We start from the raw sequence: 56,712 nt of genomic DNA on the forward strand, positions 1-56,712 counted from the left end.
TTGAACTGGAGTGCAGATGAAAGCTCGACCATGTATGGCTATAAGCCTAAACATGGAACGTGTCCTATATTTGTAACGTATCACAAACATGATGGAGTTGATTCGAGCGTTGATTATGGTGATGAATTTTTGAATGCTGAATTATTTAAATGGTATACCCGTAGCAATAGAACTATTCATTCACAGGAAGTTCAGCGAGTCATAAATTCTGATCAGCACGGAAATGAGATACACATTTTTGTGAAAAAAGATAATGATGAAGGTACTGATTTCTATTATCTGGGCAGAGGATATCCCGACAAATCTACAGTTGAAGAAGATAGAATGATTGATAAAAATGGGAAAAATATACCCGTTGTACATATGAATATGATTATGGAGCAACCAGTTGAGAGGAAACTTTATCGTTATTTGATTGAAGAATGAAAGTTGTCGAATACGCGGATATTGTTACAATGAGTTTTTAAATCACCAATAATTAAGGGATTTAGCAAATTATATGATACGCGCTATACGTTAGAAAATAGAATATTTATCTACAAAAAGTAAGCCCCTTTCGAGTAGCGGAAGGAGCTTATTTATTATTGGTGCGAAATGCAATCAATTTATTGCATCCATAAAACCTCAACCTCACATTAGGTTCGAAATTTATTTAGTGATTCTCTAATGTTTATTAGTTGAAATTCAGAAGTGTCTAAAATGAATTTGTATGATTGCGGTAAATAAGTTTCAAAAAACATATGAAATCTCAGTTTACATTATTTTATGGACAACCGAGTAGATAATATTGTTCGAATGTCGGGACGATAATTCGTCGGCGAAGTGGTGGGCAGCCAGGTATACGATGTCGATTGTAAGTTGAATGATAAAGGTGAAATTCATTATTGCTATTGTAGTTTAGATATGACAAGAACAAATACACACCTAAAACCCTTTACAGGTCGTATTATCAGCCCGTGACGCCGCGGTTTACGGCTAACGAGAACTCGTCCACTGACACGGAATACTCCTGATAGATATCCGCAAACAATGCTTCAGTCATCAGTTGCCGCAGGACGCCCTTGAAGTATCCTGGTAAATTGCGGATGGTTTTCGTTTTCTGTGCCATGACAGCGATGCGTGTAGCCCGGTGAGCCAGCTCTTCAAATAAGGGGCCTTTCTCTTGATGGATTTCGAATTTCAACATTTTTCTCGATAAGACTCGATAGATGCCGAAAAAATTACGTGCTTTTGCTGTATCCCCGCTAATGGATAATAAGGATTTCATCTTCCCGAATAAGGTTGTGGATAACTTTTCTGCCGCAGGATGAGACGTCTTTATAAGATCTTTAAGATTTTTAGATTTATAGAGAGAAGGTTCGTTTTCAAAATGTGTGGTTGAATCCTTACTCTCATCAGCTTCTATGCTACGTGGTCCCCTGTCCAATTTCCCCTGGTCATCTACAGGCAAAATGACGTATATATTTGCCCCGAGACCACTCATCACTGGACGTACGTAATGAATCCGCTCGATGATTTGAAGTTTCTCGAGTTTGCGTAGTGAACGGCGTACTGTGGAATTCGAAACAGCCAATTTCTTTTCGATCGTTTCGTGTTTCAAATGTGCAGCTAAATATTTCACCGAATAACACCGGATCATCTCAAGCACCGCTCGATCGGTTTTATTCAGCGAGTTACAGTGGATGTCCAGATGTGTTCTTGCAGCGGCGTCCATTTCTTCTTTACTGTTGAATTTTGCGTATCGTGATAAGTAGTGTGTCATCTTTAAAGCCCCCTTTTATTCTCTAGATAGAGTGGAGAGGGCAAAAGGTAGACAGGCGGAATGGATTTTTGAGAATCGAAAAGATTCCAAAGGTGATTTTTTCGAGTGAATCGATGTTCCTCGACTAGTATTTTGAATCGTACTGAACTTATTTGAGAATTCGATTCTTATTTGTAACTTCCGGGGAACCCTTACGTCTCATTCAAAAAGGGGAGTTATGATGAAAAGGTTCTCTTTCTTATGGTTAGCGGTTGCCCTTGTATCAGTTGGGTGTACGAACAATTCCACATCTCCAAAAGATGCACCTTTCTACGAAACCGGTACTATTCCTCAAACAATGTCAGAAAAAATGCCTGACGACTTTGGATTTTCTGTTTCCTACGGAATTGAAAAGAAAAATGAAATCAACTCATTCACGAATACAGTGACCAAGGATTTGATAGAAGATGGAACAATCACGGCAGCGATTGCTCTAACAGAAGAGGAAAAGGCTGAGATTTACGATAAGATGAAAGAAGCGGATATTAGAGGAACTAAAAACTATATACCCAACCCTATAAACGGAACTATTTGTGAGCAAACACCTTTCGAAGAGGATCAATGGGAAATCACTATGAACGGTGAAACGATAACTCATGCCGTATCAGGTGCGTATTGTGAACCGACCGAAGATGCCAAGCAATTATTTGCGTTACGGAATTTCGTAGTAAGTAAAATGAGGAGTAAGGAAGAATATATGAAGCTTCCCGATGCTAGAGGCGGATACGATTAATGGGATTTGCGCATGCGATGGAAATAGGGGGAGTTACGCATTTTTATAGAGAATTTCAGAGGGAAAGTAATGGCTGTACAATATAATGATTTGAATTATTTGCTATTTCGGCGAAGACCTGTTATATTTAAAGAGTATTATCTTTGTTCTTTTCAGATAGAGAAAATATTTGATTTTCGTCTAAGGTATTTGAGCAAGTATAGTAACAATTATGTGGATGTCCACATTAGGAGGCAATAACTATGGAACAAGGTACAGTTAAGTGGTTTAACGCAGAAAAAGGTTTCGGATTCATCGAACGCGAAGCAGGGGACGATGTATTCGTACACTTCTCAGCAATTCAAAGTGACGGTTTCAAATCTTTAGACGAAGGTCAAAGTGTAACATTTGAAATTGAAGAAGGACAACGTGGCCTACAAGCTACAAACGTTCAAAAAGCTTAATAATTGCTAGAAAAAGACCCTACATGTGGGGTCTTTTTTGCGTTTATGGCGTACTTTTGTTTGTCGTCATGTATGGCTAGTGTAAGATTGTTTGCATCGCTGACCTTGTAGTAGCCAAAGCTGTATCTGTATACGCAGCTAGTTGAGCTTTATCTATGGCGGAACCTGGTGTTTTGGTGCGAATGGCCACGCACTCATGTATTGCATGGTAATGATAAAGACACTTTACCGAAAACCGTTGGTAAAAGTGCATACGAATTATCGAACGTTCGAAGAGTAATTTTATATAGTTACGAACGCTAATATTTCTCCTGCATTATCATTTAAATTCCAAGGGGAATGTGGGAATTTATGCTATAAAATTTGCGTTAAGCAGTGAATGTTCCTTACGAAATATATTCCGCAATCGGGCGATAGTATCGAAAATAATTCTCGAACATTCATATAGGATGCTACATAAGCTGGAAAAAATAAATGGACTAGAACTTTAATTGGTTTCACACAGATGAAAGGTATGGTATGAAGAATGACAAAGAAAATGAACTATTTGATTTTACTTTTAACAATCGTCTTTATGGTCGGTTGTACCAACTCAGAAGATGCATCCGTTGCAGATGTAGAAACAGATTTGCAAAAAGTCACGACTGTTGAACCGAATAAAATTAGTGAAGAAGAAACTGCCGTTGCGGTTGTTGAAGAACAGGAAGAAGAAAAGCCCGTAGTAGAGGAACCGGAAGTAGAAGAAAAACCAGCTCAACCAAAGAAGGAACGGTTCTCCGGATACAAACTAATTGAAGTGGATGGTGGGGATCTATCTGGATATCGTGAACCCAACATCGTGGTTGACATTGGTTACGGGGACCGAGAATATTGGGGATTTACGAATGAAAACGGGCAACTAGTACGTGTAATAGCTGACGAAATCGTTCTACAAGATGACAGGAACGAACCTGTTTTATCGACTGGCAGATACTATGCTGATGAGGCCAAGGTTCCAGGCGTTGAAAGTGACGTTTTAGATGAGGGACATGTAATTGCCGACTCTCTCGGAGGGGTATCGAATGCTTATAACATTACCCCACAAGATAGTACGCTCAACCGACATGGTGATCAAGCGTATATGGAAAACGAGATCCGAAGAGCAGGTGGAGCTACTAAATTTGAAGCAATTATCACGTATTCAAATACAAAAACGCAGATTCCATCTAGCTATCAGTATACCTATACAATAAACGGGAATGTCATTACGGATTCATTTGAAAATGTGAATCCAGATGAAGTAAACGAATCTCTGGGACTAACCGGAAATAATGAGTCCGAATCTAAATCAGAAAGTTCTTCAACAAACGAAGGTGAGCTTTCAAGTGTTGATACGAATGGAAATGGTATCGTGACAATCGCAGAAGCGAAAGCAGCCGGTTTCAGTATGCCAATAACTAGGGAACATTGGTTGTACCAATACATGCAAGATCGTGATAATGACGGCATGGTAGGAGAATAAGAGATCTGCCTATATCAAAAATGGGCTATTTTGTTTTGTGATGAAACTATTAGTTGAGTAAGATCGTACTTTAAATAATAATACTTGCGCTACTGGCGGATTAGAGAAAAGGATCCATCCACATATTACGATACCAGCGGATTTATTCGAAAGAATGGCTAAACGTATGAGTCAAAATTAGGTTGAATGCGTCAATAAGGCACGTTTATGAAGTAACAAAAAGGTTTGATTCCCCAATTTCAATGCTGGGGAATTAGACCTTTTTATATTTGCATATCGTGGAAAGAAGAACTTGAAAAGTATGCAAAATAACTCTGAACATGACCTCCGTTTTCCCGAAAAGGGTTTTCTTGTGTAGTCCATCGGAAAGAAAAGTGATATTGGATTATTCAGAAACGGGTGATAGAATAGGGATAAGGAAAAATTTATCAGTCAGGGTTTTATTCAACGAACTATTTGACCTAGCCATGCGGCAGCCATATGGAGATAGAAATCGAGGGATGTATCGTGACGATAAAAAGTTTGTGGATAGCGGTGGCCATTTTCAGCATCCTGGAACTAGTTGCGATCCCTGTGTTATTGGTAGGTGCCGATAAACTTTATCAAATGATAGATGGGGTAATGATCATAGCGTTCATTATTTATCCGCTGTTTTATTTCTTATCCTTATTGCTATTGAAGAAGGGAAACAGAAAACTCGGTGCAGTCATTTTACTTATTCCGTTGCTCTTATACACCCCTATTTTGATGGGAATCCAAGGACTGATTCGCTAAAAAAGAAATCGGTGAGTGACTTTAATGAGTTGTTCAACTAAAGGGATGCAAGAAGTTACAGTTTGGCGGTTGTTGAAGATGACATTTAAATCGGAAATGATTTTATGAAAATGTACTCGACGTGGAACTGATTAGTTACAGGATAGGAGTGTTCATATGGATGATTTCGAGTTGATAGCGAAATATAAAAGTTTTTTACATCACTATACACTCGAACAATTGCGCTACATCCCCGAGCCAGAAGTCTGGTCAATTGGTCAACTGTATGATCATTTAATTGTTGTGGCTCATGAGTATTTGGACAGTGTTGAGGCTTGTGCGAAAGTTGCGGGAGAGCAAAAGCAGGGGAAGACAGAGTTCGGAGAGCACTTATTTAAGAATGGTGGTTTTCCGCCGATTAAGATCAAATTACCACCGGAACTTGACGCACCCCCGGACAATAAGAAATTATCAGAGGATATTATGCTCGAGCTCGATCGGCTATCGGAAAGAATGAAACAACTGGAACTGAAAGTGGATGAAATAAACCCTCAACAAAAAGTTGAACATGGAGGTTTTGGATGGTTGAATGCGCAGGAGTGGCTGGCGCTCGTTGGCATGCATTTCCGTCATCATCTGCGTCAAAAGGAAGAACTGGATCGAAAACTGAAAATCGGCAGATCAATCGAATAATGTTTTGAAGATTTGGTTGTGGTGTGTAAAACACAGGACATGCGTTATTAGCAGCTATTGCAGATGATTTGTTAAGAAGATTATGCGCATCCATCAACGATATTGAAAGGAAATCCATCGAGCGGTATTCAAGTGTATTTCATCAATAAGGCTCGGAACTTGATTTATCATCTAAACGGTGAGCAGAATTGTGATAGTTTAGCTTAGGATAATAATGATATTCGATTTCTATAAGAGATGCATAACGATTGGATATTGGTTGATGAGCGGAAAGTAATTGACGAGACTTTTAATAATAAGGATAAATAACGCAGATCGCACCTTGTATGAGGTGCGGTCTTTTTGTGTTTCGTGTCGATTCCAATATTGGTATAATAGGCTAACTCATTTATTCTGCAATTCAGTTATGCACGGGGGAATACTTTATCACTTGAAAGGAGACTGCCTATGGGGTTCCGATTTCAAAAACGCATTAAGATTGCACCGGGGGTTCGGGTGAATATTAGTAAGAGTGGGTTCAGTACATCGATTGGTCCGCGGGGTGCGTCCGTCACGGTAGGAAAACGAGGTGTTCGAGCGAATGTCGGGATTCCAGGAACAGGAATTTCGTACTCGGAGCAATTGACGTCCAACCGTTCCAAACGTCCTCTGCGTTCGTCCTCTCAAACTGCTTCATCGGCTAAGCCGGCTTATTCTGCAGAAGCTAAAGAGGTGGAGGCCTATACAAGTTACGTGGATATGTTACTTTCCACTCATTTAGAGACGGTTCAGCCTGTAAATTGGAAAGCGATTCTTCAGGAAGACTTGGAACAGCTCGCAGCAAATGGACCTCGTGCAGAAGAAGCACGTCGCAAATTGAAGGCGTTCCAACCGAATTGGTTTGACCGGTTGTTCCGCAGAGAAGAAACGAGACGCAGGGAACTGGAAGAGGAACTGAGCAAAGCGATTGTGCAGGACAAGATCCAGTTGTCTGAAAAACAGACGCTGGCCGACCAGGCGTCAAAGGTGCTGGCGGGGGACGAATCCGCATGGCAGGAAGCCTTGCAGGAGTATCCTGCGTTTGCTGCCATCGAGCAATTCGGGCACAAGGTGCATGTGAAATTCTGCAACGGCGAACTGACAGTTTTTGTAGACATCGGAGAGGATGAGGTCGTCCCAAAAGAAGTGCTGTCATTGACGGCGAAAGGCAACCTGTCCCGAAAAAAGATGGGAAAGACCAACTACTTTGCTCTCTATCAGGATTACGTGTGCAGTTGCATCCTTGGCGCAGCACGGAATGTGTTCGCGATCTTGCCAGCTGAGCACGTGCTTATCCATGTCTATGACAGAAGCCAGGCGGATGAACCTCCGGTGAGAGGATGTATTGCGTCCGTGCGTATCAGACGGAACGAGCTGTCAGGGATGCTCTTTGAATTGCAGGACCCTTCAAGAACTGTAGAAACGTTTGAACACCACATGAATCATTTGAAGACGAAGGGCTTCCGCCTCGTCGAGGAATTAAAGTGAGGAACGACACGCGCATACTGTTTATCGTATGAACCACTACTAGACAAGACAGGATGGTGCAGGATGGCGAAACATAAAATTTATACGATGAGTTTTTCAAAGGTTTACCCCCTTTATATTGCCAAGGTGGAAAGGAAAGGTCGTACGAAAGAGGAAGTCGACGAAATTATTCGCTGGCTGACAGGTTATGAGCAGGGAGAGTTGGAGGTACATTTGGAGAAGCAGACCGACTTTGAAACGTTCTTTTCGGAAGCGCCTGAGATGAACAGCGAACGTAAACAGATCAAAGGTGTAATTTGCGGAATCCGGGTGGAAGACATTGAAGAACCGTTGATGCAGGAAATCCGCTATTTGGATAAGCTGATTGATGAATTAGCAAAAGGCAAAGCGATGGAGAAGATTTTGAGAAGGGCTTGATAGAAATACCCATACTCTTGCTTCGCGATGTGCAGGGAATTAGGTAAAATCCCGGATTGGGCGTTCACTGAATCCGGGTATTTTTTATCTTCAACAGGATTTTGCGGTGCTTAGGCGGGGACGCAGACTGCTTGATCACTGGTAGAAATACAGGCGAACTCTCCTCGGAACTTACGGGATGGATGCAACGTTTTTATCGAAATCAATTGTTAGGAAAAATGTTTTACATAAGTAGATGAAATAGGAATCATTACGTGGCAAAAGGCTGATTTCGATTTAGATAGTTGTAGAGTACGACGTATCTTGATAGGATTTCATCTATAATATAATTTTCAAATTCAATAACTGGCAATACTTAGTTAGTCTTGTAAACCTGGAACATTGTTAGTGGAAAAGAGGTAATTCGTATAGAAACGTTAGAAAAATATTTAAAACAGCATTTCGAAAAAGGAATCTTGCAAGCACCGCTGTTTTTAAGATGGGAGACCGCTTTAAGATTTGAATTGACAGAGCCAGGAGTCACGATGGATTCGCCAAATGGGCTGAAGCAGGCGATCCAACGTTCGGTTGCTCTATTTGATGAAGTTTTCGGGGATGAGGATGACTTGTTGGTTGTAGCGGAAGTTTATACAAAAAAGAATCACAACTTCTTTGAAAAAAGACCTTTGAGCACGTATCGGACTTTTGTCAAAAGCCAAGAAGTGTTGGATCATTTAAGACATGAACTAGTGACAGAACCACGGAGCGCGGAAGGAGAGGAGATGATTACACATCGTTTTCTTCAACCGTGTCGGAAACAGGATTTACGCTACTCTCTTATGCTTGAAACAAAACTTTTTGAACAGGAGAGAATGCCGATTACCGGGCTGAAAAAACAGCCTAACAGTAGATTTGAACTCTATTATCTCAATCAAAATCGGCATATCATCTTTCATGTATTCAGCGAGCGAGGCTGTGATATTATCGCAACTGATAGGAACGAGATTCGACCGCTGTATGAAAAGTATAACGAATGGATTGAGAAAGCCCATCGATCCATGATTGACGCGAGATTTACTGAACCCAGTACCGGTTTCTGAAGGTGAGATTTTTTTAGGCTTCATGGGATAGTACAAAAGGAGAATTCCAGAAGAACGGATTCAGACTATTTTGTGTCTGTTTCTTTTTTTTTTTCGGACAATCAACCTAAGTATTCCACTTCGCAAATACTGCTCGGAATTACGTCCTAATAGTGCAGTGCGAAGGTTTGGTTCAACTAAGCAAGCATAAGAAGAGACCCGAATAGCGCACGCGTGCTTGAACGGAAAATCTTATTATGCTTGCATTTTTTTGCTTCCGCGTTGTGCGCTTGAGCGGAGTACAGTGTTGCTTGAACACAATTGGCTGTGCTTGAGCGGATTACAGGGCTGCTTGATCACAATTGGCTGTGCTTGAGCGGATTACTGTGCTACTTGATCACATTTATATAAATAGAAGTATTGAGCCGGAATGAAAATCGAATGTTGTCTTAATTTTCAATGTAATCAATGTTATACTCTGTCTATTCACATGCTTAAAGGAGGAACTGTGGTAATGGAGTTAAGTAAACAAGCAGGGGAATTTCAGCAAAAGCTGAAAGAATTGGGAAGCGATCGAAAAGTGAAAGAGCTGCCGGACAGTGCCCGGACTGCTCAAGAAGCGGCTGAAGCGATCGGCTGTGGAATCGCCCAGATTGCGAAATCCATCGTTTTCAAATTACAACAATCCGGAGAGCCGCTGTTGGTGATTGCAAGCGGAACAAATCGGATTGATGAACAGAAAATCGAGGAGCATGCGGGGGAAGTGCCCGGCAAGGCGGATGCCAAATTTGTCCGTGCACACACAGGATACGTAATTGGCGGAGTTCCACCCATGGGACATGTTGAACCAATTCGTACACTGATCGACTCAGACTTGTTGCAGTATGATACGATCTGGGCTGCCGCCGGTCATCCGAAAGCCGTTTTTGAACTGACGCCTGGAGAGCTGACGAAACTCACTGGCGCAAAGGTCGTTCAAGTGTGTAACTGAGTGACGATACCCTTTTTGGAAATCGATCTCTCGGGTTTCGTCTGTAATAATTCAACCAGTTCGGGGAACACTATCCTCTGTAGCATGATGAATAGAGGAGGAAGTATGATGGCGAAAAACTATCCGAAACCGAATGATCCTGCGGATAATGTTGAGCGGTTGAATAAGACCATTGGTAATATGGAAGCGGCCGAAGAAGCAATGTATTTTGCGGAAGGTAAAGAGCGTGCACAGATCCAAGCTAAAAACGAACGACGTGCAGAAAGCATTAGCGATTTGAAAGATGAAATTGCAGCAGAGAACAAATCCAGGCATAAGAAATTTTGACGCGTCATTTGTGTAAGTGAACTACATGTCTAAATGGACATGAATCCATCCCGTTGCGAATTATGCTGCGGGATTTTTGTATGTACTGACAAGAATCCTGGAGGATGTCTGAATAACGCACAGCCTCGCCTCGATATGTTCATTAATAGATTTTGTAGAGGAAGAGTAGTCATTACTTCATACGGATACACAAACGCTCCAAGTAACGGATTTAACTGGACTATAGCGAGTGGAATTTAAGATGTTCCTACTAGTCAAGTGCATGTTTGGTGTTGAGTTGCTTATGCATTGTTAAATTTTGGTGAAACAATCTTAGGAGTTGCATATTTCTCAAATCCATATTATATTAATTGACGAAGCAACGATTGAGGTGTCAAACATTGTTTCATCAATTAATGTAAAATATGAAAAGGAGCTTTTCCATGATGCAAACATATCAGAAAACGAATGATTTCAATGAAATTGTAAACGGACGTCGTTCCATTAAGGAATATGACCCTACGGTTAAAATCAGCCATGAAGAAATGAGTGAGATTATCGCTCAAGCTTCAAAAGCCCCATCATCTATTAATATGCAACCTTGGAGATTTCTTGTGATTGACAGTGAGCAAGGAAAAGCTACACTAGCCCCTCTTTCCAGATTCAATAAAGATAAAGTCATGAGCTCATCCGCAGTCATTGCTGTATTCGCTGATCTCAATAATTTTGAGCATGCCGAAGAAATTTACGGCAAAGCTGTTGAACTTGGGTATATGCCTGAGGAAGTTAAAGAATTTCAATTGAATGCTTTTAAACCAGTTTATGAAAAGATGTCCTATGAAGAAATGAAAGATACCATTATGCTGGATGCTGGTCTAGTCTCAATGCAACTTATGTTAGTAGCACGTGCTTATGGATATGATACGAATCCTATCGGTGGTTATGAAAAAGACCAGATTGCTGAAGCTTATGGTCTGGAGAAAGAACGTTATTTGCCGGTTATGTTAATCACTATAGGTAAAGCCATCAATGAAGGTTTTCAATCATATCGTCTTCCCGTTGAGACAACTACAAAATGGAGATAAGATAGACTCTATTGAACTTAATGTGATATGTGTTGTGTTAAGTTTTACAACGAATGAATTTAGGGCAGGTATTATTTCGATTGCATGTTAGGTGATGTTGTATTATATTTATTGATGGGTCAACTATTGAGAAGTCAATTAATTGTAGGATTTCTTATCAATTGACCTCACAAATTACATTGGAGGTCAATTGATGAGATGTTCACTTTCAAATCAAGAACAAATCTTACGTCTGCTTAATGGACTTAATAATCAGATCAGCCCTAAATTTGAACGATGTACGGGCATTAGCGCATCACGCTATGAATTGCTTCATCAGCTTTACGAAACAGAAGAAATTAATCAATCCACGCTTCAAAAAGCTGTTAATATCGATAGTGGTGCCATTACTCGACATCTAAAACTACTTGAGGCAAACGGCATGGTGACAAGACGAAGAAACCCTAGCGATAATCGGGTGATATTTGTTCGCCTTACCGAGGAAGGGCGTAAACAAATTGTCGGTTACAAAAAAGAAAAAATTAGTTTTGTGAACCAAATGCTCCATGATTTCAACCCGGAGGAATTGGAATCGCTATCCGACATGCTGAATCGCATGCAAAACAATATCATTGAATACTAAAACCTATTGAAAAAAATTGAACTAAAGATGATCAGGTATAAGCCTCTAATTCAATAAATCTAATTAAAAGGATGGATCACTATGATTATTATTCACGCAAACCTTCAAGTAAAACCGGATCAAGAACAAGCATTCTTGGAAGAAGCTAAAACACTTCTTGCTGCATCAAGAGCTGAAGAAGGGAACAGCAGCTACGACTTGCTGAAATCTACTGAACAAGATTGCCATTATACAATGGTTGAAATTTGGAAAAATATAGAGGCTACTGCAGCCCATAATACAAGTGAGCATTTCACTGCTTTTAAGCAAAAAGCGCCAACTTACCTTGCTGCACCCATGGACCTTAAGGTATTCAGTGGAGAACCTGTAAAAGCATAACAATAGCAAACACCCCAAGGAATTCGTTCTTGGGGTGTTTGCTTATGCACATTCACATCCACACGTATTATATTCGTTATAAAAATCTGGAAGAGCAATATCACTTTGCTGTTGTTCAGATAACTGAAGTGGCAGTTGAATATTCTATTTTGATGATAGCCGAATCTAAACTCGCTGCGACTTATGTAGCGGGTTTTTTGAGTGTACTGACCAGAATGTTGCCAACTATGCTAAACTATCAGAATAGTAAGAAGTGACTATATCCGGTTTTATAGATTACTCTACACATTGAGAAGCTAGGATAGAATGAGAACTAGCTAATTTAATATAGAAAGGAAGATGTATATGATGTCCAAAAGGAAAGTGGAGGTACTTCCTTACTCGTCATTATGGTTATCTGCATTTCAAGAAGAAGCCGCTATATTACGAGGAATTTTCGGTTCTGATGTACTTGAAGTTCATCATATTGGCAGTACAGCAGTAGTTGGATTATCTGCTAAGCCCGTGATAGACCTTCTACTAGTCGTTCGATCGATTGCGTGTGTGGATGCACACAATGATGCAATGCGTGGTATTGGGTATGAACCTAAAGGTGAAAATGGAATTGAAGGAAGACGTTACTTTCAAAAGGGTGGCAATGAAAGGAGTCATCATGTCCATGTTTTTGAAGAAGGATGTGCAGAGATTACGCGTCATCTTTTGTTTCGGGATTTTTTAAGAGCTCATCCTGCACGAGCGATGGAATATGGGGAGTTGAAAACACAATTAGCTGAGCAGTATCCTGATGATATCGAGAAGTATATAGAAGGAAAATCAGAGGTAATCCGGCAAATTGAATGTGACGCTGCAGAGTGGTTATGAGAATATTAGGTTTCATTTTAAATGGATACTGTATACGTCAGACACGATTTAGAATCATTTTCAAGGTGTGCGCTCCTCTATTTCGTTCTATAAGGCTAGACGATTCTGCTCGAGTACTGAGAGGACAAATTAACTAGATGAACTTGTCAAAACAAGTAGTGTGCAAGGTGGTAAAGCTTAATATAAAGAGGATATTTATTTTTTAGGGAAAAGGGGAATGGAAAATGAAAATTTTAGAAGAGACCGTACAAAAGATTGATAAGTTGGATACAGAGATGATAGAAAGCGCTTGGAAACGCGTAGACAGTCTGATTAAGCCACCAAAAAGTCTAGGAAGACTCGAGGAGATTGCAGTTCAATTAGTAGGTATCACCAGGAATCCATCCCCTTCAGTAGAACGGAAAGCGATGATTGTGATGGCCGCCGATCATGGTGTATACGAGGAGGGGATTTCCAGTAATCCTCAAGAGGTTACATTAGCGCAAACGCTGCTCTTTCAAAAAGGATTGACAGGTGTGTGTGCAATAGGTAAAGTTTCCGGAGCGAAAATTACTGCAGTAGATATCGGCATCAAAGGGGAACTGCCTGAAGATAGTGGCGTGATTGGACGGAAAGTAAAACATGGAACAGAAAATATGGCGAAAGGTCCTGCAATGACAAGAGAAGAAGCGATCCGATCGATAGAAGTTGGAATTGAGATGGCCAATCGAGAAGTGAAAAATGGAATCCAGTTGCTTGGGACAGGGGAGATGGGAATTGGCAACACGACTCCCAGTACGGCCATTTTGTCCGTTCTTAAAAATTGCGATCCGTTAGAAATAACGGGTAAAGGTGCAGGTGTGGGACCAGGAGGAATTGAGCACAAAGCATCGGTCATCAGGCAAGCCATCGAGAAGAATCAGCCCAATCCAAGCGATGGAATCGATGTGCTGGCCAAAGTTGGCGGATTGGAAATCGGGGGCATGGCAGGAGTGATGCTTGGGGCTGCCGCAAATCGCATACCTGTCGTGGTAGACGGCTATATTTCCACAGTGGCGGCCTTGATAGCAGCAGCGATAGAGCCTAACGCCAAGGATTATTTCATAGCCTCCCATGCATCTGCCGAACCAGGCGGGCGACTGGCAAGCGAGTTATTAGGAATCGAGCCGATGTTAACAATGGATATGTGCCTCGGTGAAGGGTCTGGCGCGGCGTTAGCCTTCCCGATTATAGACGCGGCTGTCAGCATGATGAATCATATGGCTACGTTTACGGAAGTAGGAATGGAAATTTAGTTGTTATCGAGTCTTTAATCGAAACCGGGATGCCAAATGTGTAGGATGTGGCGAAACCAAACACCTATTGAAGAAACGGTAATAGATGTTAGAGGTGCAATTCCGATCGTGACAATTTCTTTTCTGATTTGAGGGTACTTCAAACGCCACTTTAGAAAGGGGAAGACTGATGAACTATGACATCCGACAAGTCCATGAAGAGAATAGAAGAGAAATAGTAGCATTGCGCGTGTCACTAGAACAGCGTGGCTTCATTGAAACGATAGAAGAATGCTTAGCGGAAGCTGCACAATGGAAGCAATTTCGGCCTGTCGGTTTGTATGTCGATGACTTGGCTGTCGGTTTTGCCATGTACGGTTCTTTGCCGGATAGCCAGGGAGGCAGCAATCTATGGATTGATAGGATGCTAATCTATGAGCAGTTTCAACGTAAGGGATACGGTCGCAAGTTTATGGAGCTGCTTATTGACCGGGTATTGCAGGAATATGGGGAGCAACCGATTTACTTGAGTGTTTATAAAGAAAATGAGGGGGCCGTATATTTATATAAAACACTCGGTTTCGGATTCATCGGTGAATATGACACAGCCGGTGAAGAGATTATGCGGATGGGATAGGAATGAGAGCTTGGATAGAAATTTTTACTGATCCGTTAATTGAAAGAAGAAAGAAGGGGAGCTATGAAATCCATCTATCTACTCGTCATCATAGGCTTGATGGCCGTATTAGTAGCTTGCCAATCAAAAGAAGCCGAGCAGTTCATCGAGAAGGAAAGTACAGTCCAGGAAGCTCATCATCTAGTAGAAGAAGCGATGATTGAAAAGGGACTGACTGTGTCAGCAGGAAAAGTGCAGTATGACAATATTGGAAAGTCTACAGATAGGAGCCGAGTTGTGGTCGATTATGAAACAGAGCATGAGCCAGCCTATAAAGGGAGAGCTTTTTTACTTGTGGATGAAGACTCGAAGCCGAGACGTATTGCAGGTGTGGATCATTTAGGATTGGACTATACGGAAGGTTTGTTGTCACTCGGGGATTTGCTGATGGAACGGCTTGCCACTGCCGCATACCAATCTGTAGTACTTGAAGTGGAACCGGTCATGGAGCAGTTGCCTGGACTGAGTTGGGAAAACGATGAAAAAATTGATGTGAATCGAGTCGGTTACGACAAGGAACAGTTCCCGGAAATTCTACGTTTGTATGGAGAAGATCGACTGGCAAATCCGACCGAAGAGGAAGCAAAACAGTGGTTGGAACAGTATCAGATTCGTTCAGGTGATGAACCTCTTGAACTGTGGTTACCTTTAAACTACGCAGGTGAAATGACGAATGCTCAGTTCGAAGCAATGTTGGAGCAATTTAGCGGACTAAAAGATATGTGGGATGGGCCGATGTATGTGCGTATCACGGCAGATCACTTCGATGAGACTGAGGACCCCATCTACAATGCATACTCAAACGGAATGGGATCGAATGTTTTCATAGGGGCTTTTAAGTAATGGTTTACATGCCTTTTTGACATATCTATGCAACGTAACTAAGAAAGCTACTTGGTGTATACGCCATCATGCAACTACATAATTTAAAGCAGCCGTCCTATGCTGTAAAGTGATTCAAGTCGGCTGCTTTTCAATTCACTATGATTTAGGAATGGCGGTACCAGGAATGCTTATGTTTCAAACACTCAAAACCAATACAGCCAACATATAGATGGAAGAAACGATCGTGAGGACGGCAATCAGTAATTTCAACTTTGGTATTGGAACCTTGTCCGCTATACGTGTGCCCGTTAGAATTCCGATGACAGTTCCAAGTAAACTAGCGATAATTAGTACGGGGAGTGAGTCCATATTGGCACGGGAGAAGTATCCGGCCATGGAGGGAAGAGCGATGATAACAGAGTTTAAAAGACTCACGCCGACCGCCACTCTAATATGGACTCCAAGGCTTGCCAGTAACGGGACTAATAAAATCGGTCCGCCAGCTCCAGTAAGTGAGCAGATGACTGCTGTCAAAAATCCAAGGAGCATAACGAATAAATGAGAATTCAACAGAAAGGAACGTTTTTGCTCCATCTCGTCTCTGTCTTTCCTAATTAGAAGGGATAACCCTGCGAACAATACAAAGAGATAAAGGAAGAACTTCACTAGGAAATCCGACGTTAAGACATTGATCTGAACTCCTAAAAAGGCTCCTGGCAAGCTGCCGATACTTAATAGTATGGCGAGTTTCAAATCCATATGTTTCATCTTCCAATAAGAATAGGCTCCGAGTACGCCCGAGACCGCAAACGCTAAAAAACTCAGTGCAAGGGAGTCATGGACAGGCATGTTTAGGAACCCAACGTAAATCAAGGGCAGCAGGAATCCAGCAATTCCGGATATTCCTAAAAAAATGCCGACCACCAAGTTGATAAGTAAGAGAGTACAAAAAAGAAAGATGGACATTAGACAGACCTCGATTATTCTTAACCCTTGGAAAAGGATTATCTATTTGCTCGTATGGAAAGTTCATTCAAAGTTTACTTACATACAGTAATTCATCTTCCTTCATTGTAAGGACTTGTCTAGCTTTCCTCAATAGCTTTCCATCCTCAATTGAATTACCCTGTTCGTGACAACTCCAATCAGCGCTTGCCGAGGAGAATCCTTTTTTGCTGATTTAGACCTTCCCTAGTTGATTTCCCCATATATCCTATATGTCATTCACGGAATGCGCTCGAAGTTGGGTGCCGGCACAAAACAAAAATCGGCTGCAACAAGTCATGTTTCAAGACCTGTTGCAGCCGCCTGTTGCTGATTCAATTTTAGTCCCCACAAAGCTCTTCCGCAATATTTACAAAGTAATTCACACCATACTGCAATGCCGTTTCCTCAATCTTGAATTTAGGATGGTGAAGGGGATACGCCTTGCCGAAGTCTTTATTATGAACACCGATGAATTGCATAGACGCTGGTACTACTTCCGAATATGCAGCAAAGTCCTCAGCGCCAAACATGGGTTCTGGCAAGTCGATTACGTTTTCTTCTCCGACTAACTTAGCTGCAGCGCGACGAGTGATTTCAGTAGCTTCCGTATCATTGTGAACCGCGGCACAGCCAAGATCCCATTTGATTTCCGCTTTTGCACCGTGCGTGTTTGCAATGCCATGTACCACTTGGTCCAAATAATCCCTGGCCTGTACACGAACAATAGGATCATGTGATCGAATCGTGCCTCCAAAAGATGCAGTTTCTTCGATGACGTTCAAGGAATTTCCACAATTGAACTTCGTAACAGTGATGACAGGCGCCTGTAAAATCGGCAATTTCCGAGAGACGATCAGCTGTATATTGGTGACAATCTCTGCACCGATAACGAGTGGGTCGATTGCAAGTTCAGGAGTGGAAGCATGGCCTCCTCGTCCAATGATTTTCACTTCAAAATCATCACCCGCTGCATTCATTTTTCCGGCACGCATTGAGAATTTACCAGCGTTTTCATAAGGATAGACGTGTAAAGCGAAAACGTAGTCGACACCTTCCATGACGCCGTGGTCGACAAGTTCTTGAGCACCGCCTGGCGTCACTTCTTCTGCATGTTGGAAGATAAAACGGATTTCTCCGCTGAATTCGTTCCGTCTCTCACATAATACTTTTGCTGTGCCCATCAACATAGATGCGTGTGCGTCGTGACCGCAAGCGTGCATGACGCCTGGTGTTTTGGATTGGAAATCGATATCTGCCTCTTCGTGGATAGGGAGGGCGTCTATATCTGCACGAAACGCAATCGTGTGAGATGTTGCAGCTGACTGCTTTTCACCTTTCAAAACAGCATAGACACTCGTTTTAGTCGGTCTCGTCACGGTCAGCCCTGGAAATTTGGACACCGTTTCATAGATATAATCTGATGTCTTAAACTCGTGATGGGATAGTTCAGCATGTTCGTGTAAATGGCGTCTCCACGAAATGACTTCTTTCTGCAATGTGTCCTGATTCAAAACCAATTGTATAACCCCCTGATTGTTTAAAATGGTCCGTAGTTAATGGCTTGAGCAATGATGAGGAAAATAACTGTGATACCGATTTGTATTAACACATATGGGAATACCCATTTGACCCATTGCGTGAACGGAATCCCCGCAATAGCAAGTCCTGCTAACAAAACCCCGCTGGTTGGAATGACCGTATTCGAAATTCCATCACCCATCTGGAAAGCGAATACCGCAGTTTGTCTAGTCACTCCAATCAAGTCAGCGAGTGGTGTCATAAGTGGCATCGTCAGGGCTGCTTGACCGCTTCCTGAAGGGACGATGAAGTTGATCACCAGCTGCATGAAGAACATGCCGATTGCATTGACGGATGCAGGTAGCTGACCAACTAATCCAGCTGCAAAATACAAAATCGTATCGAGTAAGCCACCGTCTTTTGTAACAACCAGAATCGTTTGCGCAACCCCGATAATCAAAGCCCCAGCCACCATCTCACGTGCTCCGGATACGAAGCCATCTGCCATCTTATTCATGGAGAGCTTGCCGATGATGCCCATAATGATTGCACTGAAAAGGAAGATTCCACCGATTTCACTAATGTACCATCCGAATTTAATGACCCCGACGACAAGTGCGATGAAATTTGCAAGCAGGACAAGTAATGCAAGGAAATGCCTTTTACTCATCTTGAAGTCCATATCAATGGCCACTTGATCTTTTGGATCGAATTTGCCGTAGACACCTGCTGCAGGATTTTTTTTGACCTTCATGGCATGCCTATAGATAAAGATAACGGTAAGTAAGTAGAAGACAATGAAAATCGCAATCCGTAATCCCATGCCAGAATAGATCGGGAGTTCGGCGATGCTTTGCGCCACAGCTACATTAAACGGATTGGTGATACCCGTCACAAATCCTGTTGCCATCGTTCCAAGCATGACAATGGCAAAACCGGTCAACGCATCCATCCGAAGCGCCATCGTCATCGGAACAATAATTGCAATATAGACGAGCGTATCTTCAGCAGAACCTATCAACGTACCGAGTAACGCAAATATTAGAACCAACATTGGAATCAGAACAATTTCCCGTTTCCCAAATCGCGCTGCAACGACTTTGATGAAAGAGTCGATCGCCCCTGTTGCTTGCATAATCCCTAGCGCACCACCAAATAAAAACACGAACAAGATAATATGTGCGCCTTCCATAAGACCTAAATGCACACTATTGAACATTTGAAGCACGCCAACAGGTGTACGCTCGACAAATTCAAATGATGTCGCGTCCACAAGTGTCCGACCATCTTTTTCAATTCGATCGTAATGTCCGGCAGGCACGATATACGTGAGAATGGTCATGATTATAATGACGATGAACATAAGAGCGAATGCATTGATCCCTTTCGCAGGTGTTTCCTGTTCTTGATGATTCAAGTAGTCTTTCGTTGGCTTTGTCATAATATCCCCCCCAGGATAACGAATATGTGAAAGTGCTGAACCTGTCCTTTTGCAGAATTCTTCAAGATAATAAGCAGTTCTAGACTTGCATGCGGTTCGTTTGAAATCCTGATCATTCAGGTGTAGCCGCTGAAAGGACGCGCCACTTCATACATCCGGATTTTTAATGCGAGTGGTATCTTTGTTTTGTCATACTGATCACATAGCTTTCATTTCCTTACCAGCTATAGGATGTTTTGAATATGACTTTTTGTGGAAGCGCTTCCACATGAGGCTATACGAATTCGTAGTGATCATTTCGACTTGTAGTAGACAATCACTAACTATTATTGTCTAGGGAACTAAAATGGCATCCTCTCCTAATGCACAACTTGTATGAAATAAATATCCTTGTACAGACATTGGAATCAGAAGTCTACCGCACCTCCTTTTCTATTCAACGGAAAACATTTCCGTTGTAAGGAAATTTGTTATATAAAATATATGCCGAATTCATCTAGGTGTCAATATATTTCGAAAAAATAATCAACTATTGTCCTGACGCTTATGAATAAGAGTAAGTACCGCAATATAAACAATAAGAAGCCTTGTTAACTTAGTATTAGCTAAGTTTTAGCGCAAATTTGAGGGAGGAATAAGCCAATGGAGGATAAAACGGATATATATAAATTCTTTCTTTTCTACATGGGGAGGAGGGACGGTTGGCGGCGGTGAACGTATATGGCACCCATTTTTTCTGAAAGAGGAACTGCTTTGCGACTCACTCGGACACTGCTCTTTATGTCCATATTTAGTGGAATTAAATTGCCTGAGGTAGTTTTGCTGTGAGCGATGGATTTCATGCCGATTATTCGGTAGTAAAAGGTAGGAATTCCGAAGTAGGATTACTTGAACTATATTTGAAACACAGCACGTACTCTAAGGAAAAGTTAACAAAATCAAAAGAAGTGAGATAGAATTTGTCAGCTTTACTTAGAGACAACAAACAGGGGAAAGCAATGGATTTCGTGGTATACTGCTCATCGTTAAATATGTCTTCAGAACGGAGTGGGCAAGGATGACGAGAAAAATAATCATGAATTTGGCGATGAGCTTGGATGGATATATTGCAGATGACAATGGGGGGTTCGACTGGATCGGAGGGGATGGGCATAGTGAGCTGGATACGTCCGCTCAATTTAGTTTCCATGATTTCTTAGAGCAAGTCGATACGGTTGTAATGGGGCGGAAATCGTTCGAGGATTCTACACTCGATATGGTGGCACAACACAAAATTATCGTCGTGACCTCTTTAGAGAGAGAGGACGAAGAAAATGTGCAATTCGTCCAAGGGGACATCGTTTCTCATGTCCAGTCTCTTCAACAGGAAGAAGGAAAAGATATTTGGCTCTTTGGTGGCAGCCAGTTGACCAACGCCTTTTTGAAAGCAGGCATTGTCGATGAATTCATCATCGGCATCGTCCCAATGATTCTTGGCGCTGGAATCCGTCTGTTTGATGAGAACGATCGAATGATTCCACTGCAACTAGAAGAATACTCCGTCAATGAAGGATTGCCTATATTACGATATACGAAAAGAGTATAAGATGAACTAGTAGGAGAAACCGATGGACTTGAATAGTTACAAGTCTATTGGTTTTTTTCTGCTTTACGCAGGGCAGCCATGAATAAAAAGTAGGTCAATGAACTTTCATGTAGTTAAGATACGATTCACTCATTAGAACAACGATATCGGTCAAAGAATGCTTGAGCACGCGATTGCCATGGCAAAGTTTGAGGGAGCGGGTATCGTGCAATTGACCACTGACAAACAGCGAGTTGCTGCTCATCCATTTTATGAGAGACTTGGTTTCACAGCAAGCCTTGAAGGAATGAAGCTGATTCTTTTAAGAAGGGCCTTTATCTCTCAAGTCCTTTCCACTTCATTCCTGTCGTGTAAACAAGAACAGACTAGGTCATCCGGGATAATAAACGATATAGTACACAAGCAGGAAAACCACACTTTTCAGTTCTCTGAAGGGTGTTTTTTTGTCGTATTTACACACTTATTATCAAAATATTTCAGAATATATACTTGATTAATCAGTCAATTATACTATCTGCTACACGCACTAAATTACCAATTTTTCTTAAAAGGAAAGCCCTTAGGAAGTATAGTAATTCACTAATAATTCAGATAGAGTGAAAGGGCTTACATCATATGGGAGAGGAAGATGTAGATGGTGAAATCGAAGAAGAAGTTCTTAACTGCGTTACTCGTATGTTCGTTAGCAAGTGGACTTGTTTTTGCAGAAACGGCTGGTGCTCATAGCTATTCGATTCCTAATAAGGCATGGAATGATCCTGGCCATGGAGCACCTGTACTGCATCAGGGTTCAGTGAAGGGGGCAGGTATGAGACAGCAACCTCTACAGGATATCGATGCAGTCCTTCACGAGGCGATTGAAGAAAAAACCACTCCAGGAGCGGTTGTTCTTGTTGCCCGCAATGGACATATTGTGAAGCAGCAAGCTTATGGTGATGCGGCGCGATATGTGGACGACGCTTACACAGAAATGGAAAACCCGGTCGCTATGCAAACGGATACGATATTTGATGTTGCTTCGATTAGTAAGATCTTTACAACAGTAGCAGCTATGAAATTGTATGAAAAGGGAGCCATTCAATTGGACGCTCCTGTAGCAAAATACATTCCTGAATTCGCTGCAAGTGGAAAAGAAACAGTTACGATACGACAGTTAATGACACATACATCAGGATTCACCGCTTGGATTCCACTCCATTCCCAAGGAGAAACACGGGAAGACCGCCTACAGCTTGTATTTGCACAACCGTTGGAAGCACAACCAGGAAGTGTCTATACCTATAGCGACCTGAATATGATTACGCTGGGGGCCGTTGTTGAAAAACTCTCGGGGAAACGCTTGGATCAGTTTGTGAAAGATGAAATTACTAAACCGCTTGGTATGAAAGACACGATGTACAATCCTCCTGCTTCGCTTAAAAATCGAATCGCTGCGACAGAATTCCAACCGGAGATTGGCAGAGGACTCGTCTGGGGAGAAGTCCATGACGAAAATGCCTGGTCACTTGACGGCGTTGCAGGTCACGCTGGAGTCTTCTCCACAGCAAAAGACTTGGGGATATTTGCACATATGATTTTAAACGAAGGTAAATACGGAGGGAAGCGAATTTTAAAACCGGCTACAGTTCAACTGTTAAGTGAAAACCAAATCCCGGAATTTGACGGGGATGATCATGGACTCGGCTGGGAGCTGAACCAAGGCTGGTATATGGACGCTCTGTCAGGTCCTTCATCAGCAGGGCATACTGGGTTTACAGGAACCAGTATTGTCATCAACCAAAAAAATAAAACAATCGCTATTTTATTAACCAACCGTGTACATCCTACAAGAAAGACCATATCGTTAAACTCTGTTCGAAGGGATTTTGTACGACGAGTGGCAGATGCAATCCCCGCACCTATTCCTAAAAATACAGACGCTTGGTTTTCTGGATACGGGGACAAACTGCATCGTGACCTACTAGTGAAGGCAACAAAAGAAGTCAACGAAGTATCATTTGATACGTGGTATGAAGTGGAAAAAGACTCTGACTTTGGAGTGGTTGAAGCATCTGGTGACGGTATCTCTTGGAGTGAAGTAGGAACACGCCTTACAGGTACAAACGACAAGTGGAGTAATTTGACGGTTATGCTTCCAGAAGGGACGAAGCAGATCCGTTTCCGATACGAGACAGACGCGTCTGTTAACGGACGGGGCTGGTATGTAGGAAATATCAAACTGAATGGACAACTTGTCAATCCGGAATCAGATGCAACAGATTGGGAAAATCGAAATTATTAAAGGAGAGATTTGTTGATGAAAAAAATCCGTACTCACTTTTTAATGCCGTTATTGATTGGAGTGTTAGTACTTACAACGGCTATTTCTAGTCAGACTGCTATGGCTAATTCAACCAAATCATCTATTCAAGACCTTATTCTTTTACAAAATGTACCTGAATCGGATACTCAATTTGAAAAAGGAACTATTCAACTTAACCCACTTCACGTATATAAAGAAGGACATTTCATGGGAACTTCTAAAAATTTGAAATGGAAATCAACCAATGAAAGAGTTGCTACGGTTGATAAAAACGGTTTAGTTTCGACAACTGGTAAACCTGGAATGGCTTTCATTCAAGTGAGCGAGGGGAAACTAGTCGACCAGATTGGCGTATTAGGGAAGCCGGATCCGTCATCCGGGAAAGGCAAGGGGAAACCAACAGTTACGTACCAGGTGAAAAAGATGAATGGGAAACGATACAACCTGATTGAGAAAGCAATCGGTCGCATGACGCTTGAAGAAAAAGTAGGACAAATGCTTATGCCGGATTTCAGAAATATGAATGGCAAAAATGTCACAGAACTAACTCCTGAAATTGAACAACTTGTAAAAAAGTATCATTTAGGCGGAGTGATTTTGTTTAGAGAAAACGTAGTCACGACAGAACAAACGGCACGTTTAGTATCAGATTATCAAAAAACGTCTGAAAAATATGGTCTCCTCATGTCAATTGACCAAGAGGGGGGAATCGTAACACGACTTCAATCAGGAACAGATATGCCAGGGAATATGGCATTAGGGGCTACACGATCGGAAGAGCTTGCAGCTAAAGTGGGAGAGGCAATTGGTGAGGAACTGCATTCGTTGGGCATCAATATGAACTTCGCACCTTCTTTTGACATTAACAATAATCCGGATAATCCTGTAATTGGAGTCCGATCGTTTAGTGAAGATCCGGAGCTAACTGCCCAATTAGGTGTTGCCTATACGAAGGGGCTTCAAGGGACAGGTACTTCAGGAACAGCAAAACACTTCCCAGGTCACGGTGATACAGCAGTGGATTCGCATTTAGGACTACCCGAGGTTCCTTATGATAAAGAGCGGTTAAAGGAAGTCGAGTTGTATCCGTTCCAGAAAGCGATGGAAGCAGGCGTTGACGCTATCATGACAGCGCATGTGACGTTCCCTAAAATCGATGGAACAACTGTCATCTCCAAAAAAGATGGAACTGAAATCAATGTGCCCGCTACGTTATCCTATAAGGTACTTACGGAGCTGATGCGTGAAGAAATGGGATACGACGGTTTAATTACAACAGATGCGCTGAACATGGGTGCGATTTCGGATCATTTTGGACCAGTAGATTCCGTTATCCGAGCTGTGCAGGCTGGTACAGATCTTGTGCTTATGCCAGTCGGGTTGGAAAGTGTTGCAACTAGTTTGGTGGAGGCAGTTCGTGCTGGAGAAATTTCTGAATCACGCATTGAAAGTTCAGTCGAACGAATTTTGTCATTAAAGCTAAAGAGAGGAATTATTAAAGAAGAAAATCCGAAGTCCATTGATGAAATAATCACAACTGCAAAGCAAACTGTAGGCTCGGTTCCACATAAAAAAATTGAGCAGGAGGTGGCCGAGAAGTCAGTGACTCTAGTGAAAAACAATGAGGTACTACCGTTGAAGGTGAATTCTTCGGAGAAAATCGCAGTCGTTGGCAGCTCATATATCGATGACCTATACCAAGCTGTGAAAAGTAAACATGAGAACACAGTCTTGGTGAAAACAGGAGAGCCACTCTCTACTGATCAGTTATCCAAAGTATCAGATGCTTCAGCGATTATCATCGGCACGACTACATCCACTGTAGCGGGCAGATCTACGTCCAATCCACAAATGGCGATGGTCAATGATTTGTTAAAACAAACAGTTGTACCTGTCATCGCAGTTGGTGTCAGGAATCCCTATGACATCATGGCGTATCCGGACGTCGATGCATATTTGGCGCAGTATGGGTTCAGGTCAGCCAGTTTTAAAGCGACTGCATCCATTGTTTTTGGGGAGATTGATCCTTCGGGTAAACTTCCTGTGACAATCCCTAATCCAGCAGGAGGAACATTGTATCCATTTGGCCACGGGTTAACTTATAACAAATAAGGAGGGATAAGATTATGAAAAAGTGGTTGATGGTAGTCGTCACAGCTGTGCTTATCATGACGACATTCACTGCAGCATTTGCGGATAACACCTACACCAATGGCAATAAGAACTCAAAGGCGGACGACAAAGGGAATCAAAAATTCGCATTAGGTGTAGAGAGACTGATGAAAGATGAAAAAAAGTTGCTTAAAGGCAAGCGAGTCGGCTTGATTACCAATCCTACTGGGGTCGATCAAAGCTTGAACAGTGTTGTCGACATTTTAAATAATGATCCAGAGATTCAATTGGAAGCACTCTACGGTCCGGAGCATGGTGTGCGAGGAGATGCGCAGGCTGGACAATATGTTGACTACTATATCGATGAAGTTACAGGGTTGCCGGTTTATAGTCTGTATGGGAAAACCAGAAAACCGACACCTGAAATGCTACAAAATATCGATGTTCTCGTTTTTGATATTCAAGATGTGGGGACTCGGTTCTATACGTACATTTATACGATGGCTCTAGCTATGGAAGCAGCACAGGAAAAAGGAATTCCTTTCATTGTTTTGGATCGACCGAATCCATTAGGCGGTAAAAAAGTGGAAGGTCCTGTCCTCGATCCTAAGTTTGCGTCATTCGTTGGACAATATGCAATTCCACTGCGCCACGGGATGACAGTGGGAGAACTAGCAAAACTTTTTAACAAAGAGTTTGATATCGGTGCGGATTTGACTGTAGTGAAAATGAAAGGCTGGAAACGAAATGCATATTTTGAAGAAACTGGACTTCAGTTTGTCATGCCATCTCCTAACATGCCGACATTGGAAACTGCACTCGCTTATCCAGGTTCAGCACTTATCGAAGGGACAAATGTATCGGAGGGACGCGGAACGACAAAGCCATTTGAGCTAATTGGCGCACCGTTCATTAGTAGTCCGGAACTTGTCACGCGGTTAAACCAACTGAATCTCCCGGGAGTGACTTTCCGAGCTGCTTCCTTTACGCCAACATTTTCAAAGCATAGCGGAAAACTTTCTCATGGAGTTCAAATCCATATTACGGACCGAAATAAGTATGAGCCAGTGGAGACAGGGCTGCACATTGTGAAAACAATTAAAGATCTTTATCCTGAACAAGTTCAACTCACACCTTTCTTTGATAATTTAATTGGAAACGGTTGGGTTCGTCAGGGAATTGAAAATGGTATGACAGTCGAAGAGATGAAATCGCGTTGGGAGAAAGAGTTGAAAGGATTTGAGAAAGTACGCAAAAAGTATTTGCTGTACTAAAATATCTGGATAGAATCAGTGAAATATTCATTTGAACAAAGCAGGTTACAAAGTAATTCACCATCCAACAACAAACTAAATATACCGGGATTCCTAAAGTGTCATCTTTTTAAGTGCACTTCCATCGAATGTAACTACATCTACTGTTATCCTCGTCGAGCGGTGTTAAACCGCAACGGCGAGGGCTTTTTTTTATGTGATAAAACTCATTGACAATACATAGATACATATGTATACTAAGTTTAATAGTTAGTAACAATATAAAACTAAGTGGAGGAAGTGGAGAAGATGAATGAAAAATTGAAAGGACATTTGGCGGAATGGTCGGTATTTGAGAGGATATGGATTTCGGTCTTCACAGCAATTACAGTGTATTTATATTTTGCCTTCCAAGACACGCTTCTCGGATTGGTCAGTTCAATAGCTGGGATGCTGTGCGTCGTACTTGTGGCGAAAGGGAAGGTGTCTAACTATCTATTCGGAATCGTGCAGACGGTCACATACGGCTATATCGCTTTCGGATACGGATTATATGGGGAAGCGATGTTGAACTGGTTATTTTACTTCCCGACGCAATTTATCGGGATCTGGATGTGGATGAATCACTTCAAGAAAAAAGAGGATTCAGAGCAAGGGGAAAACGTATATGTGAAGCGGCTGACACGAAAAGGGTGGTTCCTTGTCGCCGGTTCCTTCCTGGCAGGGGCATTGGTGTATGCAGAACTTTTGACGCTGTTATCTGCCCAGCAAGTACGGATCGATAGTATGGCGGTAGTGCTTTCGGTAATCGCCCAGATTCTCATGGTTCAGAGATATGCGGAACAATGGGTGATCTGGATACTGGTCAATATCTTGACCATCACTCTATGGGTCATCACCTTAATGCAGACAGGCGGTAACGATTGGAACATGGTGATCATGTGGACAGCGTTCCTTGTGAACTCGATATACGGTTACGTAAACTGGGTGAAATTATCGAAAGTGCAGAAATCGGAAGGTTGATCGGTGAACCTATAAAAACTGAAGGGAGCAGATGAAAATGGAAGAGAGAACTGTAGGACATTATGGAGGGAAATTCATCCCCTTCCATAAAGGGCATTTGTATTCAATCACGAAAGCGGCGTCCCAAGTGGATCACTTATATGTCGTCGTCAGTTATGACGAATCACGGGATAGGAAACTTTGTAAAGATGCAGGCTTGGAGTATATGGACTTTAAAAGGCGGCAGCAGTGGATGATGACTTCCACGAAAGGAATGTCGAATGTGACGGTATTAGCTGTGGAAGACCCGCCATGGGAGAACGAAGAACATATGTGGCTGGAAGGCGGGAGGAGAATGATTGAAGCGATTCCGGAAAAGATCACCCATATCTTCAGTTCGGAAAGCAGTTATGATCACTGGTTCAGAAAGATCTATGGAGAGGATATCCAACATGTGATCATTGACGAAGCCCGAAGGATTTTCCCAATTAGTGCAACGAAGATTCGGAACGAAGGCGTGTTTGCAAATTGGGATATGATTCCGGAGGCAGCGAAGCCATATTATGCCAAGAAAATTGCGGTTGTCGGGGTGGAATCTTGCGGAAAGTCTACTTTGACACGAAATTTAGCACAACTTTTCGGTACGGAATATGTGGAGGAGTACGGACGCACGGTCAGTGAGGAGATCGGCGATGGGAGTTCGTTGCTGACGGAAGAGCACTACAAGGAAATCGTGTTCGGGCATAAGCATATGGAGTTTCAAAAGATCAAGAAAGCAAATAAGCTATTGTTCATCGATAGTGAAGCGGTCGTATCACAGTATTATGCGAAGATGTATCTAGGTCAGGAGCTGGATTTCATAGAAGGAGTGATTCAGTCACAGGATTATGATCTGTACCTATTCCTTGAACCGGATGTAAAGTGGGTGGCGGATGGGTACAGGACGTTCAATGATCCTGAAGTACGAGAACATACAAATAAGATCCTGAAGCAAATGTTCGATGTGCGAGGGATCGAATATGTGTCTATTGGCGGCAACTACGAGGAACGCTTGGACAAATCGATAGAACAGATCACTAAACTTATGGCGAACTAATCGAAGAAGGGGTCTTTATTCCCTGCTTCTTTCGTTTGCTGGAGTAGGCGTGAGCATTGTGAAAACGAACGTTCAAACTGAGTGCCTGTACTTGTCATATGGAATGGATAGTATTAAAATGCGACTAAGTCATGCAATTGAAAGGAGAAGAACGTAATGGAAGAGCGGGACTTGCAGAACCTCAGTGAGAAGGAATTTATCGAGCAGTATCAGCAGACGGAAAAGGATAAGTATGAAAAACCGTCCATAACGACCGATATGGTCATCTTCACAATCGATACAGAAAAGGTTTCGGACAAGAGGAAAAAAGCGGAGAAAGAACTTCAGTTATTGCTCATTCAGCGCGGAGGTCATCCATATAAGGGGGATTGGGCATTGGCGGGCGGCTTCATGGGGATTGACGAAGACGTCGATACTGCTGTCCAACGGGAATTGAAAGAGGAGACAGGAGTGGATGGGGTTTACGCAGAGCAACTGTACACGTGGAGTGCGGTGAATCGGGACCCCCGGATGAGGATAGTGAGTGTCAGTTACTTGGCACTCGTCGACCAAGAAAAGTTACCGCCGCTGCGAGCAGGTGACGATGCAGACGATGTAAGGTGGTTCACTGTAAAAGATAGAGTAGTGGACTCCTGGGATGAGCAGAGCGGAAGTACCATCAGACGGACGGAAGAAATTGAGCTTGAGTTGACTTCTGGGGAAATCACCGTATCGGCAACGATAGAAAGGGTCACCGTGACAGAAGGGGCAAACACTAAAACGGCAGTGAAAGTGACGAAGCAAGACGGGATTGCCTTTGATCATGCGGAAATCATTTTGTATTCCCTGGAGCGGTTGCGCGGGAAAGTGAATTATACGAATATCGCATTCAATCTTGTGGGAGAAGAGTTCACATTACCGGATTTACAACAAGTATATGAAGTGATTTTAGGCAGGAACTTAAACAAAGTGCAGTTCCGCCGCCATGTGGAAGATATGGTGTTGGACACAGGAAGAGAACTGAGAACCGGCGCATACCGACCATCGAAACTGTACAAGTATAATGCAGCGTGGGTACATAACCAATTGAAATAATGCAGGTGATGCAGTGGGAACTGAGCCCTTTAGTTCCTGCCAGCAGGTACTGTCATCTGAAAAAAGATTGACCAACTCAAATTGCTGACTGCTGGGCAGTTGAATTGAACGTGAGGAGAATGCATAGTGAATCGACTGAAAACGATAGAAGAATGGCAGACGCTATTGGAGAAATCTGATGAACAGCCGTTTCTTCTCTTTAAATTGAGCATAACGAGTTTAAGCAGTGTAACCGCCAAAAAGGAAATGGAGTCGTTGGTCACCGATCTACCAAGATATGTAGTGATTTCACAGCTGGATAAGAACGTATCGAATGCTGTAGAACAAGATACCGGCGTTAAACACGAAACCCCACAACTGCTGATTATTAAAGGCAAAAAAGCCATTTGGCAAGCGACCCGTTATCAGATCAAACAATCAGTTGTTCTGGAGGCCATTGCAACATACGTATAACGAATTCTTCAAAAAGATAGGGGGTGATCCCATAAGGTCTTTATACGACCTTTTGGATCACCCCTTATTTTTTATGGAATTCATTGTAAAACGAATCGTCATTTTTCTTTTCGATATACGTCCAAATTACATAGATAACTACTGTGAATCCGAGTATAAGCAGGGAGGCATTGAATACGAATTCGAAGTCCAAGTCCTTTACCGTTCTTTTTTCAACGCCCGCTTGGTGCAGGACTTCATAACTCGTTTTTTGATAGTCCATGAAGACGACAGACAGAATGATTCCGAGTACACTCCCACCGAGTAGCGATAGCCCGAACTTTTTCATTGTAAATGCACCTCCTGCTACTAGTATATCTTATTCCGTACATATTGTGTGAAAATTTAGAGTTTACTTTTTGTATAAATATAGATAGAATTTGTGGAAGTTTTGACTGTACTTGAGGATGGTTGGTACTAAAAAGGAACAGCCTTTGTTGGTTTGCTACCAATGGCTGTTCCTTTTTAATTCACGACTTGCTAGTTTTGCGGTTAGGACGTGGCCAGATGAAATAACTTGCTGAAATGAGAAGGTCAATAACTAAAATGATCGTCCAAAGACGCAGTGTGTTATCGAACTCGAGGGTTCGCTCAGGGGAATCGATGTACCATTTGACGAATAAGATCATCGGACCCCCTATGGCGAAAGCGAGTACATGACGAAGCGAGCCTTTCATAGAGTGCATGGCATGTGGATAGCCTGTTCTCCGAATTGGTTTGGGCCCCTGTTTCGTTACGTAATATTGAAAGCGCTCATCTGCCCATTGGATCATACTTTTCCCGAATGCCAGTGAAATTCCGATGTAAAGTGGAGCGATGGAGTGTGCGACGGTGGCTGTTGCTCCATGGTAGAGGTCGATTGCTGTGACCACTAACAAAATCACATCAATCAAAGGGATGAGAGCAAGAATAAAGAGACCAAGCTGTTTCTGTTTGAACACATATCGAACTGTGAGGCCAAGGGCGATGACGGCCCAGAAGCTTATTTCACATGCAATGATAATGTATGCAACAAAATTCATGAAGAACCTCCTAATTAGTACAGTTGTATTAAAACGAAGTATACAGGATGATTCTTTTTAGTACAACTGTTTTATTTACCTATGCTAAACTAAGATATGCCTAAAATTGTGAATCATGATGAACGAAAAAATTTGATTGCAGAAGCAATGTGGCGAGTCATTTTGGATAAGGGGATGGAAGGGGCAACGGTACGAAATATAGCGGAAGAAGCGGGTCTATCACTAGGAGCGCTTCGTTATTATTTTAAAACCCAAGATGACTTGCTAGTATATGCGATGGATTTAGTTCAAGAACGCGCAACAAAACGGATAGAAGCTGTATTGCATAAGTCATTATCTCCACGGGAATTAGTAATTGCTATGATTTTAGAGATTGTACCTGTCAATACAACAACGAGAATTGAGATGGAGGTATGGTTTGCATTCATCACCTATGTCAAGCATCGAAGTGATACCATTGACGTTCCGGAGGATCAAATCTTAGAGATGACGCAACGATTACTCGCATTTCTTCAGGAGCACCGTCTACTGAAATCTTCGTGTCAGCTAGAGATGGAGATCGAACGGTTATACGGGCTGATCGATGGTCTCGCTATACATGCAATCCTGAATCCTGATCGGCTTGACCCAGAACGTGTACGAAATACAATCATCTATCATATCGATTCAATTTGTCATTAAGTAACCCGGTATGTCTTGCGTCATTCAATATAAAAAAAGGAACGGCAATTGCTCCTGTGAGAGCAATTGCCGTTCCTTTTTGAATTACTGCTGATTTTTCAACCAGTCCATGGCAACCTGCGCATGCAAAGCAGCACCATATTTAAAAATGTCTTCGTTCTGTGTCATCCGTGGATTATGGACAGGTGCTTCTCCTTCTTTGCCTGTTCCTAATATGACGAATGCAGATGGGACGTTCTGAGAAATATATGAAAAGTCTTCAGAACCGTTAATGGCTCCTAAGTCCACAATGTTTTCTGATCCCATTACGGTTGAGAGAGAGTCACTGATCTGATCGACAAAAGCAGGATCATTATAGGTCGTCGGAGTATGGAATTCTGTAATGGCATACTCTCCACGCCATGCTTTCACCACATGGTCCACCATCTCCGGAATCCTCTCGCACAAATGATCGCGTGTTGCTTGGTCGAAACTGCGCATGTTCCCACTTAACACAGCTCTTTCAGGAATGACATTGGTGACAGTGCCTCCACTCATCGAACCAACGGAAAACGTTACATTCTGTTTGGGATCCGCTTCGCGTGTCATCAGCAGATTCAAGTTCGTATACAGCTGGTTCATAATCATATTGGCGTCAATCGTCTTGTGTGGCTGTGAGCTGTGTCCGCCGTATCCTTTTATGTCAACGATGTACGAATCCATCGCTTGCGTAATCGTACCCTTCGTGACGGATAGGGTGCCAGCTTCCTGGTCAGGCATGATGTGAATGCCGAACGCTGCATCCACTTTCGGATTTTCAAGCGCACCATCGTCAATCATCAACTTGGATCCAAAACCCCATTCCTCGCCGGGTTGGAAAAACAATTTGACAGTTCCTTGTAACTGCGCTTCTTGTTCTTTCAGAATTTGAGCAGCGCCCAGCAACATCGCAACGTGTGAATCATGGCCACACGCATGCATAAGCCCTTGTTTAGTTGACTTGAATTCCCACTCCACTTCTTCTTCAATCGGTAGGGCATCCATATCCGCACGAAGGAGAATACAAGGCGATCCTTGTCCGATTGTCGCCACAATCCCTGTACAATTCGATTGCTCGGCAAACCCAGCGCGCGCATATTTTTTCCTTACATCATCAGGCACTTTTCCACACGACTTGTGTGCAATTCCGATTTCGTCCAACCGTTGTTGAATGTACCGTTGCGTGTTCGGTAAATCGAATCCGATTTCCGGATGCTGATGTAAATACCGACGATCCTCGATAATCTGTTCTTCAACCTGTTTTGCAGTTTCTAAACTGTTCGTCATGAAAATATCCCCCTTTGTTTACTGTCTAACGATTACCTTGTTAGCTTGGTCCGAGTCCAATATATTGAGCAATAATAATTAAGATGAACGCTGCAAAGTGGAGAATCATAAATAATTTCCATGAGAACTTCACCCAGTCTGCATAATTCACATTGGACATTCCGAGAGCTGCCATCAGTCCGCCGGAAGTCGGCCACAAATAATTCGTGAACCCATCTCCGAATTGATAGACGACGACCATCACTTGTTGATTGATACCAAGGATTTTTCCTAATGGCCCCATAATCGGCATCAGTATCAATGCCTTTCCACTTCCAGAAACAACGAAGAAGTTGAAGAATATGACGACTACGAATAACGCAAACAACGTAACAATAGACCCTGTATTGCTCAAGAGACCCGCTAATGCGTGAACAGCTGTGTCGATAATTTCAGCCTGCGTCATCAAAATCATAACAGAACGTGCAAATCCAATTGCAAGTGCAGTTGGAAGAAGTCTCGCTGCACCAATCCCGAAATCAGCAGCCGCTTCACTTGGAGCCAATCGTAAAATGATGACTAAGAAGATTGCGTAAATGGCATAGACGGCAGATAATTGAGGCATTCCCCATCCGAGTTGAATCGCGCCGTATGCACTTCCCACTAACACAGCCACTAAGCCAAGCAATGCGATTTTTCTCGGCAACGTGAACGGTTCTTCTTCATAAGTAGCCGTTTTTGCATCTTCCAAGTGTTCCAAGTATTCGTCTGCGACAATACTTTTCGTCGGATCAGCCTTTGTTTTGTTCGCATAGCGCAAAATGTACACGATCGTAATGGCAATGAAGATGACAAGTGAGATGATCCGGAACGTAAGCCCCGAGTAGATCGGCAAGCCAACAATGGATTGACTCACACCTGTCGTATAGAAGTTGACCGCGCCTGCTGTGAATCCAATGGCCAGTCCCATTGTTGACGTTGCAAATGCAGTAATCCGGTCATAGCCCATCCCCATGACGACAGCCATCGCAAGTGGGATGAACGGAATTCCACCTTCACCAAACCCGATTGTCCCCATGATGGCAAACACGGTGAGCAAAACAAAAATAATCAGTTTTTCTTTACCGGCAGCAACCCTCAATAGGGTATGGATACCCGCAGCGATGGCACCCGATTTTTCAAGAAGATAGAGAGCACCACTCGCGAAAAGCAGCATGACGATGATATCCGCTGATTGCACGACTCCGTTGTGCAATGCTGAGAAGAAGTCCATGAACCCGATAGCATCCTTTTGTTCCACATAATTGAAGACGTCTGTGTTCAGTTTTTCGATTCCGGTTTCCGGATCGACCGTCCGCTCATATTGCCCGCTTGGTACGACCCATGATAATGCCACAACGAGCAGCATGACGAGTAAAAACATGATATAGACGTGTGGAAAGTTGAATCCTTTTCTTTTCCCTTTCGATGACATGCAAGTTCCCCCGATTCCCAATTTAAATTACCCTTCGATCTTTGCGATTCCTTTGAATAATGCAACCCCAGTTTCAATCAGTTCATCTCTAAAGTCATACTCGCTCGTATGGACGTTCGGATAGTTTTCACCGTTACCAACGAAGCAATAGGCTCCTTTAGTCAGCTTTGTAAAATGTCCGAAGTCTTCTGAACCGCGATATGCATCGTCCAATTCGATGATGTCCATCCCGTTATCCTTTGCACTCTGACGTATTTTGTCGGAACACTCTTTATCATTCGCTGTTTCAGGGAACTCATCTTGATAGTCGAATGCGACTTGCAAACCATATTCTTTTGCGAGAGTTTTTGCATAAGTTTCCAAGTTTTCTTGTAGACGGTCCATCTCTTTTTCATAAAGCGCACGAATGGTCATGCGGATCGTTCCTTTAGATGCCGACATACCGAATGCTTTCTCGCCTACATCGATTTGGACAACCGTGCAAAGAACAAGTCCATCATTCAGTTCCGGCGAAACGAATTTCGGAATCTCTTGGACGAGGTCCGCAATTGCAAGAGATGGGTTGACCCCATTTTCAGGCTGACTTGCGTGTGCTGGTGAACCTGTAAGGTGAATGGACATGCCCTTGGATGCACACAACATGGTTCCATCTTTAACTGCAACTGTTTTGAATGGGAGACCGCTCATATTATGATAGGCGTAAATTTCGTCAATTTGGTGTTCTGTGATGAATTCCACACATTGTTGAGCACCTTCACCCGTTTCTTCGGCAGGCTGAAATAAGCAGAAAATATTTTGGTCTGACCCGATTTTATCAATTTCAAGGGCAAATGCGGCAAGAGTAGCTGAATGTCCATCGTGCCCACATTTGTGAGCTTTACCCGGATATTGGGAAGCCCAAGGCAGATCGATGACTTCGTCCATTGGAAGTGCATCAAAATCAGCTCGGAAAGCGATTGATTTTTTATCATCACCCACTCGATACATGGCATAGAACCAAGTTCCTTTATCTACAATTTCGAAATTTGTTGTATGCGTTTTCAAAAAAGACATTAGATGTTGTTTGGTCCATACTTCTTCGTTCGACAGTTCGGGGTGTTGATGTAACTCGTGGCGCAGTTGCTTGGCTAACTCAAAATTTTGACTATTCACTCGGTATGTACCTCCTAGCTGTTTCTTAATGTCCTAACAGAATTTTTGAGACGGAACTATTAGTCAATTAAGTATATTATATATTGTACATTATATTTAATTATTTACAATAAAAAATTCTGCAATGGGATGCAGAATTTTTTGCGGGATTTTTTGCGTCACAAGGGAACAAGCTCTGCCTTGTTTACATCCCAATGGACGTCTTTCAGATAGCTTTCCAATTCTGAAGTCTTCCGTTCACGGAACAGTTCTAGCATTTTACGATGTTCATTATTCGTTTCCTTTAGTTTGTTAGCTGTCCATTCGGGGTCTTCCATCCAGTCGAAAGTCTTTAAAAATTTCTTTTCAAGCTGCAGAAGCAGCGCGACCAGACTTTTGTTCGGGCAGATGGACAAATAGACATTGTGAAACGATTCCTGCATTTTGTGGTACATGGAGAAATTCCCTGTATTGATGGCCAAGTCGATACTTTCAATGTAGAATTCCATTTCCTTCAAATGTTTTTCAGTGAGTAAATGTGCGGTCAGGGTAGCCGCTAAGCCGTCGAGCGCCCCGATGATCAAATACGTTTCTTTCGCTTCTTCAGTCGTAAGACTTTTGATGATGAACCCTTTACGCGGAATATTCTCAAGCAAACCTTCTGTAGAAAGCTGAATCAATGCTTCTCTGACGGGAGTTCTGCTCACTTTCAGCGCATCACATAGTGCACTCTCATTTACCTTATTACCTGAAGTGAGCGTCCCATTATTGATTTGCTCTACAATATGGTTATAAACATGATCTGTTAAGGACAGATAGTTTTTCATAGTTAAAAACCTCATTACTTTTTTGTCTTCTATTATATAGATAATTTTTTAAAATACAATTTCAAGTCGAATTATATTGGGATTGGCTAGGAAATAGATATGATTAGATTATAGGCTTTTACAAGGACCATGCATACGAGGAGAGATCATATGAAAATAGGAATCATCGGGACGGGCAATATCGCTGCATATTTACTGGAACAGTTAAAAGATGCCAACGTATTGAATGGTGAAATCACTGCACTGCTAGGGCGTAATATAGAAGTGGGGGAACGTCTTGCTTCTCGTTATAATGTGGATTTCCATACAGATATCCGAGAGTTTCTGAGTGCTCCTCTTGATATGGTAGTGGAGGCAGCAACGATTGAAGCTGCCGCCCTTTATATGAAAGACGTTGTTGCGAGTAAGAAGAATATGATGATAAGCAGTGTGGGGGTATTTCAAGACGTCCATCTACTCAACGAAATGACAGCACTTGCTAAGTTAAATGGCGTGCAGATAACACTTCCTTCAGGTGCAATCGGCGGCTTGGATTTGTTGAAATCCGCGAATGCTGTCAATGGATTGAAAAATGTCCAAATCACCACTAGGAAATCGCCTGCTTCACTTGGGCTTCCCTATGAACAGAAAGAGGAACTGCTTTTTGAAGGCTCAGCATTACAGGCGATCCAAAAGTTCCCGAGAAATGTAAACGTGGCACTATTACTTGCGCTTGCTGGAATAGGAGCTGAAAAAACGAAAGTTCGAGTCATTGTCGATCCTGCAATCAAAAGGAACACACATACAATAGAAGCGGATGGTGATTTTGGGGAAATGCAGCTGCATATTGCAAACAATCCAATGCCTGCAAATCCAAAGACGAGCTATCTGGCTGCTTTAAGTATTTTAGAGGCATTGCGGGATGATGCCAGCGGAGTAAGAATCGGGAATTGAAAACGTATGGACTGGAACGAAAAAGAAACCTTCCAATTGCTGATGGAAGGTTTCTTTTTAACGGCTTAGTGAGTTCTTTCAGAAACTTGCTGAGGTTTTTTTGTGTGAGTTTTCTTCTCTTGGACTGCCATGGATAGCGAAATTACGGCACAGACAAACGCAATAATGACGATGAATCCACCGACAGCAGGCATGCTGGTGACACTGCCTGTATGACTGAACGCAACCCCACCCACACCGGAACCTAGCGCAATTCCTACTTGAAGAGCAGAGTTGTTAAAGCTTTGGTGAATATCCGAGGAGACTGGATCTGTTTGAATGATATAGTCTTGCTGTGCCGGAGCGAGAGCCCAGCTGAGCGCACCCCAAATCATCATGACAATGATGAAAACCGGCATGGAAAATGTTGAGTAAGGAAGAACAAACAAGCTAAGTGAAAACGTTCCTAAAATGATCAAAATACTTTTCTGAGAACCAATACGTGACGCAAGCCCTCCACCGAAAGCGCCTCCTGCAACAGCAGCAATCCCGAACAAGAAGTAAAAGATACTGATCCACGAAGAGCTGAGATTCATCGTCGTTTCAAGAAACGGAGTGAAATATGCATACACAGAATAATGTCCAGCGAGCATAAACATCGTTGCTAAGTGGGCAAAGACGATTTTCTTGTTTGCCAATGCTTTCAGCTGTTCACGAAGCGGCTGTACCTCGCCGGTCGGGATTTCATCGAAAAACTTACTGATCAATACAATGGTACCGATTGTCAGGATGGCAATTCCGAGGAAAACTGTGCGCCATCCGAAAGCATTTGTAATGACGATCCCAATTGGTACTCCGAGTACAAGTGAAGAACTGATCCCCATATAGATATATCCTAATGCTTTTGCACGCACATGAGGTTTTGAAATACGTGCAGTGATTGTTAACGAAAGGACGATGACTAACGCTGCACTTGCCGCGGTCAAAATTCTAGCGGCCATCATCATTGCAAAGGTTGTACTGAAATATGTGAATACGTTTCCTAAGAAAAAGACCGATAATGTGATTAAGTAAAGCTTCTTACGCTCTATTTTAGCTGTAAGTGAGAGCAGCACGGGTCCTGCAATTGCATAGACCAATGCGAATACAGTAATGAGTTGTCCAGCGGATGCAATCGAAACTTGCAAGTCTTCAGCAATTACGGGCAAAATACCGCCTACCACCAACTCGACTAAGCCAACTGTAATGGCTGAAATGGCTAATAAAAATACACGAACGTCCAACTAATCTCCTCCTATTATTATTCTTTATCGAATTTGAAAATATAAAAAAGTCCCGACTACAAAATTTCTTTTGTAGTCAGGACTTAACGGATCCTGGTAGAGACCCTCGAACCATATTATCGAGGTTATACAGATTGATTTTTAGTATGAAATTTTTCCTTCTCAACAATTTAACACGGAAAATGGAAGTTGGCAAGGGTTAGACGTCTGACAACCTATAACAATTAGCGGTTAGCATGTAAACGGGGTAGCGGTTATCTAAGATGTAAATACATAGATGTAAAAATGAACTTTTTATCAATCTGGAAACTCTTATAAGGGAGAGGTGAAGAAATGAGGATTGTCAGGTTGGTCAAGAAAGCGAAAAAAGGAAATAAAGAAGCACTGCTGCAACTAATTAGCGAGCAGCAAGATGCTTACTATCGTTTGGCATTAACGTATATGGGCAATTCTCATGACGCGATGGATGCGATGGAAGATATGATTGTGAGCCTATATCATTCAATTCCTCAACTGAAAAAAGAAGACGCATTTTATACTTGGAGCAAAACGATTCTTGTGAATCGATGTAAAAAGCTGTTGCAGCAGAAAAACAAAATCGTTCCTATGGAGAACACGGATGAAAGTTTAGAAATCCCTATGATTACTGCTGATGCAACTAACTCTTTTACACAGACCGAACAACAGATGGACTTGAATGACATGTTGAGTACGCTAAATGCAAACCAGCATGAAGCGATTGAGTTAAAGTATTTACATGATTTGGACCTTCAAACAATTGCCGACATGACGAACGTGTCAATCGGAACCGTGAAATCCCGTATTTTTCAAGGGCTAAAGAAAATGCGTGAGCAATTCGGAGGTGAATGGAATGAATGAGTTGGAAAAGTATTTAGAAAAAGAAAGAGAGCGTTTAGAGAATCGTCATGCTCCTGAAGAATTAAACGAACGGTTACGGTTAGCACTAGAACAAACCCCTCCGCGCCGTAGAAACAAAGCCCCTAAATGGATAGCTTTCGCCGCAGCCATAATGTTCCTATCCTTTGTAAGCTATAACTACAATGCATTTGCTTACTATAGCAAAAAGTTACTTGGTTATGATGAATTAATGACGGAAACGCTAGCTCAATTGAACGAAGAAGGCAGCGGGCAGTCAATTGGGAAAAAGGTAATTCTCCCGGATGGAACTGAAATCTACTTGGACGGGTTGCTGACAGATGAAAACCAATCCATTCTCTATTACACAGTGAAAAATCCAAAAGGAGTCGGGGAAGAATCTTATTTTGATGGGATACGCGGTTCATGGACAAAAGCGTTTGCGACTTATGGTACATCTTCCAAGAATGAGGATGGAACAGAAATTAAAGGTATTCAAGCATTCGAAGCAGTAAGTCCGTTTGCTAAAGAACTAACGTTAGAGTATAGATACAACCAAGGAACTGAGCAGGAAGAAATTACATTCCCTTATAATCCTAAGCTAGCAATGCAAACTGAACTGAAACAGTCAATTCGTAAAAAAGTCCAGGTTGACCAAGGGACAATCCGTTTTGACTCAATTATAGCGACACCTAGTCGCACAACGATTAAAGGTAAAGTGAGTGTGGATAACTTTGATCGGATTGACTTAGGCTTGGGAGGCATTCAATTGCTTGCGAATGGAAAACCGGTTGAATTGACCGGATCTAGCTCCAAATCAGCAATTTTCGGGCAAAACATTGAAATTTACTATGACCGTTTACCCCAGGAAATGGAGACCCTGGAGGTAGTTGTGGATAAATTTGTGGGCTACCGAAAGATGGATGAAACCATTGCGCTCAACGGCGATACAGAGCAATCTGAAAAAATCCTTGGCAAAGAGCTGCTCATTCGCAAGGTCGAAAAAACTTCGGACAGCATCCAAGTAACGATAGCGACAGAACTGGATATATTATTGGACGGCGTATCGATTCAGTCAAAAGGGAAGTCCACCCCGCTCCATACAACACTAAGGTCTGATATTCTAGAAGAAGAGAATGGAAAGGTATTTAATGAGCGAGTGCTGCTCTTTAAATCCAATGTCCTGCCGGAAACTCTTTCGATAGAAGGAATGCATTATTCAAAGAAATACGGCAATCATATTCAGCTGATTGGAAAAAAGGAAAACCGTTGAGTGGCCATGGCCTCTCAACGGTTTTTCTGGATTGCACGGCATAATCAGCTTGGCAGATAACGAAGGGCCACACAAGAATCCCATAACTGTTAGTCCAAGATTTGAAAGAGCCTTAATCGTTAACTTTTAAGATTTGAACGGTAAGAACTTTAACGTGTAAGTTTTATAGCTTTGAGCGATGAGCGTTAAGCTTTTAGGTTACGTCTACTATTTTGTGAGTAAAGTAATTAAAGTAGGTTGTCCGCTTTTGCTTATTGACCCAAAGAAAAGTCGGGAAAGAAGGGTCTTGTGGAGTTCGTTTTCGATTACTCATGCAATCAGACGAGTTAAATGGTGATTTGAGTCACTGCATTCGATTCCGAGAGAACGGCATCTACTTCAGTTTTGAAGTTAGAGATGCTTTCTTCCAATTGGTCAATCCGTTTGTTGAGGTGGAGCGGATCTATCAGAACAAACTCATTCCGTTCGATGAAGGATTTCGTATGGAGTTCGACCTCTTCTTTTTTTGCATTCTCTTTCTTGCCTAAGATCTCTGTCAAATAAGATTCGAGCCTTGGAGTCAATGTCTCGTTTTCCATTGACAAGCGGTTAATGGCCTTTCTGCGTGCAGTTACCATTGCAGCAAGTAAACTCTCCTCAAGTTGAATAGAAGTTTTCCGCTCGATGGCTTTTGCGACGGTCATCGTTTCACCAGCTACCGTTACTTGTGTTACGGCGTTAGACTGGACCACTGCATCTTTAATGGCATTCCGTCGCTCAATAAGAGACACGACTTTATCGAAACCCGCTTGAATTGTTTTCTCGTAATCTTCAATGGAAAGACCATTGACTTTCTGGGCGGATTTTCGATCGGTTGCGATGAAGTCTGCTTCCCGGATCGATTTCTCTATTCGATCATTCAATGTTTTGAGTTCAGCTAATGCCCGGTGAATCGACATCGTTGTATGTGTTGTCATGTCTTCTCCTCCAATCGCTCTATGAACTAGTCTATCATTTCCAATTTGCAGTTGCCAGATGTAAGGTGAAGCATTAGGTATAGTAAGCAAGTATTGTCGTTCATGTTACTATGGGAGTGAATAATCCCATTAAAATGACTACTAAGCATGGTACATGAGAGGAGGGGGATTTTGGATGGGATCCTTGTTTTCAAGAGTATACGATGCGGCAATGCAACCGTTGGAAGCGACCCGATTTAAACAAGTGAGAACAGAACTAATCGGGAAGGCAAAAGGACGGGTATTGGAAATCGGTTCAGGCACGGGTATCAATTTCCCATATTACAAGAACGCGATACGTGTAGATGCGATTGAACCAAACCCCTCTATGAGTAAGCGAGCAGGTGACAGACTGCGGAATGCACGAGTCCAAATCCAGGTACATGAGACCGGAGCCGAAGCGTTGCCTTTTGACAACGATACGTTTGATACGGTCGTTGCTACACTTGTCTTTTGTACAATACCATATCCAATAAAGGCGCTTGCTGAAATTCAACGAGTGAGTAAACCGGGAGCCGTTCTCTTGTTTTTTGAACATGTTCGGATGGAGCCGTTTCTACTAAGTAAGTCTCAGGATCTCTTGAATCCTCTGTGGGAAAAGGTTTGTGATGGGTGCCAGTTGAATCGGGAGACACTCACTTTAATAAAGGAATCAGGAATTGAAGTCACCAAGGTAAAGGCTTATTACGCTAAGTTGTTTCTGTATATTGAAGGGCTTAACATGGAAAAATGAGATGGATGAAAACGAAAAGGGGAGTATCTAGATGAATAAATGGCAGCAGCGATTCAATCAACCGGAATATGTATTTGGCAAAGAGGCCAATGAATTCATTCAAGAAGCTGCAAAACGATTTACAATTGGACCGAATGTCCTTGCGGTGGCTGAAGGGGAAGGACGGAATGCCGTCTTTTTAGCGGAGCAAGGCTGTGACGTCACAATTTGGGACTTTGCGCAATCCGGTCTGGATAAAGCTCACGCCCTGGCGGAAGAGAAAGGTGTTCAGCTGAAGACGAAAGTTCAGGATTTGCAAGAAGCGGAGTGGCCAAGTGAGGAGTATGATTCAATCATTTGTGTGTTTGGGCATTTTAGTCCTGAATTGCGAAAGCGGACACTGGAAGGGATTCGTCGTGCTTTGAAGCCCGGTGGACTGTTTGTGACGGAAGTCTATGCAAAAGAACAAATTGACTACGGAACAGGCGGACCGAAAGAGCTTTCCTATCTGTATGAACTGGCGGATTTTGAGGTGTTTTCGGATTGGGAGCATCTGCACTTCGAAAAGAAAGAAGTCGTGCGTGAAGAAGGTGAAGGTCATAGTGGACTGTCTTGTGTAATTCAATTCGCAGGACTGAAATAATAGCAGGTATCAGGGGGCTTATAAAAAACGTGAATGGACACGATGCGTCCGCCAATACTAAAAAACTAGCATAAGCAGAATCCGGGTCCAAGCTGATGGATCCGGATTTTTCTATGCAGGTAATGTAGTTTTACTGATCTGCTTTGCAGAAATACTTCATACATACGAAATATGACAAAAATGCTCAAAATTAGATGGCTATCACTCTAGTTTGTTCGTATACTGGAATGTGTATCATAAGCAGGACAATCATTTATTAAAAGAGTCAGTGAAAACTAGTGAAAGGAGCAGAACATATGAAAAAGAAGGAGTTGTTTTTTATTCCTTTTGTCACTCTAGTGACGCTGATGTCTTTAGGGGCTTGTGCGGATGAAGAAAGCGAATTCATCATCTTTCGTGATCATGAAAACATGAGCGAGATATCCAGAGACTACCTATTGAATTGTCTGGACGATAGAGGCATCGAGTTTAAGCTCGATTCACAAAAGAATATTCTAATCCAGAAGCGGGATAACGATATGGCCGTTGCTTCTTGTTCATAAACGTGTAACCTGTACTATCCTGAGATGGATGTTACAGGTTTTTATTTATGTGTGTGTAGGATGAATCGGAAATGAAGTTGGCTTCGTCTATAGAGTGGAAGGCAGGTGGGAACGCACGTGATGATCGAACAAGTGATAGACGACTATGCGGATTATTTGCTCCGTGTCGCCTATGTCTACGTTAAAAATCAAAGCACTGCAGAAGATATTGTGCAAGATGTCCTCATTCGATACGATCAACGGTCAGATCAATTTAGAGAAGAAAGTTCGTTGAAAACGTACCTAGTTAAGATGACAGTCAATCGAAGTCACGATTTTTTGAGAAGCTGGGCGTATAGGCGCATTCTATTAAAAGAAAAAATAAAAGGGAATCACACGAGTAAAACACCAGAAGGGTACATGATTGAATACGAAAATTCACAAACTGTGTTAACTGCACTATTATCTTTGAAACTCATATATCGCGAAGTTCTGGTTTTGTATTACTATGAAGAATACTCGACAGTAGAAATTGCAGATATCCTAAATTGCCCGGAGGCAACAGTGCGGACCCGATTACAGCGTGCCCGCTTGCTATTGAAAGAAAAAATAGAGGAGCAGGAGGGGGATTTGCATGGATTCGGTTAAAGAGCAGATGAAAATGGAGTTGCTCAAAATCGCCTTCGATGATAAACGAAAACAAGAACTTATCCTCGAAGTCAAAAGCAGCCGGAAACAGAAACCACATCGGGCTGACTGGATGTATAGGGCGGTACTTTCATCCTTTGTCTTGTTGACGATTGTCTTAGTAATTCTAAGTAACAACATTCAGGATCCTCCAGGCGTGACACAAGCTGAAGGGAAAGGGGGTTTTTCAGTCTTAGATTTACTAGCTTATGATTCAGTGAAAATGCTCGTGATGGCGTGCCTTTTTGTCTTAGTATACGGATTGGTGAAACGCAACGTAAGGAAACAAGGAAGAGAATTTCCTTGTTGTGCACATTGCGGAACAACTTGGAATCGTAAGTTAGCTCTCAAAAAGTCATTCAAAAACGAAGAAACCCCTTGTCCGAATTGTGGCGCAGGTAATTACCAAAGCAGGAAATCCAGGAAGAAGACGAGCTTATTCCAGCTTCCTATTCCGTTTATGATTGTTGTTGGAAATGTATTTGAACTCAGCATACTTGGAGTGGTTGCCTACCTCGCATTTTTATCCGTTTTCGCCCTTCTTGTTATCCCTTATTATGTAGAATTGCAGCTGAATGACCCGGTTAAAGAACCGTGGTGGTAAAAAGGATTGACCTGTATCCATCGATAGAGGATGGGTACGGGTATTTTAGCTGAACTGAACTGAATTTGTTGATAAGAGCTTCATTAAAGAATTAGAGAGACTATAGTTTAATCGATTAGATAGTAAGGGAATAGAGGACAATCTAGCGAAGGAAGGGAGGAATTGGATGAAGCGGTTTTTACAACTGGTAGGTATCGGTATTGTAAGTGGCGCAGTTTTAGCTGCTCTGATGCAGGTGATCTATACGCTGACAGGAAATGAGGCGTATGTACTGCTGTATAATGTGGACTATTTCCCAATCATCCATGTCTTCCAGGATGTTGCCTGGTTCGGTATCGCCTTTCACTTTGTTTTTTGTATTGCCAGTGTCATCGGGCTGTTTTACATATTGCAATTTTTCGGGTGGCAATACAGAATGTGGCCTTATCTCGCAGTGTATACAGTAGGCAGCGGTATTTTGTACTTCCTGACTCTTCTTACAGAAAGGCCACCTGCAGAAGATGATTGGATGGCTTGGTTCTACTGGACATCGAGCCACTTGGTCTATAGCCTGATTGTTGCGGGAATGATTGTCAGGTTTGTCGGACGAAGCAGGTGAAGTACTAAAACCGTTTAAGTTGGTTTCCAAAAAAGAGGAGTATGCGTTTGAATGCAGAATACTATCACTATACAGGTGAGCTAAAGGAGGTGCAGACAATGAAATTAGCAGAAGCTCTGATAGCTCGTGCAGATTACCAAAAACGGATTGAACAGTTAAAGAAGAGAATTCATATGAACTTGAAAATACAGGAAGGCGACGAGCCCTCGGAAGATCCGAATGAGATGCTTTCGGAACTTGCTGAGATCCGTCAAGAACTCACATCGCTGATCAAAAAAATTAATCGGACCAATTGTGAGATTCGATTTGATGACGAGCGAACCCTTGCAGATGCGTTAACGGAACGCGATCAGTTAGTTGACCAGCGTTCACTACTTTCGAAAGTGGTGGATGAAGCATCCCAGCAAGTCGGTCGTTACAGCCAATCGGAAATCCGTATCGTCAGTACGGTAAATGTGAAAGCGATTCAAAAACAAGTGGATCACTTATCAAAAGCATACCGGGAGATGGATACGAAAATACAAGGGATGAATTGGAACATCGATTTGCTGGATTAACGGCTAACAGTCGGTAGCTTGGTGTTGTAAAGGTGAGTGCAAACCCGCCAACAGGGAAAGTTGGATTAACGATAAGCAGTGGGGTCTGCTTTGCGGGTGATAACCGTCTACCATTCATACCCAGTATCGTGACACCTGTACAAATAGATTGTCATTGTAACTACCATGCACTAATTTACAGCTCTTGCGAGGGTGGGTTCGGGGACTGCATACATAAAGGAAAGCATCTGTCACTTGATGGCAGATGCTTTCTTATTAGTTAATAAGGTACTCTTACTACAAAACGAAATGAGGATCGATATGAAAATAGAAGCTGAGACAATCGAAGAGTACGTGGGTCAATTGCCTGCAGACCGACAGCACGCAATCGAAAAACTGCGCCTGGTTATTAAAGAGAATTTGCCGCCGGGCTTTGAAGAAACACTTTCGTATGGAATGATTGGTTATGTAATTCCTCACAGTATCTATCCGGATGGCTATCATTGCAATCCGAAGGAACCTCTTCCCTTTTTAAGTATGGGCTCACAAAAAAATTTCATCGGTGTTTATCATATGGGAATCTACGCTTTTCCTGAAGTGCGCGATTGGTTCGTTGAGGAATATCCTAAATATGTGAAAACGAAACTGGATATGGCGAAAAGCTGTATCCGATTCAAAAAGATGGAAACGATTCCTTATGAATTGATAGCGGAATTATGTAGAAAAATCACGGTCGATGATTACATCACCCATTATGAACACGCGTGGAAAAAATGAATTCCCCGACTCTTACGACGGTGTGATCATTCAAGTGAAATGAGCAAAACACCGCAGATCTCATGACAAGATTTACGGCGTTTGCAGTTACTTTTTCTTATTCGATTGCTGATTCTTGTCGTGATTGGTTTTATTGTTCTTGTTTTTCACTTTCGCATCAAATTCAGGAGCAAATTCCGTATCTGCGTTATCCAGTGGATTGTTACTATTCCTGCTGCTCGCATCTAGGTCTTTGTTTTGATACGTATCAAACGGATTATTCGTCCGTTCGTTCATCGTTTTTGGATTGTTTTTGTTTCCCATGCAGGCTCACCTCCTAATAGGTAAGATGCGTGGAAAGATGGGAAATCATACATCGTTGAAAAGTATAAGAGGAAGTGGCGGGCTCATGGAAGCTGTAATAGGGGAGTCAGCTATGCCCGCTTTTTCAAATTGAATAAATCTCGGTCGTGTTCCATCACTTTGAACTCTAAATACTGCATGTCCTCTTTTTTGACGACATCATCAAATTTTGTAAGGGTCTCCTGACGAAATTCAGCTAACTGCCCAGTTTGCTCGAAAATGGCATCTTGTTTGTTTTCAATGCGATTCAACTGTCCTTGCATCTCATCCATCTGCCCTTTCATGCCATCCATCTGCCCTTTCATGCCATCCATTGGCGTTTGCATTTTATCAAAGCATTCCTCCATCTTGCGTTGACCAGATTTCACATCTTTAAGTTCAGAAAGTATTTGCTGTAGCAATACCTCACTCATGATTTTCACCTCCCTCTATGGATGACTAAATTATAGCATGTTTAGACAAAAAAACGGTTGGTAAAAGTAAGCTGAAAATATTTAAGAAGTTTCAGTGCCGCTTTAAATTGCCATGGTACAATACAAGTAAGTGAAAAATGAAATAATAAGTTAATCAGCACAAAGGAGGAATCAGAATGGGATTTTTAGATTCATTTCTAGGCAATGCATCAACGGTGGATACGGCGACTGTCGAAAAAGAGTTAGCACCTATTTTAATTGCTGATGAGACAGTGGAAGCAGCATTCAAATTATTCAGGGACATGATGGTTTTTACAGAAAAGCGATTGATTTTGGTTGATAAACAAGGGATGACCGGGAAAAAGACAGAGTATCATTCCGTTCCCTATAAAAGTATCTCTCATTTCAGCATCGAAACGGCAGGGACATTCGATATGGATGCGGAACTGAAAATATGGATATCGAGTGCTACGGAACCTCTGATTAATAAACAGTTCAAAAAGGATACAAGTATTTATGACATCCAGAAAATCTTGGCGTCTGTCTGTTTGTAAACGATCAAGTTCAGAGAAAGGATTTTTATTGAATATAGAACAAACTGGTGAAAAATTCGGCTTAAGCTAGAAGTCAGTTGATAAGGGAGGACAGAATGGAGAATGTTTTATTGTTACATGGATTCAATAAGACGGCAAAAGACATGGAGGCACTAGCTGATCACCTGGAGATGCTAGATTTTCGCTGTCACTCCATCACGCTCCCGTTAACCCGCCATGAGTTCGATTATTCAGTCCTCACAGTTTCAAAAAGGTTGAAGGAATTAGAAAAGAACCATTCTGGAAAAATCCACCTCGTCGGGCATAGTACAGGAGGATTGCTCATTCGAAAAGTGCTTAGTGATTTTGATCTGTCCATGCGGATCGATCGGTGTGTTCAAATTGCAACACCAAACCAAGGAAGCCGACTTGCGGAACTTGCTGGGTCCATAAAAGGCTACTGCTCTTTGTTCCGTACTGTCCGGTCTCTACATGCAACCTACATTCAGCAGCTCAACCTTACTAATGTCGCAGGGATTGAAATAGGGGCAATTGCAGGGACAAAAAGTAATTTATGGTTAGGGCATTTGATTGACGGACAAAATGACGGACGCGTAGAAGTCTCGTCTGTTCCTTACGAAGAACTCACAGACTTTACAACGCTACCATATGGACATAAAGAGATTCACCACCAACGAGAAACGGCCGTGATGACCGCACAATTTTTAAAAACAGGCCGTTTCTTTGCTGAATGAAAAGGGGACTCACGATTTGTGTAAGAATCCAAAAGAACTAACAGTAATTGCGGAATCCCCGCGTATCAGCCTCGTAAGTCTGGAGGCGTCCCATATCGAGCCGTTGAAACAGATTTGGGGTGATGAGTCCGTCATGTCTCTTTGCGGGGGAGCGTCGGATTTCTCGAAGTTTCACAAAACGATCGAGGCGTATAGTGAACAGCAATTGAAGTACGGTTTGTCTGTCTATGGGGTGCTGGATAAGAAAACGGAGGAGTTAGTAGGGACTGCTGGATTCAACTGGTACGGGGACCCTGGGGAAACTGAGCTCATCTACCATTTCCGAAAGAGATCATGGGGTCTTGGATTTGCTTTTGAAGCTGCATCCCTTTGCCTAGACATTGCCATGACCCATTCTTCGCTAATACGAATAACCGCTTCCGCAGATTCCCGAAATCTTGCCTCCATCCACATTTTAGAAAAGCTTGGATTCAAGTTTATAGCGTTTCAATGGTTTGAAGATACACAGCAAGAAGAACCAACTTTTGAATTGTTGAAAACCGACATGAAACCAAAGGGAATGGAGGAGATGTAATGCGTCTTGAAAGACCGTCATTGAAATGGAAAGAGGAACACATTGCGTATATGAACGAATGGGATGAGAGCCGGATGACGCCGAGCAGCTTTCAGTTGGAGGAAGGGAGTTCTTATGAATCCTATTTGGAGGAGCTAGCAAAGCGGGAAGAAGGGCAAGGGAAATGGCTTCCATGTACGAATTATTTCCTAGTTGACGATATGGATCGAATCGTAGGAATGATTGATATCCGTCATGACTTAAATGAGTATTTGCACCAAGTAGGTGGCCACATTGGCTATGGAGTTCGACCATCGGAACGGCGTAAAGGTTACGCGACTTGGATGCTTTCGGAAGCATTGAAAGTGACAGATACATTGGGAATAAATCCAGTGCTCATTACGTGTAATCATGACAATATGGGGTCGGCGAAAACGATTCAGAACAATGGCGGACAAGAAGACGAAAGTTTTACGGAAGACGATGGCACAGTTGTAAGACGATTCTGGATACATAGATAGACAATTTTAACTACTAATTGTAATTCACGGGAGGCCGATGGACGATGTACGATCCGACGATATTTGATAACTTGAAGGTGGCTCTTGAAAATCAGCTCTATGATTTGGATACACTGGAAGAACAAATTGAAATTCGAAATCGACGTGATGTGATGGACTTTGCGGTACTATCGCGCGAGTTTGCATTACGTTTTGTTCTTCGTAAACACCCTGAAATTGAAGTGGAAGTCATGCTGCGTGCTAGTGTCCATGATCTTGCGGGTGAAATCATGGAGGAACCTAATGCGAATCCGGCATGTTCATTGTCGCTCTGTTTTCAAAAAAATGTTGTTGATCCTAAAGTCGAATGTACGGGGATTGAAAAAGTGATGGCATCGATCTGGGAACAGGATATTGAACTCAAACAAACGATTCGTTATGTGTATGGTGAAGAGAACCCGGAGTTGCTGAATGACATCGAGGCTAAATTTAAACCGCGTCTCACAGAAGATAACATGACTGAACTCTCGCTCTTTTTAGAGCATGTATTGGATACGTTGCATGTATTAAGCCGTATGCAGCTCTGAGGAAGGAGAATAAAATGGAAGAAACTATTTTTATCGTGGAAGATGATGAAGCGATTTTCTCATCATTGAAAAGTCAACTGGAACAATGGTCATTTAAAGTAGTTGGACCAGAAAGCTTTCACGATATCATGAAACCATTCACTAAGTCGGACCCACAACTGGTCATTATGGACATTCAACTGCCTGCGTATGATGGCTTTCACTGGTGTCGGGAAATCCGCGCTGTATCCAACGTGCCCATCCTCTTTCTTTCTTCGAGAGACCATCCGATGGACATCATCATGGCAATGAACATGGGTGGAGATGATTACATACAGAAACCTTTTCACATGGATGTCTTACTTGCTAAGATTCAGGCGACACTGCGACGCGCGTATTCGTATGCAGAACTGGAAGACCCGACAGATGAACTAAAGTGGAATGGGACGACGATCGATTTGAAGCGGTGCGTTATCCAAAGGGATGACCAGGAGATCGAGCTCACGAAAAATGAGTTTTTCATCCTCTCCATTCTGGTTGAGTCAAAAGATGAAATTGTGTCACGGGATGATCTGATCCGGAAGTTGTGGGATGATGAACGTTTCGTCAATGATAATACGCTGACTGTCAACGTGACACGCTTACGGCAAAAATTAAGCGAGCTAGGGTTGGAAGAAGCGATTGTCACTAAAAAAGGGATGGGCTATATGGCCATTACCCTACAGGGGAAATCCTGATGGTGCGTGCCTATCTTGCTGATAAGAAAAGCTGGATCGCTCTATTTGCAGGTTCTCTCCTATTGACGGATCTGTTGTTAGTGTTGGATAAAGGACTCGCTATCAGCAGTGTCTCTATCGGATATTTAAATGTATTATTACTTGTAATCTTTGTTCTGTTTTTCATATGGCGCTATCGCAAGGAGACTGCCTATTTACAAGCGCTCACTCGGCTTGTTAACGAACTGCCAAGTGATTGGCAAGAGGGACTTCCAATGCCTGTCTTTCATCAAGAAAAGATTTTGACTGAACTGTTCCGTGAAGTCGATGGGTCTTATCGGAGTCGGATGGCTCGTTTGAGAGAATTTGTGCATGCAGAGCAAAACGATACTGCAGCTTGGGTACATGAGGTGAAAGCACCGCTTACTGCTATGAAGTTAGTGATTGATGCAAATCGTCAAGAGCCTGTGTTTCGGAAGATTGAAACGGAATGGTTGCGGATCCACTTGCTCATTGATCAGCAACTCTATATCTCAAGACTTCCTTCGTTGGAAGCGGATTATGTAGTCGAAGAAACCGATGTCGTTCGGTTGGCTGCGGATGAAGTGCGTCAATTGATGCCGTGGTGTTTGGAGAAAAACATTGCTGTCGAGATTGAAGGAGAACAGGTGGCAGTCGTGACGGATCAGAAATGGTGCCGTTTCATCCTCCGGCAATTGTTGACGAATGCGGTGAAATATAGTCCGGCTGGCGGTACGGTGACCATTAAGGCTGAAGTAGGTGAGGCAGGATACGTTTCACTGATTGTGGCAGATGAAGGACCAGGGATTCAAGCACATGAAATGCCACGTATTTTCGATAGGGGATTTACAGGGAATGCAGGTCGTATTCAGCACGCTGCAACAGGACTGGGGCTCTATTTAGCCAAACAGACTGCTGAAAAAATAGGAGTACGCTTGCATGGACAATCAGATGGAACGACGGGAACACATATGGTGATGACGTTCCCAACGGAAAATGACTTTGACGCAACCCGTAAATAGTGAGTTTTGAGCCCGATTTATTTTGTTTATGAGCGTGAACCGTGATTTGTACTTACAATTCTTGGTTTATGAGCGCAATCTGGGATTTATGATCACATTTCTTGATTTATGAGCGCAATCTGGGATTTATGATCACATTTCTTGTTTTATGAGCACAATCTGGGATTTATGATCACAATTCTTGTTTTATGAGCGCAATCCGTAATTTATGATCACAATTCTTGGTTTATGAGCGCAATCCGGGATTTATGATCACATATCTTAGTTTATGAGCACAATCGGTGATTTATGATCACATTTCCATGCTTTATGAGCACACTGCTAGACTTCATGTTATCCGAATTTGAAGGATATTTGCGTAGCTCTGATACCGGCAATAAGTGTTTCACAACCCGTAAGTTACAAAACTGTAAGGTTGCTCGCAGTGTTTGTCATCCAAATCGAACGACTCCATTGTTTTTCTGCAGTAAAGTGAGTGTATAGAAACAAGGAGGCGTTTTATGTGTCACAACAAACAACTATGCTAGAAGCTGCTTCACTCCGAAAATCATTCGGAACGCGCGGACAAATACAGCACGTTCTAAAAGGAATCGATTTCCGTGTGATGGAAGGTGAATTCGTTGGAATCATGGGACCTTCAGGTGCGGGAAAGACAACATTGCTCAATGTACTTGCGACGATTGACCGTACGACTGAAGGCACGATTAAGATAAATGGAACAGACATCTCTTCGATGAATAACCGTAATTTATCACAATTCAGACGCGATCAGCTCGGGTTCATCTTCCAGGATTATAACTTGCTCGATACATTGACCGTGAAAGAAAATATTTTACTGCCGATTTCGGTTGGCAACGTGAAACGAGTAGTGGCGGAAGATCGATTCAAATCGATTGCACGGACTCTTGGAATTACAGAACTGGCGAATAAATACCCTGGTGAAATTTCAGGCGGACAAAAGCAGCGGACTTCAGCAGCACGGGCTTTGATCAACGAACCTTCAATTGTGTTTGCGGATGAACCGACGGGTGCGCTCGATTCGAAATCAGCTGCGTCTTTGCTTGGAACATTGGCACAAGTAAACGCTGAACGGAATGTCACAATTATGATGGTGACACATGACCCTGTCGCGTCGAGCTACTGCAATCGCGTTGTATTCCTGAAAGACGGTACGATTTACTCCGAGCTATATCGAGGGGATCAGACGAGACAGCAGTTCTTTCAAGAAATCCTGAAAGTGCAAGGGATTCTTGGGGGTGACAGCGTTGACGCTCTTTGACCTTGTCGTCCGCAGCATGCGGAAAAACTTGAAACATTACTATTTATACTTTTTTGCTCTGATTTTAAGTGTTGTGCTCTATTTTGTCTTTGCATCGCTGCAGCATGACACAACCGTGATGGAACGAACGGCGTCTTCTTTTAACATGTCAACGTCTTTCAAAGTAGCTGGGATTTTATTGCTGTTCATCTCGGGTGTATTTGTTCTCTATGCGAACTCAATCTTTCTGAAACGGAGAAGTCGGGAAGTAGGTCTTTATCAGCTGATCGGGTTATCCAAATTCAACGTAACCCGGATGCTGGTGACAGAGAATTTTTTGCTCGGAACAGGCGCACTTGCAATCGGAGTCGGCGTGGGCTTGCTCGTTTCTAGAGTGTTCTTACTTCTATTGATGAAACTTGTAGGAATAGACGGTGTATTGACGTTGTCGTTTTCAGTAGCTGCAATTCTGCAAACAGTAGTCGTGTTTGTCGTTCTTCTAGCGCTAACTTCTCTGCAAATGGCAATTACGGTTAAACGCAGTACATTGCTTGAACTGTTCAAAGTGGACCAGTCAGGAGAACGCATTAAAAGTGCGAAACCTTTTGTTTCTGCAGTACTAGGAATTTTAGGCATTCTCTTAATTGGATTCGGTTATTGGCTATCGGGGCATATGCTCAACAGTTTGCTGTTTTTCAATATGATCGCCGTGCTGGTTTCAGTTATTCTCGGGACGTATCTGCTGTTTCGAGTTACGATTGGATGGGTACTTTACCAAATTCGAAGCTCTAAAAACGGTCATCTAGGCCTGTCAAATAGCTTATCTTTAGCGCCATTAATGCACCGGATAAAAGCGAATGCGAATTCACTGACCATCATTACTGTGTTATCTGCAATGACGCTGACAATGCTTGCGGCTGCGTATTCAACCTACTATTCATCGGGAAAAGAAAATCGGCTGATGCAGCCATTTGATTATATGATTGTAGGAGATACACCTGCGGCTGATCAGTTCCTGAGAATGCTTGACAAGGCGAATATTTCATATCATGAATCTGACATCGAGGGACTTCAAGTAGTTAGTGAGTATGAGAAAGAACTGAATCCGATGCTCCATTACACGGACGTGGAGATCCGTCTCGTAAGCGAGAGCCAATTGCGTGAAGCTGGTCTGCCCATTGAAGTGAAAGACCGAAACTCAGGCATTTTAATGGATAGTTCCATCTATTGGATGCTGAAATCTGTGGATGTTCCAGTAAACCTGATACTTGAACCTGAAGGGCTGAACAAGACTGTTTCCATCGAACGATTTGCAGAAGGAAATGCATTTAATAGTGTCGATTTTGCGTCAACACTTGTCGTGAAAGATGAGCTATTCCAGGCAATTAATTCTGGTTACGCAGATCAAGATGGAACGGCCCGGACTCATACTTCAGCCATCAATTTACAAAATAAAGAACAACTTGAAGAAGCGACGGGCCTTTACAATGAAATCGAAAGTTCTGGGAAAAGATTCGATTACTATACACAATACCAAATCGCGCTACAATCCAGCGGAATGCTAATCTTCATAGCTGGATTCCTTGGCCTCGTGTTCCTTATCTCGACGGGAAGTATTCTCTACTTCAAGCAGATGACAGAAGCTGAACAAGAGAAAGCAAGTTACACAACGTTGCGCCAGCTAGGATTCAGTGTTCAAGAAATTATGAAAGGCGTTGTGAAGAAGCAAGTATTCGTATTCGGACTGCCCCTTGCAATTGGATTGCTGCATTCGATTTTTGCATTGAAATCCGCTTCGTTCCTTTTCATGAGCGATGTTACGGTACCTACCGTTATTGCCATGGCCGTCTATATTGCCATCTATTTAGTGTTTGCGTTCTTGACGATCGGATATTATCGGAAAACGATCCAAGCTGCGTTATAATGAAGGTATCCGGAGCGTCCGCTATTCAGCATGAGTAGCGGGCGCTTTTCAGAAGGGGGAACTACATATGAGAGGATTGCTTCATCACATCGAATTCTATGTATCTGACCTGCAGCGCTCAGTGGAGTTTTGGGGATGGCTGCTCGGGGAACTCGGATATACGTTGTACCAAGACTGGCCAGAAGGGAAGAGTTGGAAGCTGGGGGAGACGTATCTCGTATTCGTCCAAACGGAAGAACGTTTTCTGGATGTGCCCTATCACCGCTGTCGAACTGGTCTGAATCACTTGGCGTTCCATGCGGAGTCCAGGGAACATGTGGATTCACTGACTAGTCAATTGAAGGAGCATAACGTACGAATCCTTTATCCTGACATGCATCCTTACGCAGGTGGAGAATCCCATTACGCTGTCTATTTTGAAGATCCGGATCGAATGAAAGTGGAAATAGTTGCTCCAAACGAATAAGTCAGGAGGGGATGCAGTGCGCAATCTGTTAGCAATAGGCATA

The 56,712-nt window shown here is 42.5% G+C and carries 63 protein-coding genes and 1 riboswitch (1 of these 64 cut by a window edge); of the genes, 49 read left to right on the forward strand and 14 right to left on the reverse strand.

What is annotated here, in order from left to right; translation table 11 throughout:
* Positions 1 to 426: the final stretch of a DUF3427 domain-containing protein gene (locus H9659_RS09245; protein WP_191689742.1), read on the forward strand. It extends 2,466 nt beyond the left edge of the window; the window shows 426 of its 2,892 coding nt (coding positions 2,467-2,892); the start codon falls outside the window, past its left edge; the stop codon is at positions 424 to 426.
* 523 nt (positions 427 to 949) lie between these two features.
* On the opposite strand, the gene H9659_RS09250 is transcribed toward H9659_RS09245, so the two are convergent.
* On the reverse strand, positions 950 to 1,762 hold the full coding sequence (locus H9659_RS09250; protein WP_191689744.1) for a hypothetical protein: 813 nt from the start codon (positions 1,760 to 1,762) through the stop codon (positions 950 to 952).
* Positions 1,763 to 1,979: 217 nt separating this feature from the next.
* On the opposite strand from H9659_RS09250, the gene H9659_RS09255 reads away from it, so the two are divergent.
* The 17 genes from H9659_RS09255 (at position 1,980) to H9659_RS09335 (ending at position 15,920) form a co-directional block, all read left to right on the forward strand.
* On the forward strand, positions 1,980 to 2,534 hold the full coding sequence (locus H9659_RS09255) for a hypothetical protein (protein WP_191689746.1): 555 nt from the start codon (positions 1,980 to 1,982) through the stop codon (positions 2,532 to 2,534).
* Positions 2,535 to 2,776: 242 nt separating this feature from the next.
* On the forward strand, positions 2,777 to 2,977 hold the full coding sequence (locus H9659_RS09260; RefSeq protein WP_191689748.1) for a cold-shock protein: 201 nt from the start codon (positions 2,777 to 2,779) through the stop codon (positions 2,975 to 2,977).
* Between the two features lie 526 nt (positions 2,978 to 3,503).
* Entirely contained in the window at positions 3,504 to 4,478 is a 975-nt protein-coding gene (locus tag H9659_RS09265; protein WP_191689750.1) for a DNA/RNA non-specific endonuclease, read from the forward strand.
* Positions 4,479 to 4,958: 480 nt separating this feature from the next.
* On the forward strand, positions 4,959 to 5,252 hold the full coding sequence (locus H9659_RS09270; protein ID WP_191689752.1) for a hypothetical protein: 294 nt from the start codon (positions 4,959 to 4,961) through the stop codon (positions 5,250 to 5,252).
* Between the two features lie 156 nt (positions 5,253 to 5,408).
* Positions 5,409 to 5,924, forward strand: coding sequence for a DinB family protein (locus tag H9659_RS09275; RefSeq protein ID WP_191689754.1), 516 nt, complete (start codon positions 5,409 to 5,411; stop codon positions 5,922 to 5,924).
* 447 nt (positions 5,925 to 6,371) lie between these two features.
* Entirely contained in the window at positions 6,372 to 7,430 is a 1,059-nt protein-coding gene (locus H9659_RS09280) for a DUF4236 domain-containing protein (RefSeq protein WP_191689756.1), read from the forward strand.
* Between the two features lie 63 nt (positions 7,431 to 7,493).
* Positions 7,494 to 7,847 (forward strand): DUF2200 domain-containing protein, encoded by a 354-nt coding sequence (locus tag H9659_RS09285; RefSeq protein WP_191689758.1) that lies wholly within the window; start codon positions 7,494 to 7,496, stop codon positions 7,845 to 7,847.
* 407 nt (positions 7,848 to 8,254) lie between these two features.
* A complete protein-coding gene (locus tag H9659_RS09290) occupies positions 8,255 to 8,926 on the forward strand; it encodes a DUF3885 domain-containing protein (RefSeq protein WP_450097552.1) in 672 nt (223 codons plus the stop codon).
* Between the two features lie 493 nt (positions 8,927 to 9,419).
* Positions 9,420 to 9,896: a YbaK/EbsC family protein gene (locus H9659_RS09295; protein WP_191689762.1), complete on the forward strand. Its 477-nt coding sequence runs from the start codon at positions 9,420 to 9,422 to the stop codon at positions 9,894 to 9,896.
* Between the two features lie 108 nt (positions 9,897 to 10,004).
* Positions 10,005 to 10,223, forward strand: a complete 219-nt coding sequence (locus H9659_RS09300; RefSeq protein WP_191689764.1) for a small, acid-soluble spore protein tlp — start codon at positions 10,005 to 10,007, stop codon at positions 10,221 to 10,223.
* Positions 10,224 to 10,648: 425 nt separating this feature from the next.
* Positions 10,649 to 11,287, forward strand: a complete 639-nt coding sequence (locus tag H9659_RS09305) for a nitroreductase family protein (protein WP_191690014.1) — start codon at positions 10,649 to 10,651, stop codon at positions 11,285 to 11,287.
* A 193-nt stretch (positions 11,288 to 11,480) separates the two neighbouring features.
* Entirely contained in the window at positions 11,481 to 11,909 is a 429-nt protein-coding gene (locus H9659_RS09310; RefSeq protein WP_191689766.1) for a MarR family winged helix-turn-helix transcriptional regulator, read from the forward strand.
* Between the two features lie 81 nt (positions 11,910 to 11,990).
* Complete coding sequence (locus H9659_RS09315; protein WP_191689768.1) at positions 11,991 to 12,287, forward strand: putative quinol monooxygenase; 297 nt, start codon at positions 11,991 to 11,993, stop codon at positions 12,285 to 12,287.
* A 345-nt stretch (positions 12,288 to 12,632) separates the two neighbouring features.
* Positions 12,633 to 13,148, forward strand: a complete 516-nt coding sequence (locus H9659_RS09320) for a GrpB family protein (protein WP_191689770.1) — start codon at positions 12,633 to 12,635, stop codon at positions 13,146 to 13,148.
* 224 nt (positions 13,149 to 13,372) lie between these two features.
* Positions 13,373 to 14,422, forward strand: a complete 1,050-nt coding sequence (gene cobT, locus H9659_RS09325; RefSeq protein WP_191689772.1) for a nicotinate-nucleotide--dimethylbenzimidazole phosphoribosyltransferase — start codon at positions 13,373 to 13,375, stop codon at positions 14,420 to 14,422.
* Between the two features lie 169 nt (positions 14,423 to 14,591).
* A complete protein-coding gene (locus tag H9659_RS09330) occupies positions 14,592 to 15,038 on the forward strand; it encodes a GNAT family N-acetyltransferase (RefSeq protein ID WP_191689774.1) in 447 nt (148 codons plus the stop codon).
* A 63-nt stretch (positions 15,039 to 15,101) separates the two neighbouring features.
* Positions 15,102 to 15,920 (forward strand): hypothetical protein, encoded by an 819-nt coding sequence (locus H9659_RS09335; protein WP_191689776.1) that lies wholly within the window; start codon positions 15,102 to 15,104, stop codon positions 15,918 to 15,920.
* Between the two features lie 177 nt (positions 15,921 to 16,097).
* On the opposite strand, the gene H9659_RS09340 is transcribed toward H9659_RS09335, so the two are convergent.
* The 3 genes from H9659_RS09340 to H9659_RS09350 all read right to left on the reverse strand — a co-directional run bounded on the left by H9659_RS09340 (position 16,098) and on the right by H9659_RS09350 (position 19,848).
* Positions 16,098 to 16,868, reverse strand: coding sequence for a sulfite exporter TauE/SafE family protein (locus tag H9659_RS09340; RefSeq protein WP_191689778.1), 771 nt, complete (start codon positions 16,866 to 16,868; stop codon positions 16,098 to 16,100).
* Positions 16,869 to 17,227: 359 nt separating this feature from the next.
* Entirely contained in the window at positions 17,228 to 18,406 is a 1,179-nt protein-coding gene (locus H9659_RS09345; RefSeq protein ID WP_225217758.1) for an amidohydrolase, read from the reverse strand.
* Positions 18,407 to 18,426: 20 nt separating this feature from the next.
* The gene (locus H9659_RS09350; protein ID WP_191689780.1) at positions 18,427 to 19,848 is read right to left on the reverse strand and encodes a YfcC family protein; all 1,422 of its coding nucleotides are present in this window, start codon (positions 19,846 to 19,848) and stop codon (positions 18,427 to 18,429) included.
* A 1,057-nt stretch (positions 19,849 to 20,905) separates the two neighbouring features.
* Between H9659_RS09350 and H9659_RS09355 the strand changes: the two genes are divergently transcribed.
* The 9 genes from H9659_RS09355 to H9659_RS09395 all read left to right on the forward strand — a co-directional run bounded on the left by H9659_RS09355 (position 20,906) and on the right by H9659_RS09395 (position 30,725).
* Complete coding sequence (locus H9659_RS09355) at positions 20,906 to 21,433, forward strand: dihydrofolate reductase family protein (protein WP_191689782.1); 528 nt, start codon at positions 20,906 to 20,908, stop codon at positions 21,431 to 21,433.
* 157 nt (positions 21,434 to 21,590) lie between these two features.
* Positions 21,591 to 21,926 carry a GNAT family N-acetyltransferase gene (locus H9659_RS09360; RefSeq protein WP_191689784.1) on the forward strand — a complete coding sequence of 112 codons (336 nt, stop codon included), beginning with the start codon at positions 21,591 to 21,593 and terminating at the stop codon, positions 21,924 to 21,926.
* Between the two features lie 141 nt (positions 21,927 to 22,067).
* Complete coding sequence (locus H9659_RS09365) at positions 22,068 to 23,714, forward strand: serine hydrolase domain-containing protein (protein WP_191689786.1); 1,647 nt, start codon at positions 22,068 to 22,070, stop codon at positions 23,712 to 23,714.
* A 15-nt stretch (positions 23,715 to 23,729) separates the two neighbouring features.
* The gene (locus H9659_RS09370; RefSeq protein ID WP_191689789.1) at positions 23,730 to 25,847 is read left to right on the forward strand and encodes a glycoside hydrolase family 3 protein; all 2,118 of its coding nucleotides are present in this window, start codon (positions 23,730 to 23,732) and stop codon (positions 25,845 to 25,847) included.
* Positions 25,848 to 25,861: 14 nt separating this feature from the next.
* The gene (locus H9659_RS09375; RefSeq protein WP_191689791.1) at positions 25,862 to 27,121 is read left to right on the forward strand and encodes an exo-beta-N-acetylmuramidase NamZ family protein; all 1,260 of its coding nucleotides are present in this window, start codon (positions 25,862 to 25,864) and stop codon (positions 27,119 to 27,121) included.
* Positions 27,122 to 27,409: 288 nt separating this feature from the next.
* A complete protein-coding gene (gene pnuC / locus H9659_RS09380) occupies positions 27,410 to 28,123 on the forward strand; it encodes a nicotinamide riboside transporter PnuC (RefSeq protein WP_191689793.1) in 714 nt (237 codons plus the stop codon).
* Between the two features lie 37 nt (positions 28,124 to 28,160).
* Entirely contained in the window at positions 28,161 to 29,198 is a 1,038-nt protein-coding gene (gene nadR, locus H9659_RS09385; protein WP_191689795.1) for a multifunctional transcriptional regulator/nicotinamide-nucleotide adenylyltransferase/ribosylnicotinamide kinase NadR, read from the forward strand.
* Between the two features lie 156 nt (positions 29,199 to 29,354).
* Positions 29,355 to 30,272, forward strand: coding sequence for an NUDIX hydrolase (locus tag H9659_RS09390; protein WP_191689796.1), 918 nt, complete (start codon positions 29,355 to 29,357; stop codon positions 30,270 to 30,272).
* Between the two features lie 126 nt (positions 30,273 to 30,398).
* The gene (locus H9659_RS09395; protein WP_191689798.1) at positions 30,399 to 30,725 is read left to right on the forward strand and encodes a monothiol bacilliredoxin BrxC family protein; all 327 of its coding nucleotides are present in this window, start codon (positions 30,399 to 30,401) and stop codon (positions 30,723 to 30,725) included.
* Positions 30,726 to 30,789: 64 nt separating this feature from the next.
* Here H9659_RS09395 and H9659_RS09400 read toward each other — a convergent pair whose 3' ends face one another.
* Positions 30,790 to 31,053 (reverse strand): hypothetical protein, encoded by a 264-nt coding sequence (locus tag H9659_RS09400; protein WP_191689800.1) that lies wholly within the window; start codon positions 31,051 to 31,053, stop codon positions 30,790 to 30,792.
* A gap of 181 nt (positions 31,054 to 31,234) precedes the next feature.
* Positions 31,235 to 31,786 (reverse strand): hypothetical protein, encoded by a 552-nt coding sequence (locus H9659_RS09405; RefSeq protein WP_191689802.1) that lies wholly within the window; start codon positions 31,784 to 31,786, stop codon positions 31,235 to 31,237.
* 96 nt (positions 31,787 to 31,882) lie between these two features.
* Here H9659_RS09405 and H9659_RS09410 point away from each other — a divergent pair, with 96 nt between their 5' ends.
* Positions 31,883 to 32,467, forward strand: coding sequence for a TetR/AcrR family transcriptional regulator (locus H9659_RS09410; protein ID WP_191689804.1), 585 nt, complete (start codon positions 31,883 to 31,885; stop codon positions 32,465 to 32,467).
* An 84-nt stretch (positions 32,468 to 32,551) separates the two neighbouring features.
* Here the strand turns inward: H9659_RS09410 and H9659_RS09415 are convergent, their stop codons facing one another.
* The 4 genes from H9659_RS09415 to H9659_RS09430 all read right to left on the reverse strand — a co-directional run bounded on the left by H9659_RS09415 (position 32,552) and on the right by H9659_RS09430 (position 37,183).
* On the reverse strand, positions 32,552 to 33,772 hold the full coding sequence (locus H9659_RS09415) for a M20 metallopeptidase family protein (protein ID WP_191689806.1): 1,221 nt from the start codon (positions 33,770 to 33,772) through the stop codon (positions 32,552 to 32,554).
* Between the two features lie 40 nt (positions 33,773 to 33,812).
* The gene (locus H9659_RS09420; RefSeq protein WP_191689808.1) at positions 33,813 to 35,225 is read right to left on the reverse strand and encodes a YfcC family protein; all 1,413 of its coding nucleotides are present in this window, start codon (positions 35,223 to 35,225) and stop codon (positions 33,813 to 33,815) included.
* 27 nt (positions 35,226 to 35,252) lie between these two features.
* Positions 35,253 to 36,377 (reverse strand): M20 metallopeptidase family protein, encoded by a 1,125-nt coding sequence (locus H9659_RS09425; RefSeq protein ID WP_191689810.1) that lies wholly within the window; start codon positions 36,375 to 36,377, stop codon positions 35,253 to 35,255.
* Between the two features lie 158 nt (positions 36,378 to 36,535).
* On the reverse strand, positions 36,536 to 37,183 hold the full coding sequence (locus tag H9659_RS09430; protein ID WP_191689812.1) for a GntR family transcriptional regulator: 648 nt from the start codon (positions 37,181 to 37,183) through the stop codon (positions 36,536 to 36,538).
* Positions 37,184 to 37,333: 150 nt separating this feature from the next.
* Here H9659_RS09430 and nadX point away from each other — a divergent pair, with 150 nt between their 5' ends.
* On the forward strand, positions 37,334 to 38,116 hold the full coding sequence (gene nadX, locus H9659_RS09435; RefSeq protein WP_191689814.1) for an aspartate dehydrogenase: 783 nt from the start codon (positions 37,334 to 37,336) through the stop codon (positions 38,114 to 38,116).
* 65 nt (positions 38,117 to 38,181) lie between these two features.
* Here nadX and H9659_RS09440 read toward each other — a convergent pair whose 3' ends face one another.
* Complete coding sequence (locus H9659_RS09440) at positions 38,182 to 39,378, reverse strand: MFS transporter (protein ID WP_191689816.1); 1,197 nt, start codon at positions 39,376 to 39,378, stop codon at positions 38,182 to 38,184.
* Positions 39,379 to 39,431: 53 nt separating this feature from the next.
* Positions 39,432 to 39,531: riboswitch (purine riboswitch) on the reverse strand.
* Positions 39,532 to 39,711: 180 nt separating this feature from the next.
* Between H9659_RS09440 and H9659_RS09445 the strand changes: the two genes are divergently transcribed.
* Both H9659_RS09445 and H9659_RS09450 read left to right on the forward strand, forming a co-directional pair.
* Complete coding sequence (locus H9659_RS09445; protein WP_191689818.1) at positions 39,712 to 40,257, forward strand: sigma-70 family RNA polymerase sigma factor; 546 nt, start codon at positions 39,712 to 39,714, stop codon at positions 40,255 to 40,257.
* On the forward strand, positions 40,250 to 41,527 hold the full coding sequence (locus H9659_RS09450; RefSeq protein WP_191689820.1) for a DUF4179 domain-containing protein: 1,278 nt from the start codon (positions 40,250 to 40,252) through the stop codon (positions 41,525 to 41,527). The genes H9659_RS09445 and H9659_RS09450 overlap by 8 nt, the downstream gene beginning before the upstream one ends.
* A 326-nt stretch (positions 41,528 to 41,853) precedes the next feature.
* Here H9659_RS09450 and H9659_RS09455 read toward each other — a convergent pair whose 3' ends face one another.
* Positions 41,854 to 42,483 carry a hypothetical protein gene (locus tag H9659_RS09455; RefSeq protein WP_191689821.1) on the reverse strand — a complete coding sequence of 210 codons (630 nt, stop codon included), beginning with the start codon at positions 42,481 to 42,483 and terminating at the stop codon, positions 41,854 to 41,856.
* Positions 42,484 to 42,658: 175 nt separating this feature from the next.
* Here H9659_RS09455 and H9659_RS09460 point away from each other — a divergent pair, with 175 nt between their 5' ends.
* The 8 genes from H9659_RS09460 (at position 42,659) to H9659_RS09495 (ending at position 47,600) form a co-directional block, all read left to right on the forward strand.
* Positions 42,659 to 43,255, forward strand: a complete 597-nt coding sequence (locus H9659_RS09460) for a class I SAM-dependent methyltransferase (RefSeq protein ID WP_191689823.1) — start codon at positions 42,659 to 42,661, stop codon at positions 43,253 to 43,255.
* Positions 43,256 to 43,286: 31 nt separating this feature from the next.
* Positions 43,287 to 43,877: a class I SAM-dependent methyltransferase gene (locus tag H9659_RS09465; RefSeq protein ID WP_191689825.1), complete on the forward strand. Its 591-nt coding sequence runs from the start codon at positions 43,287 to 43,289 to the stop codon at positions 43,875 to 43,877.
* Between the two features lie 296 nt (positions 43,878 to 44,173).
* On the forward strand, positions 44,174 to 44,419 hold the full coding sequence (locus H9659_RS09470; protein WP_191689827.1) for a hypothetical protein: 246 nt from the start codon (positions 44,174 to 44,176) through the stop codon (positions 44,417 to 44,419).
* A gap of 120 nt (positions 44,420 to 44,539) precedes the next feature.
* The gene (locus tag H9659_RS09475; RefSeq protein WP_191690018.1) at positions 44,540 to 45,046 is read left to right on the forward strand and encodes a sigma-70 family RNA polymerase sigma factor; all 507 of its coding nucleotides are present in this window, start codon (positions 44,540 to 44,542) and stop codon (positions 45,044 to 45,046) included.
* Positions 45,033 to 45,689, forward strand: coding sequence for a TIGR04104 family putative zinc finger protein (locus H9659_RS09480; protein ID WP_191689829.1), 657 nt, complete (start codon positions 45,033 to 45,035; stop codon positions 45,687 to 45,689). The genes H9659_RS09475 and H9659_RS09480 overlap by 14 nt, the downstream gene beginning before the upstream one ends.
* 166 nt (positions 45,690 to 45,855) lie before the next feature.
* Positions 45,856 to 46,287 (forward strand): hypothetical protein, encoded by a 432-nt coding sequence (locus tag H9659_RS09485; protein WP_191689831.1) that lies wholly within the window; start codon positions 45,856 to 45,858, stop codon positions 46,285 to 46,287.
* A gap of 98 nt (positions 46,288 to 46,385) precedes the next feature.
* Positions 46,386 to 46,844, forward strand: a complete 459-nt coding sequence (locus tag H9659_RS09490) for a DIP1984 family protein (RefSeq protein ID WP_191689833.1) — start codon at positions 46,386 to 46,388, stop codon at positions 46,842 to 46,844.
* A 300-nt stretch (positions 46,845 to 47,144) separates the two neighbouring features.
* A complete protein-coding gene (locus H9659_RS09495) occupies positions 47,145 to 47,600 on the forward strand; it encodes a DUF1801 domain-containing protein (protein WP_191689835.1) in 456 nt (151 codons plus the stop codon).
* Positions 47,601 to 47,687: 87 nt separating this feature from the next.
* On the opposite strand, the gene H9659_RS09500 is transcribed toward H9659_RS09495, so the two are convergent.
* A complete protein-coding gene (locus H9659_RS09500; protein ID WP_191689837.1) occupies positions 47,688 to 47,903 on the reverse strand; it encodes a hypothetical protein in 216 nt (71 codons plus the stop codon).
* A gap of 110 nt (positions 47,904 to 48,013) precedes the next feature.
* A complete protein-coding gene (locus H9659_RS09505) occupies positions 48,014 to 48,355 on the reverse strand; it encodes a hypothetical protein (protein WP_191689839.1) in 342 nt (113 codons plus the stop codon).
* A 176-nt stretch (positions 48,356 to 48,531) separates the two neighbouring features.
* Here H9659_RS09505 and H9659_RS09510 point away from each other — a divergent pair, with 176 nt between their 5' ends.
* The 10 genes from H9659_RS09510 to H9659_RS09555 all read left to right on the forward strand — a co-directional run bounded on the left by H9659_RS09510 (position 48,532) and on the right by H9659_RS09555 (position 56,669).
* Positions 48,532 to 48,909 (forward strand): PH domain-containing protein, encoded by a 378-nt coding sequence (locus H9659_RS09510; protein WP_191689841.1) that lies wholly within the window; start codon positions 48,532 to 48,534, stop codon positions 48,907 to 48,909.
* 95 nt (positions 48,910 to 49,004) lie between these two features.
* A complete protein-coding gene (locus tag H9659_RS09515; protein ID WP_191689843.1) occupies positions 49,005 to 49,643 on the forward strand; it encodes an alpha/beta fold hydrolase in 639 nt (212 codons plus the stop codon).
* A 16-nt stretch (positions 49,644 to 49,659) separates the two neighbouring features.
* A complete protein-coding gene (locus H9659_RS09520) occupies positions 49,660 to 50,217 on the forward strand; it encodes a GNAT family N-acetyltransferase (RefSeq protein ID WP_191689845.1) in 558 nt (185 codons plus the stop codon).
* A complete protein-coding gene (locus tag H9659_RS09525) occupies positions 50,217 to 50,717 on the forward strand; it encodes a GNAT family N-acetyltransferase (protein WP_191689847.1) in 501 nt (166 codons plus the stop codon). Before H9659_RS09520 ends, H9659_RS09525 begins: the two co-directional genes overlap by 1 nt.
* A gap of 44 nt (positions 50,718 to 50,761) precedes the next feature.
* Positions 50,762 to 51,283, forward strand: a complete 522-nt coding sequence (locus tag H9659_RS09530) for a hypothetical protein (RefSeq protein WP_191689849.1) — start codon at positions 50,762 to 50,764, stop codon at positions 51,281 to 51,283.
* Between the two features lie 14 nt (positions 51,284 to 51,297).
* Positions 51,298 to 51,999 (forward strand): response regulator transcription factor, encoded by a 702-nt coding sequence (locus tag H9659_RS09535; RefSeq protein WP_191689851.1) that lies wholly within the window; start codon positions 51,298 to 51,300, stop codon positions 51,997 to 51,999.
* Entirely contained in the window at positions 51,999 to 53,021 is a 1,023-nt protein-coding gene (locus H9659_RS09540; protein ID WP_191689853.1) for a sensor histidine kinase, read from the forward strand. Before H9659_RS09535 ends, H9659_RS09540 begins: the two co-directional genes overlap by 1 nt.
* 520 nt (positions 53,022 to 53,541) lie before the next feature.
* Positions 53,542 to 54,300, forward strand: coding sequence for an ABC transporter ATP-binding protein (locus H9659_RS09545; RefSeq protein WP_191690020.1), 759 nt, complete (start codon positions 53,542 to 53,544; stop codon positions 54,298 to 54,300).
* The gene (locus H9659_RS09550) at positions 54,287 to 56,203 is read left to right on the forward strand and encodes an FtsX-like permease family protein (protein WP_191689855.1); all 1,917 of its coding nucleotides are present in this window, start codon (positions 54,287 to 54,289) and stop codon (positions 56,201 to 56,203) included. The genes H9659_RS09545 and H9659_RS09550 overlap by 14 nt, the downstream gene beginning before the upstream one ends.
* A gap of 67 nt (positions 56,204 to 56,270) precedes the next feature.
* Positions 56,271 to 56,669 (forward strand): VOC family protein, encoded by a 399-nt coding sequence (locus H9659_RS09555; protein ID WP_191689857.1) that lies wholly within the window; start codon positions 56,271 to 56,273, stop codon positions 56,667 to 56,669.
* The last annotated feature ends 43 nt before the right edge of the window (positions 56,670 to 56,712 follow it).

The sequence above is a fragment of the Sporosarcina gallistercoris genome (assembly GCF_014836415.1).
GTDB lineage: Bacteria > Bacillota > Bacilli > Bacillales_A > Planococcaceae > Sporosarcina > Sporosarcina gallistercoris.

What these genes read in the sequence shown, in the direction of transcription:
- pnuC (WP_191689793.1), top strand. Translation starts at nt 27,410, where the DNA reads ATGAATGAAAAATTGAAAGGACATTTGGCGGAATGGTCGGTATTTGAG.
- H9659_RS09275 (WP_191689754.1), top strand. Translation starts at nt 5,409, where the DNA reads ATGGATGATTTCGAGTTGATAGCGAAATATAAAAGTTTTTTACATCAC.
- H9659_RS09525 (WP_191689847.1), top strand. Translation starts at nt 50,217, where the DNA reads ATGCGTCTTGAAAGACCGTCATTGAAATGGAAAGAGGAACACATTGCG.
- H9659_RS09455 (WP_191689821.1), bottom strand. Translation starts at nt 42,483, where the DNA reads ATGACAACACATACAACGATGTCGATTCACCGGGCATTAGCTGAACTC.
- H9659_RS09255 (WP_191689746.1), top strand. Translation starts at nt 1,980, where the DNA reads ATGATGAAAAGGTTCTCTTTCTTATGGTTAGCGGTTGCCCTTGTATCA.
- H9659_RS09280 (WP_191689756.1), top strand. Translation starts at nt 6,372, where the DNA reads ATGGGGTTCCGATTTCAAAAACGCATTAAGATTGCACCGGGGGTTCGG.
- H9659_RS09270 (WP_191689752.1), top strand. Translation starts at nt 4,959, where the DNA reads ATGGAGATAGAAATCGAGGGATGTATCGTGACGATAAAAAGTTTGTGG.
- H9659_RS09490 (WP_191689833.1), top strand. Translation starts at nt 46,386, where the DNA reads ATGAAATTAGCAGAAGCTCTGATAGCTCGTGCAGATTACCAAAAACGG.
- H9659_RS09480 (WP_191689829.1), top strand. Translation starts at nt 45,033, where the DNA reads ATGGATTCGGTTAAAGAGCAGATGAAAATGGAGTTGCTCAAAATCGCC.
- H9659_RS09335 (WP_191689776.1), top strand. Translation starts at nt 15,102, where the DNA reads ATGAAATCCATCTATCTACTCGTCATCATAGGCTTGATGGCCGTATTA.
- H9659_RS09360 (WP_191689784.1), top strand. Translation starts at nt 21,591, where the DNA reads ATGCTTGAGCACGCGATTGCCATGGCAAAGTTTGAGGGAGCGGGTATC.
- nadR (WP_191689795.1), top strand. Translation starts at nt 28,161, where the DNA reads ATGGAAGAGAGAACTGTAGGACATTATGGAGGGAAATTCATCCCCTTC.
- H9659_RS09365 (WP_191689786.1), top strand. Translation starts at nt 22,068, where the DNA reads ATGGTGAAATCGAAGAAGAAGTTCTTAACTGCGTTACTCGTATGTTCG.
- H9659_RS09470 (WP_191689827.1), top strand. Translation starts at nt 44,174, where the DNA reads ATGAAAAAGAAGGAGTTGTTTTTTATTCCTTTTGTCACTCTAGTGACG.
- H9659_RS09505 (WP_191689839.1), bottom strand. Translation starts at nt 48,355, where the DNA reads ATGAGTGAGGTATTGCTACAGCAAATACTTTCTGAACTTAAAGATGTG.
- H9659_RS09460 (WP_191689823.1), top strand. Translation starts at nt 42,659, where the DNA reads ATGGGATCCTTGTTTTCAAGAGTATACGATGCGGCAATGCAACCGTTG.
- H9659_RS09465 (WP_191689825.1), top strand. Translation starts at nt 43,287, where the DNA reads ATGAATAAATGGCAGCAGCGATTCAATCAACCGGAATATGTATTTGGC.
- H9659_RS09415 (WP_191689806.1), bottom strand. Translation starts at nt 33,772, where the DNA reads ATGACGAACAGTTTAGAAACTGCAAAACAGGTTGAAGAACAGATTATC.
- H9659_RS09510 (WP_191689841.1), top strand. Translation starts at nt 48,532, where the DNA reads ATGGGATTTTTAGATTCATTTCTAGGCAATGCATCAACGGTGGATACG.
- H9659_RS09350 (WP_191689780.1), bottom strand. Translation starts at nt 19,848, where the DNA reads ATGACAAAGCCAACGAAAGACTACTTGAATCATCAAGAACAGGAAACA.
- cobT (WP_191689772.1), top strand. Translation starts at nt 13,373, where the DNA reads ATGAAAATTTTAGAAGAGACCGTACAAAAGATTGATAAGTTGGATACA.
- H9659_RS09250 (WP_191689744.1), bottom strand. Translation starts at nt 1,762, where the DNA reads ATGACACACTACTTATCACGATACGCAAAATTCAACAGTAAAGAAGAA.
- nadX (WP_191689814.1), top strand. Translation starts at nt 37,334, where the DNA reads ATGAAAATAGGAATCATCGGGACGGGCAATATCGCTGCATATTTACTG.
- H9659_RS09555 (WP_191689857.1), top strand. Translation starts at nt 56,271, where the DNA reads ATGAGAGGATTGCTTCATCACATCGAATTCTATGTATCTGACCTGCAG.
- H9659_RS09530 (WP_191689849.1), top strand. Translation starts at nt 50,762, where the DNA reads ATGTACGATCCGACGATATTTGATAACTTGAAGGTGGCTCTTGAAAAT.
- H9659_RS09370 (WP_191689789.1), top strand. Translation starts at nt 23,730, where the DNA reads ATGAAAAAAATCCGTACTCACTTTTTAATGCCGTTATTGATTGGAGTG.
- H9659_RS09540 (WP_191689853.1), top strand. Translation starts at nt 51,999, where the DNA reads ATGGTGCGTGCCTATCTTGCTGATAAGAAAAGCTGGATCGCTCTATTT.
- H9659_RS09330 (WP_191689774.1), top strand. Translation starts at nt 14,592, where the DNA reads ATGAACTATGACATCCGACAAGTCCATGAAGAGAATAGAAGAGAAATA.
- H9659_RS09400 (WP_191689800.1), bottom strand. Translation starts at nt 31,053, where the DNA reads ATGAAAAAGTTCGGGCTATCGCTACTCGGTGGGAGTGTACTCGGAATC.
- H9659_RS09310 (WP_191689766.1), top strand. Translation starts at nt 11,481, where the DNA reads ATGAGATGTTCACTTTCAAATCAAGAACAAATCTTACGTCTGCTTAAT.
- H9659_RS09375 (WP_191689791.1), top strand. Translation starts at nt 25,862, where the DNA reads ATGAAAAAGTGGTTGATGGTAGTCGTCACAGCTGTGCTTATCATGACG.
- H9659_RS09355 (WP_191689782.1), top strand. Translation starts at nt 20,906, where the DNA reads ATGACGAGAAAAATAATCATGAATTTGGCGATGAGCTTGGATGGATAT.
- H9659_RS09410 (WP_191689804.1), top strand. Translation starts at nt 31,883, where the DNA reads ATGCCTAAAATTGTGAATCATGATGAACGAAAAAATTTGATTGCAGAA.
- H9659_RS09515 (WP_191689843.1), top strand. Translation starts at nt 49,005, where the DNA reads ATGGAGAATGTTTTATTGTTACATGGATTCAATAAGACGGCAAAAGAC.
- H9659_RS09445 (WP_191689818.1), top strand. Translation starts at nt 39,712, where the DNA reads ATGAGGATTGTCAGGTTGGTCAAGAAAGCGAAAAAAGGAAATAAAGAA.
- H9659_RS09450 (WP_191689820.1), top strand. Translation starts at nt 40,250, where the DNA reads ATGAATGAGTTGGAAAAGTATTTAGAAAAAGAAAGAGAGCGTTTAGAG.
- H9659_RS09485 (WP_191689831.1), top strand. Translation starts at nt 45,856, where the DNA reads ATGAAGCGGTTTTTACAACTGGTAGGTATCGGTATTGTAAGTGGCGCA.
- H9659_RS09260 (WP_191689748.1), top strand. Translation starts at nt 2,777, where the DNA reads ATGGAACAAGGTACAGTTAAGTGGTTTAACGCAGAAAAAGGTTTCGGA.
- H9659_RS09405 (WP_191689802.1), bottom strand. Translation starts at nt 31,786, where the DNA reads ATGAATTTTGTTGCATACATTATCATTGCATGTGAAATAAGCTTCTGG.
- H9659_RS09320 (WP_191689770.1), top strand. Translation starts at nt 12,633, where the DNA reads ATGATGTCCAAAAGGAAAGTGGAGGTACTTCCTTACTCGTCATTATGG.
- H9659_RS09420 (WP_191689808.1), bottom strand. Translation starts at nt 35,225, where the DNA reads ATGTCATCGAAAGGGAAAAGAAAAGGATTCAACTTTCCACACGTCTAT.
- H9659_RS09500 (WP_191689837.1), bottom strand. Translation starts at nt 47,903, where the DNA reads ATGGGAAACAAAAACAATCCAAAAACGATGAACGAACGGACGAATAAT.
- H9659_RS09340 (WP_191689778.1), bottom strand. Translation starts at nt 16,868, where the DNA reads ATGTCCATCTTTCTTTTTTGTACTCTCTTACTTATCAACTTGGTGGTC.
- H9659_RS09495 (WP_191689835.1), top strand. Translation starts at nt 47,145, where the DNA reads ATGAAAATAGAAGCTGAGACAATCGAAGAGTACGTGGGTCAATTGCCT.
- H9659_RS09300 (WP_191689764.1), top strand. Translation starts at nt 10,005, where the DNA reads ATGGCGAAAAACTATCCGAAACCGAATGATCCTGCGGATAATGTTGAG.
- H9659_RS09545 (WP_191690020.1), top strand. Translation starts at nt 53,542, where the DNA reads ATGCTAGAAGCTGCTTCACTCCGAAAATCATTCGGAACGCGCGGACAA.
- H9659_RS09295 (WP_191689762.1), top strand. Translation starts at nt 9,420, where the DNA reads ATGGAGTTAAGTAAACAAGCAGGGGAATTTCAGCAAAAGCTGAAAGAA.
- H9659_RS09265 (WP_191689750.1), top strand. Translation starts at nt 3,504, where the DNA reads ATGACAAAGAAAATGAACTATTTGATTTTACTTTTAACAATCGTCTTT.
- H9659_RS09285 (WP_191689758.1), top strand. Translation starts at nt 7,494, where the DNA reads ATGGCGAAACATAAAATTTATACGATGAGTTTTTCAAAGGTTTACCCC.
- H9659_RS09390 (WP_191689796.1), top strand. Translation starts at nt 29,355, where the DNA reads ATGGAAGAGCGGGACTTGCAGAACCTCAGTGAGAAGGAATTTATCGAG.
- H9659_RS09535 (WP_191689851.1), top strand. Translation starts at nt 51,298, where the DNA reads ATGGAAGAAACTATTTTTATCGTGGAAGATGATGAAGCGATTTTCTCA.
- H9659_RS09305 (WP_191690014.1), top strand. Translation starts at nt 10,649, where the DNA reads ATGCAAACATATCAGAAAACGAATGATTTCAATGAAATTGTAAACGGA.
- H9659_RS09475 (WP_191690018.1), top strand. Translation starts at nt 44,540, where the DNA reads ATGATCGAACAAGTGATAGACGACTATGCGGATTATTTGCTCCGTGTC.
- H9659_RS09315 (WP_191689768.1), top strand. Translation starts at nt 11,991, where the DNA reads ATGATTATTATTCACGCAAACCTTCAAGTAAAACCGGATCAAGAACAA.
- H9659_RS09430 (WP_191689812.1), bottom strand. Translation starts at nt 37,183, where the DNA reads ATGAAAAACTATCTGTCCTTAACAGATCATGTTTATAACCATATTGTA.